This is a genomic window from Kitasatospora sp. NPDC088742, assembly GCF_055584905.1.
In genome coordinates this window covers 1-41,140 of record NZ_JBVJLD010000014.1, presented here as the reverse complement: position 1 = coordinate 41,140, position 41,140 = coordinate 1, and the positions used below count along the sequence as shown (strand labels likewise).

37 protein-coding genes are annotated in these 41,140 nt (G+C 72.2%); 13 read left to right on the top strand and 24 right to left on the bottom strand.

Translation table 11 applies throughout. The features are described from left to right. From ACZ6ZR_RS13945 to ACZ6ZR_RS13910, 8 genes are all read right to left on the bottom strand, one after another. The coding region (locus ACZ6ZR_RS13945; RefSeq protein WP_465642323.1) for a thymidine phosphorylase at positions 1 to 929 on the bottom strand (929 nt) is incomplete at its 3' end. Positions 930 to 1,023: 94 nt separating this feature from the next. Next, a complete protein-coding gene (locus tag ACZ6ZR_RS13940; RefSeq protein WP_465642322.1) occupies positions 1,024 to 1,419 on the bottom strand; it encodes a cytidine deaminase in 396 nt (131 codons plus the stop codon). Next, positions 1,416 to 2,684 carry an ABC transporter permease gene (locus tag ACZ6ZR_RS13935; protein ID WP_465642321.1) on the bottom strand — a complete coding sequence of 423 codons (1,269 nt, stop codon included), beginning with the start codon at positions 2,682 to 2,684 and terminating at the stop codon, positions 1,416 to 1,418. Before ACZ6ZR_RS13935 ends, ACZ6ZR_RS13940 begins: the two co-directional genes overlap by 4 nt. Next, positions 2,681 to 3,835 (bottom strand): ABC transporter permease, encoded by a 1,155-nt coding sequence (locus ACZ6ZR_RS13930; protein ID WP_465642320.1) that lies wholly within the window; start codon positions 3,833 to 3,835, stop codon positions 2,681 to 2,683. Before ACZ6ZR_RS13930 ends, ACZ6ZR_RS13935 begins: the two co-directional genes overlap by 4 nt. 6 nt (positions 3,836 to 3,841) lie before the next feature. Beyond that, entirely contained in the window at positions 3,842 to 5,671 is a 1,830-nt protein-coding gene (locus ACZ6ZR_RS13925) for an ABC transporter ATP-binding protein (protein ID WP_465642319.1), read from the bottom strand. A 40-nt stretch (positions 5,672 to 5,711) separates the two neighbouring features. Continuing rightward, positions 5,712 to 6,773: a BMP family lipoprotein gene (locus ACZ6ZR_RS13920; RefSeq protein ID WP_465642318.1), complete on the bottom strand. Its 1,062-nt coding sequence runs from the start codon at positions 6,771 to 6,773 to the stop codon at positions 5,712 to 5,714. A 220-nt stretch (positions 6,774 to 6,993) separates the two neighbouring features. After that, complete coding sequence (locus tag ACZ6ZR_RS13915; RefSeq protein ID WP_465642317.1) at positions 6,994 to 8,244, bottom strand: amidohydrolase; 1,251 nt, start codon at positions 8,242 to 8,244, stop codon at positions 6,994 to 6,996. 173 nt (positions 8,245 to 8,417) lie between these two features. Then, positions 8,418 to 10,001 (bottom strand): acyl-CoA mutase large subunit family protein, encoded by a 1,584-nt coding sequence (locus ACZ6ZR_RS13910; protein WP_465642316.1) that lies wholly within the window; start codon positions 9,999 to 10,001, stop codon positions 8,418 to 8,420. 193 nt (positions 10,002 to 10,194) lie between these two features. On the opposite strand from ACZ6ZR_RS13910, the gene ACZ6ZR_RS13905 reads away from it, so the two are divergent. Then, positions 10,195 to 10,938, top strand: a complete 744-nt coding sequence (locus ACZ6ZR_RS13905; protein ID WP_465642315.1) for an SDR family oxidoreductase — start codon at positions 10,195 to 10,197, stop codon at positions 10,936 to 10,938. On the opposite strand, the gene ACZ6ZR_RS13900 is transcribed toward ACZ6ZR_RS13905, so the two are convergent. Together ACZ6ZR_RS13900 and ACZ6ZR_RS13895 are read right to left on the bottom strand one after the other, a co-directional pair. Continuing rightward, complete coding sequence (locus ACZ6ZR_RS13900) at positions 10,889 to 11,674, bottom strand: terpene synthase family protein (RefSeq protein ID WP_465642314.1); 786 nt, start codon at positions 11,672 to 11,674, stop codon at positions 10,889 to 10,891. The two genes, ACZ6ZR_RS13905 and ACZ6ZR_RS13900, sit on opposite strands and share 50 nt — an antisense overlap. Before the next feature lie 174 nt (positions 11,675 to 11,848). Then, on the bottom strand, positions 11,849 to 12,178 hold the full coding sequence (locus tag ACZ6ZR_RS13895; RefSeq protein WP_465642313.1) for a hypothetical protein: 330 nt from the start codon (positions 12,176 to 12,178) through the stop codon (positions 11,849 to 11,851). Positions 12,179 to 12,458: 280 nt separating this feature from the next. Here ACZ6ZR_RS13895 and ACZ6ZR_RS13890 point away from each other — a divergent pair, with 280 nt between their 5' ends. From ACZ6ZR_RS13890 to ACZ6ZR_RS13870, 5 genes are all read left to right on the top strand, one after another. Next, the gene (locus tag ACZ6ZR_RS13890) at positions 12,459 to 12,941 is read left to right on the top strand and encodes a 2-oxo-4-hydroxy-4-carboxy-5-ureidoimidazoline decarboxylase (protein ID WP_465642413.1); all 483 of its coding nucleotides are present in this window, start codon (positions 12,459 to 12,461) and stop codon (positions 12,939 to 12,941) included. Between the two features lie 247 nt (positions 12,942 to 13,188). After that, complete coding sequence (sdhC, locus tag ACZ6ZR_RS13885; protein ID WP_465642312.1) at positions 13,189 to 13,569, top strand: succinate dehydrogenase, cytochrome b556 subunit; 381 nt, start codon at positions 13,189 to 13,191, stop codon at positions 13,567 to 13,569. A 66-nt stretch (positions 13,570 to 13,635) separates the two neighbouring features. Next, the gene (gene sdhD, locus ACZ6ZR_RS13880; RefSeq protein ID WP_465642412.1) at positions 13,636 to 14,064 is read left to right on the top strand and encodes a succinate dehydrogenase, hydrophobic membrane anchor protein; all 429 of its coding nucleotides are present in this window, start codon (positions 13,636 to 13,638) and stop codon (positions 14,062 to 14,064) included. Between the two features lie 25 nt (positions 14,065 to 14,089). After that, on the top strand, positions 14,090 to 15,832 hold the full coding sequence (gene sdhA / locus ACZ6ZR_RS13875) for a succinate dehydrogenase flavoprotein subunit (RefSeq protein ID WP_465642311.1): 1,743 nt from the start codon (positions 14,090 to 14,092) through the stop codon (positions 15,830 to 15,832). Further along, positions 15,832 to 16,605, top strand: a complete 774-nt coding sequence (locus ACZ6ZR_RS13870) for a succinate dehydrogenase iron-sulfur subunit (protein WP_465642310.1) — start codon at positions 15,832 to 15,834, stop codon at positions 16,603 to 16,605. The genes sdhA and ACZ6ZR_RS13870 overlap by 1 nt, the downstream gene beginning before the upstream one ends. Before the next feature lie 62 nt (positions 16,606 to 16,667). Here the strand turns inward: ACZ6ZR_RS13870 and ACZ6ZR_RS13865 are convergent, their stop codons facing one another. Together ACZ6ZR_RS13865 and ACZ6ZR_RS13860 are read right to left on the bottom strand one after the other, a co-directional pair. Beyond that, on the bottom strand, positions 16,668 to 18,128 hold the full coding sequence (locus ACZ6ZR_RS13865) for a hypothetical protein (RefSeq protein WP_465642309.1): 1,461 nt from the start codon (positions 18,126 to 18,128) through the stop codon (positions 16,668 to 16,670). 87 nt (positions 18,129 to 18,215) lie between these two features. Next, complete coding sequence (locus ACZ6ZR_RS13860; RefSeq protein WP_465642308.1) at positions 18,216 to 18,461, bottom strand: SCO4848 family membrane protein; 246 nt, start codon at positions 18,459 to 18,461, stop codon at positions 18,216 to 18,218. Between the two features lie 132 nt (positions 18,462 to 18,593). Here ACZ6ZR_RS13860 and ACZ6ZR_RS13855 point away from each other — a divergent pair, with 132 nt between their 5' ends. Then, complete coding sequence (locus ACZ6ZR_RS13855; RefSeq protein WP_465642307.1) at positions 18,594 to 19,775, top strand: D-alanyl-D-alanine carboxypeptidase family protein; 1,182 nt, start codon at positions 18,594 to 18,596, stop codon at positions 19,773 to 19,775. Here ACZ6ZR_RS13855 and ACZ6ZR_RS13850 read toward each other — a convergent pair. The 3 genes from ACZ6ZR_RS13850 to ACZ6ZR_RS13840 all read right to left on the bottom strand — a co-directional run bounded on the left by ACZ6ZR_RS13850 (position 19,744) and on the right by ACZ6ZR_RS13840 (position 22,698). Then, positions 19,744 to 20,613, bottom strand: coding sequence for a class I SAM-dependent methyltransferase (locus ACZ6ZR_RS13850; protein WP_465642306.1), 870 nt, complete (start codon positions 20,611 to 20,613; stop codon positions 19,744 to 19,746). The genes ACZ6ZR_RS13855 and ACZ6ZR_RS13850 overlap by 32 nt on opposite strands. Positions 20,614 to 20,736: 123 nt before the next feature. Continuing rightward, positions 20,737 to 21,663 (bottom strand): YihY/virulence factor BrkB family protein, encoded by a 927-nt coding sequence (locus ACZ6ZR_RS13845; RefSeq protein ID WP_465642305.1) that lies wholly within the window; start codon positions 21,661 to 21,663, stop codon positions 20,737 to 20,739. Positions 21,664 to 21,753: 90 nt separating this feature from the next. Then, positions 21,754 to 22,698: a class I SAM-dependent methyltransferase gene (locus ACZ6ZR_RS13840; protein ID WP_465642304.1), complete on the bottom strand. Its 945-nt coding sequence runs from the start codon at positions 22,696 to 22,698 to the stop codon at positions 21,754 to 21,756. A 259-nt stretch (positions 22,699 to 22,957) separates the two neighbouring features. Here ACZ6ZR_RS13840 and ACZ6ZR_RS13835 point away from each other — a divergent pair, with 259 nt between their 5' ends. Further along, a complete protein-coding gene (locus tag ACZ6ZR_RS13835) occupies positions 22,958 to 26,509 on the top strand; it encodes a bifunctional glycosyltransferase/CDP-glycerol:glycerophosphate glycerophosphotransferase (RefSeq protein ID WP_465642303.1) in 3,552 nt (1,183 codons plus the stop codon). 171 nt (positions 26,510 to 26,680) lie between these two features. After that, complete coding sequence (locus ACZ6ZR_RS13830) at positions 26,681 to 29,188, top strand: CDP-glycerol glycerophosphotransferase family protein (protein WP_465642302.1); 2,508 nt, start codon at positions 26,681 to 26,683, stop codon at positions 29,186 to 29,188. A 7-nt stretch (positions 29,189 to 29,195) separates the two neighbouring features. On the opposite strand, the gene ACZ6ZR_RS13825 is transcribed toward ACZ6ZR_RS13830, so the two are convergent. From ACZ6ZR_RS13825 to ACZ6ZR_RS13800, 6 genes are all read right to left on the bottom strand, one after another. Further along, complete coding sequence (locus ACZ6ZR_RS13825; protein WP_465642301.1) at positions 29,196 to 29,768, bottom strand: 2'-5' RNA ligase family protein; 573 nt, start codon at positions 29,766 to 29,768, stop codon at positions 29,196 to 29,198. A gap of 14 nt (positions 29,769 to 29,782) precedes the next feature. Continuing rightward, complete coding sequence (trpS, locus tag ACZ6ZR_RS13820) at positions 29,783 to 30,820, bottom strand: tryptophan--tRNA ligase (RefSeq protein WP_465642300.1); 1,038 nt, start codon at positions 30,818 to 30,820, stop codon at positions 29,783 to 29,785. Positions 30,821 to 30,850: 30 nt separating this feature from the next. Continuing rightward, positions 30,851 to 31,741: a hemolysin family protein gene (locus tag ACZ6ZR_RS13815; RefSeq protein WP_465642299.1), complete on the bottom strand. Its 891-nt coding sequence runs from the start codon at positions 31,739 to 31,741 to the stop codon at positions 30,851 to 30,853. A 70-nt stretch (positions 31,742 to 31,811) separates the two neighbouring features. After that, positions 31,812 to 32,801, bottom strand: coding sequence for a malate dehydrogenase (locus ACZ6ZR_RS13810; protein WP_465642298.1), 990 nt, complete (start codon positions 32,799 to 32,801; stop codon positions 31,812 to 31,814). A gap of 231 nt (positions 32,802 to 33,032) precedes the next feature. After that, positions 33,033 to 33,407 (bottom strand): DUF3017 domain-containing protein, encoded by a 375-nt coding sequence (locus ACZ6ZR_RS13805; RefSeq protein ID WP_465642297.1) that lies wholly within the window; start codon positions 33,405 to 33,407, stop codon positions 33,033 to 33,035. Positions 33,408 to 33,448: 41 nt separating this feature from the next. Continuing rightward, on the bottom strand, positions 33,449 to 34,306 hold the full coding sequence (locus ACZ6ZR_RS13800) for a bifunctional methylenetetrahydrofolate dehydrogenase/methenyltetrahydrofolate cyclohydrolase (protein ID WP_465642296.1): 858 nt from the start codon (positions 34,304 to 34,306) through the stop codon (positions 33,449 to 33,451). A 154-nt stretch (positions 34,307 to 34,460) separates the two neighbouring features. On the opposite strand from ACZ6ZR_RS13800, the gene ACZ6ZR_RS13795 reads away from it, so the two are divergent. The 3 genes from ACZ6ZR_RS13795 to ACZ6ZR_RS13785 all read left to right on the top strand — a co-directional run bounded on the left by ACZ6ZR_RS13795 (position 34,461) and on the right by ACZ6ZR_RS13785 (position 36,079). Further along, positions 34,461 to 34,880, top strand: a complete 420-nt coding sequence (locus ACZ6ZR_RS13795; protein ID WP_465642295.1) for a hypothetical protein — start codon at positions 34,461 to 34,463, stop codon at positions 34,878 to 34,880. Beyond that, complete coding sequence (locus ACZ6ZR_RS13790) at positions 34,877 to 35,290, top strand: DUF2752 domain-containing protein (RefSeq protein WP_465642294.1); 414 nt, start codon at positions 34,877 to 34,879, stop codon at positions 35,288 to 35,290. The genes ACZ6ZR_RS13795 and ACZ6ZR_RS13790 overlap by 4 nt, the downstream gene beginning before the upstream one ends. 141 nt (positions 35,291 to 35,431) lie before the next feature. Continuing rightward, positions 35,432 to 36,079: an RDD family protein gene (locus tag ACZ6ZR_RS13785; protein ID WP_465642293.1), complete on the top strand. Its 648-nt coding sequence runs from the start codon at positions 35,432 to 35,434 to the stop codon at positions 36,077 to 36,079. 79 nt (positions 36,080 to 36,158) lie between these two features. On the opposite strand, the gene purH is transcribed toward ACZ6ZR_RS13785, so the two are convergent. Further along, a complete protein-coding gene (gene purH, locus ACZ6ZR_RS13780) occupies positions 36,159 to 37,763 on the bottom strand; it encodes a bifunctional phosphoribosylaminoimidazolecarboxamide formyltransferase/IMP cyclohydrolase (protein WP_465642292.1) in 1,605 nt (534 codons plus the stop codon). Next, positions 37,760 to 38,401, bottom strand: coding sequence for a phosphoribosylglycinamide formyltransferase (gene purN / locus ACZ6ZR_RS13775; RefSeq protein WP_465642411.1), 642 nt, complete (start codon positions 38,399 to 38,401; stop codon positions 37,760 to 37,762). Before purN ends, purH begins: the two co-directional genes overlap by 4 nt. A 494-nt stretch (positions 38,402 to 38,895) precedes the next feature. On the opposite strand from purN, the gene ACZ6ZR_RS13770 reads away from it, so the two are divergent. Next, complete coding sequence (locus ACZ6ZR_RS13770) at positions 38,896 to 39,534, top strand: hypothetical protein (RefSeq protein WP_465642291.1); 639 nt, start codon at positions 38,896 to 38,898, stop codon at positions 39,532 to 39,534. A gap of 36 nt (positions 39,535 to 39,570) precedes the next feature. On the opposite strand, the gene ACZ6ZR_RS13765 is transcribed toward ACZ6ZR_RS13770, so the two are convergent. Next, positions 39,571 to 40,887 (bottom strand): cell division protein PerM, encoded by a 1,317-nt coding sequence (locus tag ACZ6ZR_RS13765; RefSeq protein ID WP_465642290.1) that lies wholly within the window; start codon positions 40,885 to 40,887, stop codon positions 39,571 to 39,573. Positions 40,888 to 41,140: the final 253 nt, after the last annotated feature.

The window sequence follows — 41,140 nt, the reverse complement described above, 5'->3', positions numbered from 1 at the left end:
TGGGCGGTGATCATGCGGCGCCAGTGGTCCATCGCGGAGCCGTCGCGCAGCGCCTCGGCCGGGTCCTTGCCGTGCACGCCCGCGGCGGCCAGCATCTCCCGGGCCAGCGCGACGGTCAGCTCGACCACGTCGGCGGGGCCGCCGCCGGCCAGCACCTCGACCGACTCCCGGACCTCCAGCGCGTTGCCCGCGGTGAGGCCGAGCGGGGTCGACATGTCGGTGAGCAGGGCGACGGTGTTGACCCCGGCGTTGGTGCCCAGGCCGACCATGGTGCGGGCCAGCTCGCGGGCGTCGTCGAGGTTCTTCATGAAGGCGCCGGAGCCGACCTTGACGTCCAGGACCAGCGCGCCGGTGCCCTCGGCGATCTTCTTGGACATGATCGAGGAGGCGATCAGCGGGATGGCCTCGACGGTGCCGGTGACGTCGCGCAGGGCGTAGAGCTTCTTGTCGGCGGGGGCCAGGCCGTCGCCGGCCGCGCAGATGACGGCGCCCGCGTCACGCAGCACGGCCATCATCTCCTCGTTGGAGAGCAGCGCCCGCCAGCCGGGGATGGACTCCAGCTTGTCCAGGGTGCCGCCGGTGTGGCCGAGGCCGCGGCCGGAGAGCTGCGGGACGGCGGCACCGCAGGCGGCGACCAGCGGGGCCAGCGGGAGGGTGATCTTGTCGCCGACGCCACCGGTGGAGTGCTTGTCCGAGGTGGGCAGCGGGAGGGCGGAGAAGTCCATCCGGACGCCGGAGCGGATCATCGCGTCGGTCCAGCGGCCGATCTCACGGAGGTTCATGCCGTTCAGCAGGATCGACATGGCCAGCGCGGACATCTGCTCGTCGGCGACCTCGCCGCGGGTGTAGGCGTCGATCACCCAGTCGATCTGAGCATCGGTCAGTTCGCCCCGGTCACGCTTGGTCCGGATGACGGAGATGGCGTCCATGAGGGTGTCTCCAGGTGGTTCCAGTGCAGAAATGCGTAGAGTGCCGCGGGGACCAGGCCCCCGCGACACTCTACGCGCGTAACAAGCTTTCCAGCTAGAGCCGTTCCGGCCCGAACGCGTCCGGCAGGACTTCACTCATCGGGCGTACCCCGGAGGGCAGCTCGACCAGCAGCTCCGGCCCGCCGTGCTCGTACAGCAGCTGGCGGCAGCGGCCGCAGGGCATCAGCAGCTGCCCGGCGCCGTCCACACAGGTGAAGGCCACCAGCCGGCCGCCGCCGCTCAGCTGCAACGCCGAGACCAGGCCGCACTCGGCGCACAGCGAGAGCCCGTACGAGGCGTTCTCCACGTTGCAGCCGGTCACCGTGCGGCCATCGTCCACCAGGGCCGCGGCGCCGACCGGGAACTTGCTGTAGGGCGCGTACGCCTGCCCCATCGCTCCCCGGGCGGCGGCCCGCAGCGCCGGCCAGTCGATCTCCTGAGCCGTCGTCACTTGCCCTGGCCCCTACGGTAGATCTGGCCGTCCGCCTTCGGCATCCGCAGTCGCTGCGAGGCCATCGCGAGCACCACCAGGGTGATCACGTACGGGGTCGCCACGATCAGCGCGCGCGGCACGGTGTCGGTGGTGGCGAACCAGGTCGCCAGACCGGCGGCGACCACGAAGGTGATGCCCGCGCCCTTGAACTGACGGCGGTACAGCTTCCAGAGCGCCAGCAGGGCCATCGCGATGGAGACCGTCAGGATCAGCACGTGCACCGAGTCCGGGTCACGGAGCTGGAGGCTGTCGGTGAAGCCGAACAGGCCCGCGCCCATGGCCAGACCGCCCGGCATCCAGTTGCCGAAGATCATCGCGGCCAGACCGATGAAGCCGCGGCCCTGGGTCATGCCGTCCTTGTAGAAGTGGGCGGCGACCAACGAGAGGTACGCACCGGCCAGACCGGCGAAGGCGCCGGAGGTGATGACCGCCAGGTACTTGTACTTGTAGACGTTGACGCCCAGCGACTCGGCGGCGGTCGGGTTCTCACCGCAGGAGCGCAGCCGCAGGCCGAAGACCGTGCGCCAGAGGATGAAGTACGAGGCCACCAGGAAGACCGCGGCGATCACCACGACCACCGAAAGGTTGGTGGTCATGCCGCCCAGGATGCCGGCCAGGTCGGAGACCAGGAACCAGTGGTGCGCCTCGATCTTGTCCAGCCAGTCGGACAGGCCCGGGACGGTGATGTACGGCAGCGGGTCGGCCGGCGGGGACTGGTTGGCGCCCGCGCCGAAGGCCACGTAGTCGCGGTAGTAGATCCGGTTGACGTAGGCACAGATGCCGGGGATCAGCAGGTTGATGCCGACGCCGGAGACGATGTGGTCCACGCCGAAGGTCACGGTGACCAGCGCGTGCAGCAGACCGCCGAGCGCACCGCCCGCCATGCCGGCCAGCAGGCCGACCCACGGGTTGACCAGGTAACCGGCCCAGGCACCGCAGAACGTCCCGGCCACCATCATGCCTTCGAGGCCGATGTTGACCACGCCGGCCCGCTCGGACCAGAGACCGCCGAGACCGGCCATCGCGATCGGCACGGCCGCGCCGAGCGCGGCGGTGACCTGACCGGAGGAGGTGAGGCCGTGGTTGCCGGTGGCCATGCCCACGGCGGAGAACAGCATCAGAGCGCCGGCGAGCAGCAGCAGCACGACCGGCCAGGTCAGCTTGCGCTTCTTGGCGGGCGAACTCCCCGGCGACTTCGGCCGGGCAGCGGTAGCGGTGCTCATGCGGCCACCTCCTTCTTGGCAGCAGCGGCGGCCTGGGCGGCGAGCTCGGCGCCGACCTTCTGCTGCTGGCGCTTCAAGCCGTAGCGGCGCACCAGCTCGTAGGCGACGACGACACAGATGACGATGGTGCCCTGCATGACGGCGACGATCTCCTGCGGGTAGTCACCCTGGAGCGGCAGCTGGGTGCCGGCGACGTCGAGGAAGGCGAACAGCAGCGCCGAGAAGGCGACGCCGATCGGCGAGTTGCGGCCGAGCAGGGCGACCGAGATGCCGATGAAGCCGAGGCCGGGCTGGATGCCCTGCCCGAAGTAGTAGGAGCTGGACATCAGTTCGGGCAGGCCGATCAGACCGGCGATGGCACCGGAGACCACCATCGAGGTGATGATCATGCGCTTGACGTTCACGCCCGAGGCGGTGGCCGCGGACTCCGAGCGGCCGGTGGCGCGCAGGTCGAAGCCGAAGCGGGTGCGGTTCAGGGTGAACTGGAACAGCACGCCCACCACGATCGCCACGACGATGAAGCCCCAGAGGGTGCCGCCGGCGGTGTCCAGGGTGAAGAAGTGGCTGGACTGCGAGATCGGCTCGGTCTGGATCGAGTTGGTGGTGGTGCCCTTGTTCGGCGCGAAGACGCCCGGCACCAGCAGCAGACCGACCACGGCGGTCGCGATGGCGTTCAGCATGATGGTCGAGATGACCTCGCTGACGCCCCGGTAGACCTTGAGCAGACCGGCGATGCTCGCCCACATGCCGCCGACCAGCATCGCCGTCACCAGCAGCAGCGGGATCTGCAGGAAGGACGGCAGGTCGACCTGGCTGCCGACGAAGGCGGCGAACAGCACGCCCAGCTTGTACTGGCCGTCGACGCCGATGTTGAAGAGGTTCATCCGGAAGCCGAACGCGGCGGCGGCACCGGCGAGGTAGTACACGGTGGCGCGGTTCAGCGTCAGCACCTGGCCGTCGGAGGCGGTGCCGTAGTCGAACATCACCTGGAAGGCCTTGAACGGCTCCTTGCCGGAGACCGCCAGCAGCACGACGCAGATCAGCATCGACAGCAGGATGGCCAGCACGGGGGCGGCCAGGCCGAGCAGGATCTTCTCGGCGTCGAACCGCTTGGCCGCGGGCTTCGCGGCCGCGGGGTTGGGACTGGTCATTGTGGGTTACTCCCCCGCCTGCGCGTCGTCGGTGGCGGTGTCGTCGGTGGGCTGCGCCTCGGTGATCTCGGCGACGAACGCCTGGGCCTCGGCGACGGCCTCCGGGTCCGACTCGATGTGGCCGCTGGCCGCACCGGTCATCGCGGTGCCCAGGTCCTCGGCGGTGACGGTGGCCGGGTCGGCGTCGGCGACCAGGCGGCCGCGGTAGATCACCCGGATGTGGTCGGAGAGGCCGATCAGCTCGTCCAGGTCGGCGGAGATCAGCAGCACCGCGAGGCCCTCGCGCTGCGCGGAGCGGATCTGCTCCCAGATCTGCGCCTGCGCGCCGACGTCCACGCCGCGGGTGGGGTGGGACGCGATCAGCAGCTTGGGCGCGTGGCTCATCTCGCGGCCGATGATCAGCTTCTGCTGGTTGCCGCCGGAGAGCGAGGCGGCGGTGACCTCGATGCCGGGGGTGCGGACGTCGTACTCCTCGACGATCCGCAGGGTGTCCTTGCGGGCGGCGGCCGGGTCCAGCAGCATGCCCTTGGAGTTGGGGGCCTCGGTGACGTGACCGAGGATCCGGTTCTCCCAGAGCGGGGCCTCCAGCAGCAGACCGTGCTTGTGCCGGTCCTCCGGGATGTAGCCGATGCCGGCCTCGCGGCGGGCCCGGGTCAGGGTCCGGCTGAGGTCCTGGCCGTCCAGGGTGACGGAGCCCGCGTCCAGCGGCAGCATGCCCATGATGGCCTCGACCAGTTCGGCCTGGCCGTTGCCCTCGACGCCGGCGATGCCGAGCACCTCGCCCTTGCGGATGCGCAGCGAGATGTCGTCCAGCACCACGCGCTCGATGCCCTCGGCGTCGCGCTTGGCGATCCGCAGGCCCGCGGTCTCCAGCATCACGGTCTCGGTGACGGTGGACTCGCGGCTCTCCGGGGAGGGCAGTTCGGCGCCGACCATCAGCTCGGCGAGCTGACGGGCCGTCACGGTGCGCGGGTCGGCGTCGCCGACGGTGGTGCCGCGGCGGATCACGCTGATCGCGTCGGCCACCGAGAGCACCTCGTGCAGCTTGTGCGAGATGAAGATGACGGTGACGCCCTCGGCCTTGAGCTCGCGCAGGTTGTCGAAGAGCGCCTCGACCTCGTGCGGGACCAGGACGGCGGTGGGCTCGTCCAGGATCAGGATCTTGGCGCCCCGGTAGAGCACCTTGAGGATCTCGACGCGCTGGCGGTCGGCCACGCCGAGGTCCTCGACCAGCGCGTCCGGGCGCACGCCCAGGCCGTACTGGTCGGAGATCTCGCGGATCTTCGCCTTGGCCTTGGCTCCTATCCCGTGGAGCTTCTCGCCGCCCAGGACGACGTTCTCCCAGACCGTCAGGTTGTCGGCCAGCATGAAGTGCTGGTGCACCATGCCGATGCCGCGCGCGATGGCGTCGCCGGGGGTGTTGAACTCGACCTGCTCGCCGTTGATGGCGATGGTGCCCTCGTCCGGCTTCTGCATGCCGTAGAGGATCTTCATCAGGGTCGACTTGCCGGCGCCGTTCTCGCCCATCAGGGCGTGCACGGTGCTGCGGGCGACGGTGATGTCGATGTCGTGGTTGGCCACGACGCCCGGGAAGCGCTTGGTGATGCCGCGCAGTTCGACGGCCGGTGACGCCGTCCCCGCGCTGGGGTTGCCGCCCTGGGGGGTCGGGGCGGGGTCGGAAGCGGTGATGGCGATCTCCTGGTGGTCACAGGGCGCGTCGTTGCGCTGGAGATGGCGTGCGTACGTGAGGAAGCGCGTACGTGCGGGTGGAACGGGACGGGCCCGGCAGAGCGCGTTGCGCGCGCCCCGCCGGGCCCCACCCTGATGCTCAATCATGCGCGCCGGACGCGTGGACCGGCGGCAGGCTGAGGGGGTGTCAGCCGACGGTGGTCGGGATCTTCGTGGCACCCGAGGTGATCTGCGCGGTGGCCGCGTCGAGCTTGCCCTGGATGTCCGCGATGAAGCCGCCGGTGGTGGCCAGCGAGACGCCCTTCTCCTTCAGGTCGAAGTTCTTCGTCCCGGTGAGCGGCGAACCGTCCTTGACCGACTTGATGTAGGTGAACACCGCGGTGTCGACGTTCTTCACCATCGAGGTGAGGATGCGGTCCTTGTACTTGGACAGGGCCGGCTGGGCGGCCTGGTCCGAGTCGACGCCGATGGCCCACTTCTTGGCGTTGTAGACGGCCTCGATGGCGCCGTTGCCGGAGGAGCCGGCGGCGGAGTAGATGACGTCCGCGCCCTTGTCGAGCTGGCCCTGGGCGGCGTCCTTGCCCTTGCCCGGGTCGTTGAAGCCCGAGAAGTCCGGCGGGGTGGTGAGGTAGGTGGTCTCGATCTTGATGTCCGGGGTCACGAACTTCGCGCCCGCGACGTAGCCGGCCTCGAACTTCTTGATCAGCTCGGACTGCACGCCACCGATGAAGCCGATGTGCTTGGACTGGCTCTTCGAGGCGGCGGCGACGCCGGCCAGGTACGAGCCCTCCTGCTCCGAGAAGGTCAGCGAGGTGACGTTGGTCGGCTGGGTGGCGGAACCCGAGTCGATGATCGCGAACCGGACGTTCGGGTTGTCCTTGGCGACCTTCTCGACGGCGGCCTGGTAGACGAAGCCGACCGCGATGACCGGGTTGTAGCCGGAGGAGACCAGGCTCTTCAGGCGGGTCTCCTTGTCGGCCTCCGCCTCACCGGTCTTGGCCTCGGCCTCGGTGACCGCGACGCCGAGGTCCGACTTGGCCTTGTCCAGGCCACGGGCGGCGGAGTCGTTGAACGACTGGTCGCCACGGCCGCCGATGTCGTAGGCCATGCCGACCTTGACGCCGGAGGCGCCGGCACCGGCGCTGCTGGAGGTGTTGTTGTCGGTGCTCTTTGCGCCGCAAGCGGCGAGCGAGGCGATGCCCAGGGAACCCGTGAGCACAACCGCGGCGAGCTTCATGGAACGGCGCAAGGGAGTATCTCCTTCTCACACACCCGTTTGGCGTGGTCGAGCGCCACCGTAACGCGCGTAGAACACGGTTGTGTCACGGCTCCAACGAGCATTCGGGTTGTTATCAAAACGTGGTCCTATGTCAGGACGAACCGGACAAACGACCACGCTTGACGCACCCTCATGTCACTACTCAGTGGTAGTGGAACGGCCACTCTACGCCGCCGGGGTGACCTCCGTCTCAGACTCGCCCGTGCTCCAGGGCGAGCGAGCAGAACAGCTCGACGCCGATCGCGATGGAGCGCTCGTCCACGTCGAAGCGGCCCTGGTGGAGGTCGCGGACGGTGGTCTCGTGCGGGGCGCGGACGCCGAGGCGGGCCAGGGCGCCGGGGGCGTGCTCCAGGTACCAGGAGAAGTCCTCGCCGCCGAGGCTCTGCTCGGTGTCCTCGACCACCGGGCCGCCGCCGGCGGCGAAGCGGCCGTTCATGGCGGCGTCGAGCTGGGCGATGGAGAGCTGCTCGTTGACCACCGGGGGGACGCCGCGGTGGTAGTCGAGGGACCACTTGGCCCGGTAGGTCTCGGCGAGCTTGCCGGTCAGGTCCTCCAGGGCGTCGGGGGCCTCGCGCCAGCCGGCCAGCTCCAGGCAGCGGACGGTGCCCTCGAGTTCGGCGTGCTGGGGGATGACGTTGGGCGCGGAGCCGGAGGCGATCCGGCCCCAGACCAGGCTGACGCCCCAGCGCGGGTCCATCCGGCGGGAGAGCGCGGGCGGCAGGTCGGCGGCGAGCCGGGCGACCGCGGTGACCAGATCCGTCGTCAGGTGCGGGCGGGCGGTGTGGCCGCCGGGGCCGTCCAGGTGGAGGGTGAGCCGGTCGCAGGCGGAGGTGATGGCACCGACCTTGAGGCCGATCCGGCCGACCTGGACCTTGGGGTCGCAGTGCACCGCGAAGATCCGCCCGACGTCCTTCATCCCGCCGGCCTCGATCACGTCCAGCGCCCCGCCCGGCATGACCTCCTCGGCCGGCTGGAAGACCAGCCGGACCGGCTGGGTCAGCTCACCGGTGCGGGCCGCCTGGGCCAGCACCAGCGCGGTGCCCAGCACCACCGAGGTGTGCACGTCGTGCCCGCAGGCGTGCGCCCTGCCCGGCAGGGTGGAGCGGTACGGGGCCTCGGTCTTGGCGTCGTCGATCGGCAGCGCGTCGATGTCCGCGCGGAACGCCAGGAACGGGGTGCCCGACTTGGTGCCCGGCGGCACGATGTCCACCGTCATGCCCGTGCCGCCCGGCAGCACCTTCGGGGTCAGCCCGGCCGCGAGCAGCCGCTCGCGCAGCAGCCGGGTGGTGCGGAACTCCTGGCGGCCCAGCTCGGGGTGCCGGTGCAGGTCCCGCCGGAAGGCGATCAACTCGGCCTGGTAGGCCCGTACCCGCGCCCGCAGATCGGAGCCGGGGCGGGCAGGCGTGAGGGTGGCCCGAGCGCCGGGCTGAGGATCGTTCACCTCAACAAGACTAGGCCGGTGAACGGCTTTTGGCCCGACTTCCGTCAGATCGGTCCCCGGATGGGTGCATACCGGCCGCACAGGTGGGTATGACATACCGTTTCCGCCTTCCCGGTGATCACTGTCCTGTGCAACGACCGACCCCGGCACGGGACACGGCGCCTGACCACCCCTCAGAAGCGTTCGGACGGGGTGTAGGTGCCCCAGACCTCGCGCAGCGCGTCGCTCACCTCCCCGGCGGTGGCCCGCGCGGCCAGCGCCTCCCGCATGGGGTAGAGCACGTTCTCGCTCCCGGCGGCCGCCTTCCGGAGCGCCGTCAGCCCGCGCTCCACCGCCGAACTGTCGCGCGCCGCACGGAGTTGGGCCAGTCGGGCGGCCTGCTCGGCCTCGATCGCCGGGTCCACCCGCAGCGGCTCGTAGGGCTCCTCGGTGTCCAGCTGGAAGCGGTTCACCCCGACCACCGTGCGCTCCCCCGAGTCGGTCTCCTGCTGCACCCGGTACGCGGTGCGCTCGATCTCGCCCTTCTGGAAGCCGCGCTCGATGGCGGCCACCGCACCGCCCATGTCCTCGATGCGGCCCATCAGTTGGAGCGCCGCCTCCTCCACCTCGTCGGTCAGCGACTCCACCACGTAGGACCCGGCGAACGGGTCCACGGTGGCCGTCACGTCGCTCTCGTACGCCAGCACCTGCTGGGTGCGCAGGGCCAGCCGGGCCGCCTTCTCGGTGGGCAGCGCGATCGCCTCGTCGAAGCTGTTGGTGTGCAGCGACTGGGTGCCGCCGAAGACCGCGGCCAGCGCCTGCACCGAGACCCGGACCAGGTTCACCTCCGGCTGCTGGGCGGTGAGTTGGACCCCGGCGGTCTGGGTGTGGAAGCGCAGCATCAGCGACTTGGGGTTGCGCGCGCCGAACTCCTCGCGCATGACGCGGGCCCAGATCCGGCGCGCGGCACGGAACTTGGCCACCTCCTCCAGCAGCGTGGTGCGGGCCACGAAGAAGAAGGAGAGCCGGGGCGCGAAGTCGTCCACCTCCATCCCGGCCGCGACGGCGGTCCGGACGTACTCGATCCCGTTGGCCAGGGTGAAGGCGATCTCCTGCACCGGATCGGCCCCCGCCTCGGCCATGTGGTAGCCCGAGATGGAGATGGTGTTCCACTTCGGGATCTCGGCCCGGCAGTAGCGGAACACGTCGGCGACCAGCCGCAGGCTGGGCTTGGGCGGGAAGATGTAGGTGCCCCGGGCGATGTACTCCTTCAGCACGTCGTTCTGGATCGTGCCGGTGAGCGCGGCGGGGGCCACCCCCTGGCTCTCGCCCACCAGTTGGTAGAGCAGCAGCAGGACGGAGGCGGGCGCGTTGATGGTCATCGAGGTGGAGACCTCGCCCAGCGGGATGCCGCCGAACAGCACCGCCATGTCCTCGACCGAGTCGACCGCCACCCCCACCTTGCCGACCTCGCCGGCCGCGAGCGGGGCGTCCGAGTCGTAGCCCATCTGGGTCGGCAGGTCGAAGGCGACCGAGAGGCCGTTGGTGCCGTTGGCGATCAGCTGGCGGTAGCGGGCGTTGGACTCGGCGGCGGTGCCGAAGCCGGCGTACTGCCGCATGGTCCACGGCTTCCCGGTGTACATCGTCGGGTAGACGCCGCGGGTGAACGGGTAGCGCCCGGGCTCGCCGAGCCGCTCCCCCGGGTCCCACCCGTCCAGGGCCTCGGGGCCGTAGACCGGCCGGATCGGGATGCCGGACTCGGTGTGACGGTCTGCCACGGGTTACCTCCAGGGGTCAAGGACGCGGGGTCGGGACGCGGGGTCGGGACACGAGCAGTGCAACGGTGGCGCACCGTCACCTCCTACCCCAAGAGGGCGCAACCCCTATCCACCCCCTGATCCACCGAGCGGCCGGCCGTCACTCTTTGGAATGATCGAACCGGCAGACGACCGGACCAGCAGGGAGTGGGACATGACCGAACGGAAGGTGGCCGTGGTCACCGGCGCCAGCAGTGGCATCGGCGCGGCGACGGCCCGGCGGCTCGCGGCGGACGGCTTCGAGGTGGTGGTGACCGCCCGCCGGACCGAGCGGATCGAGGCACTGGCCAAGGAGATCGGCGGCCGCGCCTACACCGTGGACGTGACCGACCGCGCGCAGGTGGACGCCTTCGCGGCCGAGGTCGGCCGGGTGGACGTGCTGGTCAACAACGCGGGCGGCGCGATCGGCGCCGAGAGCGTGGAGGCCGGCGACCCGGCCGACTGGCTGGCCATGTACGAGGTGAACGTGCTCGGCGTGCTGCACGTGACCCAGGCGCTGCTGCCCGCGCTGCGCGCCGGCGGCGACGGCACGGTGCTGGTGCTCAGCTCGACCGCCGCGCTGACCGCGTACGAGGGCGGCGGCGGCTACGTGGCCGCCAAGCACGCCGCGCACACCATCGCCGCCACCCTGCGGCTGGAGCTGAACGGCGAGCCGATCCGGGTGATCGAGATCGCCCCCGGCATGGTGAAGTCCGAGGGCTTCGCGGTCACCCGCTTCCGCGGCGACGAGTCCAAGGCGGCGGCGGTGTACGCGGGCGTGGCCGAGCCGCTCACCTCCGAGGACGTCGCCGACACCGTGTCCTGGGCGGTCACCCGCCCCTCGCACGTCAACATCGACCTGCTGGTGGTCAGGCCCCGGGCCCAGGCGGCCAACCACAAGGTGCACCGGACGTCCTGAACGGCGTGAGGGACCGGCTGCTGCCAGCACGGTAGCGGCCGGTCCGCCGGTACCACTCGTCGTCCCCGGCCAGCCAGGTCCGCAGCGCGGCCACGTGACGGTCCGTCCCGGCGTCACCGCGCGGCAGCTCCTCCGCCACCAGCCGGTCGAACTCGGCCAGCCGCTGGGCGAACAGCCGGTAGACGACGTCCACCGCCTGCTGGAGCCCGCAGCCGAGGAACCGACGGAGCGTCAGGACGGCGTTGCCGAGCTCGCCCTCCTCCGAGGTCTCCTTGCGGTACGAGTGGATGTCGTTGCGCAGACCGACCGCGTCCGCGAAGGCGTCCTCCAGGCGGCGGAGCGGGTCGCTCGGCGGGGGCCGGTGGCCGGTGAGCCCGATCGAGAGGTCGGTGCCCGAGCTGACCCGGCGGAACTCCAGGCGCTGCACCGGGTCGGGGACCCGCCCGAGCACGATCGCGTCCAGCTCCTCCAGGTTGGCGGCGGCGAACCCGGTCACGTACCCGGCGAAGCGGACCCGTTCCTCGGTGGACAGCCCGGGGGCGCTACGGCCCCAGAGCTCGGCCACGGCGCGCTCGACCTGGTTGGCCGCCGGCGGCACCGGCCCGCCGTCGGGCGGCATGAACTGCGGGAGCCTGGCCGTGAAGGCGCGGGCCCCGGCCACGTCGCGCGGGAGCTTGAACGCGGTGACGAAGTGGTCGTCCAGGGCCAGCGCGAGGACGTCCCACTGGGCGATCATGATCAGCCTCTCGGCCGGGGCGTCGGGGTGGGTGAGTGCGGCGAACAGTGGCCAGCCGTCGGTGTCGAAGCTCCGCTCGGTCCAGAGCGGCGGCCCAGCGGGCGAACGGGCGCCGGGCGTCCAGGTGGGCGAGCAGGTCCGGGTCGGCGGCGGGGCGCCGGGCGAGGTCGTCGGTCAGGGCGGTGAACCGGCGCCACCGGCCGGCCGGGTGCCCGGGCTCGGTCCGGAGGTCCAGCTCGGCGCGGGCGGCGGCGAGGCCGGCGGCCGGGTGCTGGGGCCCTGGGCGGCCCAGGCGTACCAGGCGGCCAGCAGGGCGAGTTCGGGGTACGGCGCGTCGGGGTGGCAGTGGGCGGCGCGCTCGGCTCCGCCGGCCGGGGCCAGGCCGTGCCGGGCGGTCCAGGCGGCGGTTTCGGCGCGGACCCGGTCGAGCTGCGGATGGCACCGGCCCGAATGGGGCAGCCGCAGGTCAGCGCGGTGCGGGGCCTGGGCGGACGGCGTGATCACCGCCCCCTTCTACCCTCAACGAGCATGACAACGTCACGACTTGATAGCTCGATCGAGTGAATTCGACGCGACCTCTCCTCAACTGACGAACCCTCAACTACCGTGGTGCCGCTGCCCGGGCGGTCCACGAGACGCCAGCCCTCGGGCCCGGCAGAGCGGTCCTGTCAAGGGCCGCTGAGCACCTACGTTTCGTCTCTGGAGCATCCCCCCTTCCCGCCCTCACGAGGAGGACCCGCTGGCCAGCGACATCCCGCCGCAGCAGCTCGACGAGCCGCTGTTGGTGCCGTCCCTGCTCGGGCTTCACCGCTTCAACGAGGCCGACCCCGGCGCTGCCGAGGAGGCCCTGCTGGCCTGTTGCGGCAGCCACCGCTGGGCGCTGCGGCTCACCGCCCACCGCCCGTACCCCGACATAGAGTCCCTGCTGGCAGCCGCCAGCGAGGCCTCCTACGACCTGCGTCCGGCCGACCTGGCCGAGGCCCTCGCGGACGAGAGCTGGATGCCGCAGCCACTGCTGGGCATGCGGGCCCCCGGAAGCCAGGCGGCGCACACCGCCCTGCGGGCCGCGCACGCCGCGTACGAGGCCCGGTACGGCCACGTCTTCGTGGTCTGCCTGGACGGCATCGTCCCCGAGGAGATGCTGGACACCGTGCTCACCTCCGTCCGCACCAGGCTCGCCAACGAGCCGGACGAGGAGCGGCTGATCGCCGCCGAGGAGCTCCGGCGGATCGCCCTGACCAGATTGGAGCACCTGGTCGGCGCCTGAGCCGCCGTCAGCACCGAACGCCGTGCCCGCTCCGCGACACTCCCGGGGGCGGGCGCCGCGCGTCCCGGCGACCTGTCAGGAGTAGGCGGGATTAGGCCGTGCGTGCCTGATGGATCACACCTGACACCCCCGGAGGCGGTTCTCCGCGCGGCGTCGATAGGATGCTGGCGGCCGGGGGACCGTACCGGCCGGGCTGACCGACACCGAAGCCGGCCGAGCCCCCGATCCGCTTCCGGAGGGTTTTTCCGTGCCGGCTGGAACGCTGTACCGCGGCCGGGAAGGCATGTGGAGCTGGGTGGCTCATCGAGTCACCGGCGTCCTCATCTTCTTCTTCCTGTTCGCCCATGTCCTCGACACCGCGTTGGTCCGGGTCTCCCCCGAGTCCTACGACACCGTCATCGCGACCTACAAGACCCCGCTGGTCAACCTGATGGAGTACGGCCTGACGGCCGCCATCCTGTTCCACGCGCTGAACGGTCTTCGGGTCGTCGCCGTGGACTTCTGGTCCAAGGGCCCGAAGTACCAGAAGCAGATGCTCTGGACCGTGGTCGGTGTGTGGGTGGTGCTGTTGGCGGGTGCCTTCTACCCGATCCTCGAGCACACCCTCCTCAAGTGGTTCGGGAAGTGATCCGCCGTGGCTGAGACCAACGAGACCCTGGTGGTCCCCTCGCTCCAGGCCCACACCGGCCAGGGCCTGGGCACCGGCAACCCGGCCGACGCCTTCGTCGTCGAGCCGGCCCGTGCGCGCACCAAGAAGACCCCTCGGCGTACCCGCACCAACTTCGAGATGCTCGCCTGGCTGTTCATGCGCCTGTCGGGCGTCCTACTGGTGATCCTGATCCTCGGTCACCTGCTGATCATGCTGGTGCTCGACGGCGGCGTGTCGAAGATCAACTTTGCCTTCGTGGCGGGCCGCTGGGCCTCGCCGTTCTGGCAGGGCTGGGACCTGTTGATGCTCTGGCTGGCGATGCTGCACGGCAGCAACGGCATGCGCACGGTCATCAACGACTACGCGGAGAAGGCCTCCACCAGGCTGTGGCTGAAGACGCTGATGGGCGCCGCGACCGTGTTCACGGTCCTGCTCGGCACCCTGGTGATCTTCACCTTCGACCCGAACATCTAAGCCGGCCAGAGGCGACGAAGACCTGATGCAGATTCACAAGTACGACACCGTCATCGTCGGCGCCGGTGGCGCGGGCATGCGCGCGGCCATCGAGTCGACCCAGCGCAGCCGCACCGCGGTGCTGACCAAGCTCTACCCCACCCGGTCCCACACCGGCGCGGCCCAGGGCGGCATGTGTGCCGCCCTCGCCAACGTCGAGGAGGACAACTGGGAGTGGCACACCTTCGACACGGTCAAGGGTGGTGACTACCTGGTCGACCAGGACGCCGCCGAGATCATGTGCAAGGAGGCCATCGACGCCGTCCTCGACCTGGAGAAGATGGGTCTCCCCTTCTCCCGCACCGAGCAGGGCCGGATCGACCAGCGCCGCTTCGGCGGTCACTCCCGCAACCACGGTGAGGCGCCCGTCCGCCGCTCCTGCTACGCGGCCGACCGCACCGGTCACATGATCCTCCAGACGCTGTTCCAGAACTGCGTCAAGCACGGCGTCGAGTTCTTCAACGAGTTCTACGTCCTGGACCTGCTGATCGTGGACGGCAAGACCTCCGGCGTGGTCGCCTACGAGCTGGCCACCGGCGAGATCCACGTCTTCCAGGCGAAGGCCGTGGTGTTCGCCTCCGGCGGCACCGGCAAGATGTTCAAGGTCACCTCGAACGCGCACACCCTGACCGGCGACGGCCAGGCCGTCGCGTGGCGCCGGGGCCTGCCGCTGGAGGACATGGAGTTCTTCCAGTTCCACCCGACCGGCATCTGGCGGATGGGCATCCTGCTCACCGAGGGCGCCCGTGGTGAGGGCGGCATCCTCCGCAACAAGGACGGCGAGCGCTTCATGGAGCGCTACGCCCCGGTCATGAAGGACCTCGCGTCCCGTGACGTCTGCTCTCGCGCGATCTACACCGAGATCCGCGAGGGCCGCGGCTGCGGCCCGGACGGCGACCACGTCTACCTGGACCTGACGCACCTTCCGCCGGAGCAGCTGGACGCCAAGCTCCCGGACATCACCGAGTTCGCGCGGACCTACCTCGGCATCGAGCCCTACACGGACCCGATCCCGATCCAGCCCACCGCGCACTACGCCATGGGCGGCATCCCGACCAACGTCGAGGGCGAGGTGCTGTCGAACAACACCGACGTCGTCCCCGGCCTGTACGCCGCCGGTGAGGTCGCCTGCGTCTCGGTGCACGGCGCCAACCGCCTGGGCACCAACTCGCTGCTGGACATCAACGTGTTCGGCCGCCGCGCGGGCCTCGCCGCCGCCGCCTACGCCTCGGCCAACGACTACGTCGAACTCCCGGAGAACCCGGGCAAGTTCGTCCAGGACATGGTCGAGCAGCTGCGCGAGTCCGAGGGCACCGAGTCGGTCGCGCAGATCCGCAAGGAGCTGCAGGAGACCATGGACGCCAACGCCATGGTCTACCGCACCGGCGAGACCCTGAAGCAGGCCGTGGCCGACATCGCCGGGCTGCGCGAGCGCTTCAAGCACGTCGCCATCCAGGACAAGGGCATGCGGTACAACACCGACCTCCTGGAGGCCATCGAGCTGGGCAACCTACTCGAGCTGGCCGAGGTGCTGGCCGTCTCCGCGCTGGCCCGTGAGGAGTCCCGCGGCGGTCACTACCGCGAGGACTTCCCGACCCGCGACGACGAGAAGTTCATGCAGCACACCATGGCCTACCGCGAGGTCGCCGCCGACGGCAGCACCTCGATCCGCCTGGACTACAAGCCGGTGGTCACGACCCGCTACCAGCCGATGGAGCGTAAGTACTGATGAGCACTCCGACCGTGGAGAAGCACTCCGCCGCCCTGGACGCGGTGGAGGCCGGCAGCACCAAGCTGATCACCGTCACCGTGCGGATCCGCCGGTTCAACCCGGAGGAGCTGCCGGACCCGGTGTGGGTCGACTACCAGCTGGAGATGGACCCGAAGGAGCGCGTCCTCGACGCCCTCAACAAGATCAAGTGGGAGCAGGACGGCACCCTCACCTACCGCCGTTCCTGCGCGCACGGCATCTGCGGCTCCGACGCCATGCGGATCAACGGCCGCAACCGGCTGGCGTGCAAGACCCTGATCAAGGACGTCAACCCGGAGAAGCCGATCACGATCGAGGCCATCAAGGGCCTGACGGTCCTCAAGGACCTGATCGTGGACATGGACCCGTTCTTCCAGGCGTACAAGGACGTCATGCCGTTCCTCATCACCAAGGGGAACGACCCGACCCGGGAGCGCCTGCAGTCCGCCGAGGACCGCGAGCGCTTCGACGACACCACCAAGTGCATCCTGTGCGCCGCGTGCACCTCGTCCTGCCCGGTCTTCTGGAACGACGGCCAGTACTTCGGCCCGGCCGCCATCGTCAACGCGCACCGCTTCATCTTCGACTCGCGCGACGAGGGTGCCGAGCAGCGCCTGGAGATCCTCAACGACCGTGAGGGCGTGTGGCGTTGCCGCACCACCTTCAACTGCTCCGAGGCCTGCCCCCGTGGCATCGAGGTCACCAAGGCGATCCAGGAAGTGAAGCGGGCGCTGGTCACCCGCCGCTTCTAGGCTCCGCCCGCCTGCCCCTGAGGGCCCGTCCGGTTCCTTCCGGACGGGCCCTCAGCCGTTCGTCACTTCAGCAGACCGCGGTCCTTGGGGGCGGTGGTGCCGGTGAAGACCACCAGGTGCCGCTCGGCGGTGACGGCGTAGAGGTCCGACGCACCGTCACCGTCCGCGTCACCGACGCTGCCCAGGGTCGGGTAGCGGTCGAGCGGGAAGGTGCCGAGCACGGTGCCGTTGGCCGGGTCGGCGAGGGCGGCGAAGTCGAAGGTCTCCGGGCCGGTCGGCGGCACCTGGTAGGCACGCAGGGTGCCGGTGGACTTCTCGCGGGCCCAGACGGTGAGGTTGCCCACGGCGTCCGGGCCGGGGCCGATCAGCTGGTACCCGGCCCAGGCACCGGTCGTGGAGAGGCGCACCGCCTCGCTCCAGAAGCCCTCCTGGACGACCAGCCAGAGGTCTCCGTCGACCACGGTGAGCATCTGCGGTCCGGTCGGGGCGGTACGAGTGCCCGATCCGATGGCGACCAGCTGCTCCGCACGGGTCCAGTCCAGCCCCGCCGCGCTCGGCAGGCGCTTGTAGGCCGGGGAGGTCCGGCTCGGGTCGATGCCGCGGTAGAGGTAGGAGTGGGCGGTCCCGGGCGTCCGCACGACGACCTGGTCCACCGGCTCGTCACCCCGGCCCCACCCGCCGTGGGCGATGTCCAGGCCGGCCCAGCTGCCGGTGCCGCCCGGCGCGGCGGTGGCCGGGAGGACGGCGCTCGGCTCGGTGCCGGTCGAATCCGCGCTGATCACCTGGAGGTTGCCCGCCAGGTCCGGCAGCACGATGTCCGGGGCACCGTCGGCGTCCACGTCGCCGTAGGCCTTCGGCTGGTTGGGGTTGGACGGGGCGTAGAAGGAGTAGTCGGCCGACTGGGAGACGTTGCCCGCGGCGTCCATGGCCTCCACCCGCAGGCTGTTGGTACCCCAGTCCCTGGGCTTGATCGTGACGGTGGGGCCGGTGGTCGTCCCGGGGCTCGCGCAGGTCCAGCCGACGCTCGGGGTGCCGTTGAGGACGTAGTGGTAGCAGGCAGCCCCTTCACCGGTGAAGGTGAAGGTGCCGGCCTGTCCGGCGTACTTCTGCGGGGTCTGCCCACTGCCCAGGGCCGGGAAATCGGTGGAGCTCACCGTCGGGACGCCGGGCGGGGTGGTGTCGACGCCGAAGGCGCACTTGGTGGTGGGCTTGCCGCCGCCCTGGGGCCAGAAGCGCCACTCGTAGCGGTGCCCGTCGGTGAGCGGGTCGGTGGTGACGGCCAGCTTGCCGTCGGTGGCGTCGGCCTGACGGTCCACCAGCTTCCGGTCGGTGGTGACGTCCCAGAGGCCGAAGCGGGCGGCCGTGCCGGTGGTGGTGCCGGTCAGGGTCGGGGTGGCCGAGTTGAGCCACTCCGCGGTGCAGGCGGCGGTGACGGTGTCGTGCTCGGCGGCCACCGCGGCCGAGGCCGGGAAGGTCGCGGCCAGCACGGTGACGACGGCAAGGGTCCGTCGGGAAGAGGACATGCGGAGGATCCCCCCGGGGGCAGCGGGGTGGGTCGTGCACCCACCCGGCGGAGATCCTGGCAGCGGCCTACGACAGCGGCAAAGGGATTAGCCGCGGCGCAGGGCGCGGAGACTGCGGACGCCCAGGGTGCCGATGGCGAGGCCGAGCAGCAGGGAGGTGACGGCGAGCAGGAGGTGGACCCAGAAGAAGGCGGTGGGCTGGGAGTGGTCGCCGTTGGTGAAGGCCTGGCCGCCGGAGTCCTTCCAGAGGTTCTTGACGAAGGTGGTCCAGATGAACAGGGACCAGACGCCGAAGGCGGTGAGGAACCAGGAGGCGAGACGGCCGAGCTTCATGACGGGGGCGTCCTTTCGGGGAGTCGGTTCCAGTATGCGGAGTGGGCCGGACGGCCCAGCGGCGGGTGCCCGTTCGGGGGAGACGGACGGCGTGGTGGGCCGGGCGGCGGTCGGGGCGGGTACGTTCCGCGGGTGCCGAATGTCCGTCAGTCCACGTACCGTCTGGCCGCGCTGGCCCTCGCCGCGCTCTGCTGCACCGCCGCGGTGCCCTGGCAGGAGCCGCCGCCGGGGATGTCCACGGTGGGCGGGGAGCTGCTCGGGCGCACCGGGGTGCAGGTCGCGCCGCAGGCCGGAGCGCCGGGCCTGCCGGGCGGGCTGACCGGGCAGTCCTGGCTGGTGGCGGACGCCGCCAGCGGTGAGGTGCTGGCGGCGAACAACCCGCACTGGCGGCTCCCCCCGGCCTCCACGCTGAAGATGCTGTTCGCCGACACGGTGCTGCCCAAGCTGGACCGCAACGCCGTCCACCGGGTGACCAACGCCGAGCTGCTCGGCTCCGGGCACGGCAGCAGCCTGGTCGGGATCAAGGAGGACCTGGACTACCGGGTGGAGGACCTCTGGCGCGGGGTGTTCCTCAGCTCGGGCAACGACGCGGTGCGGGTGCTGGCGCACATGAACGGCGGCGTCGAGGTGACGGTCGATCAGATGCGAGCCCGGGCGAAGGAGCTCCAGGCGCTGGACACCTCGGTGGTCTCGCCGGACGGCTACGACATGGACGGGCAGCTCTCCTCGGCCTACGACCTGACCCTGTTCGCCCGCGCGGGGCTGCGCAACGCGGACTTCCGGGCGTACTGCTCCACCCGGGACGCGCAGTTCCCCGGCGCCGTGGACAAGGTGACCGGGCAGCGCGGTTCCTTCGGGATCGCCAACACCGACCGGCTGCTGGGCAAGTACCCGGGCCTGTTCGGGGTGAAGAACGGCTACACCACCAACGCCGGGGCCACCTTCACCGGCGCGGCCGAACGCGGCGGCCGGACCCTGCTGGTGACGGTGATGCACCCGGCCGACTACCAGCGGGTGTACGAGGAGACCGCCGCGCTGCTCGACTGGGGCTTCGCGGCGGCCGGGAAGGTGACGCCGGTCGGGCAGCTGGTGGGCGGGGACGCCGGGGCCGCCGCGGGGCAGGAACCGGGCACGGGGCCGCAGGCCGCACCGGCCGCACCGGCCGAGCGGGCCGAGCGGGCCGGGGCCCCCGCCGGATCGGACGGGGGCCCCGGTTGGCTGACTCCCGGGCTGGTGGTGCTGGCCGGGGCGGCGGGGGCCGGCTGGTGGTGGCGCCGGCGGGTCAGTGCAGCGCGCGCCGGACGGCGCGGGTGAGCGCCGGCGGGAGCAGGTCGAGCGCCAGCCGCCGGGCGGCCGAGCGCTGGGCCGGCGGTGCGTCCCAGGCGAGCCGGTGCACCGGGTACCCGTTGATGTGCTCCTCGTCGAGGCGGAAGCCCTCGGCCCGCCAGTCCCGTTGCAGCAGGTTCCCGGTCACGGACTCCTGGTCGCCCCAGGTGCCGTAGAACTTCTCCGGGGTCAGGCAGACCGGCTTGAGGCCGTGCACGTAGACCGCCTCCCAGACCGCCGCCGAGACGCCGGGGGTGTGCGGGGCGCGGTAGTCGTCGAGCACCACCAGGCCGTCGGGGACGAGCGCGGCCTTGGCCACCTGGATGTCCCCGGCCACGTGCTCGTAGAGGTGGGAGGCGTCCACGTGGACGAAGCGGCAGCTGCCGGCCGGGATCCGGCCGTCGGCCAGCACCGAGGTCGGCGCCTGCACCACCTCGGGCAGCTCCGGGTGGAAGGCCAGGTAGTTGGCCTCGAAGGCACGGCGGGTGAGGGTCTTGCGGTAGGACATCGCCATCTCGGCGGTGTTGTCCTCGTCCGGGGCGTCGGAGTCGAACAGGTCGCAGACCGTGAACCTTTCGCCGGGCCGCAGGTGACGGCCCATCAGGATCGCGCTGCGGCCCAGGTAGCTGCCGAGCTCCAGCAGGTCGCCCTTGGTGCCGGTGGCACTCTGGCGCTCCAGCATCCAGCTGAACAGTTCCTGGTCGGCGCGCCAGAACCAGCCGGGGACGTCGTTCAGGCGGGTGGGCGGCGGGGGGAGTCCGGGCAGTGTGGCGCTGCCGTCGGTACGGGAGGAGCTACGGGCGGAGCTTGGATCGGCGCTGATCACGGAGGTCTCCAGGGGGTTGCCGCGGACGGGGGTTCCGCTGCAGGTGGGAGCTCGCCCACAGGGGTGACCTGGCGAGCGTGGCGGTGATCCTAGCCACATCCCGACTTTTCCGGCAGGGGGCCTTCAGGAGGTTTCGGCGGACCCGGCCGGTTCGGCCGATTCGAGCAGGGCGGCGGCCCGCTCCCTGGTCCGGGCCCGGGCGGCGTCCGGGTCGGCCAGCGCCGTCCAGGAGGCGCAGTACATCAGCAGCCGGGAGACGAAGTTGATCCAGAGCAGCAGCGCGACCGGCACGCCGAAGGCCCCGTACAGGCTCTTTCCGGCCACCGAGCCGAGGTAGGAGGAGAGCAGCAGCTTGAGCAGCTCGAAGCCGACCGCGCCGATCAGCGCCCCGGTGACCAGGGCGCGGCGCTCCAGGTAGTCGGTGATCCGGGGGAACGGGCCGAGCAGGTAGCTGAACAGGACGAAGTCGGCGCCGACTGCGATGACGAACCCGACCGCGGTCAACAGCCAGCCCACGCCGTCGAGTTCGAGCCAGTCGGCGGCCCGCCGGGCCAGCGTGGTGGCCACCGCCGAGGCACCCAGCGAGACCGCCGTCACCAGGCCGAGGCCGAGCAGCACGGCGCAGTCCCAGAGCTTGCGCAGCACCGGGTTGCCGGGCTCCTGGGGCAGCCGCCAGATCTCCCGGACGGAGCCGCGCATGGTCTCCACCCAGCCGAGGCCGGAGATCAGCAGCAGCACCCCGCTGATCGCGCCGACCGCGCCCGCGTTGGCCACCAGGGTGGGCAGGTCGAGCGCGTCGGAGAGGCCGGGCAGCTGCTCGGCGATGTCGCCCTGGAGCTTCTGCACCCGGCTGTCCGAGAGGGTCTTGACCGCGATGGCGAAGGCCACCGTGAGCAGCGGGAAGAGGGCCAGGAAGCCGAAGAAGGTGACCGCTCCGGCCAGCCGGTTGCCCTGCACCTCGCCCATGTGCGCGTACGCCAGCCAGGGACGGCTGCGCAGCAGCCGGGCCACCAGCGGGCCGACCACCGGGAGCCTGGTCAGGAAGTCCACGCCGTCACCTCACCCTGCCGTGGGCCGCGGTCGGTCCGGGCCGGGTCCCTGTATACCCGCCCGGGGCCCGGCCCACCGCCCGACGCTCCGTCAGCTCCGGCGCCGGGCGCGGCGGATCACCGCGGCGACCACCGGCGGGAGCAGGTCGGCCACCACCCGCCGGGCCACCGCCGAGGGCCGGCGGGCGGCGGCGGCGAGGGCCCGGCGTTCGGCCAGTTCCTGGGCCGCCCGCAGGTCCGCCAGGTCAGGGGCGGGCGGAGCGGGCGGAGCCGCCGGGGCGTTGCGGGGCGGCGGGAAGGCGGGCAGCCGGGTGGGCTTGCCGTCCAGCCGCAGCACCCGGTGGCCGCCGATGGTGTCCACGTTCAGCCAGCAGCCCTCCGCCCCGCCGCCGCTGGCCAGCAGCTCGTCCTGGAGCTCCGTCGGATCGCCCCAGGTGCCGTAGAACTTGCACTCCGTCAGCAGCACCGGCCGCAGGCCGTGGTCGAAGACCGCCTCCCAGATCGCCGCGCCCACGCCCGGGCAGTGCTCGGCGCGGTAGTCGTCGAGCACCAGCAGCCCCTCCGGGGCGAGCGCGGCCTTGGCGACCTGGATGTCCCCGGCCACGTGCTCGTAGAGGTGGGAGGCGTCCACGTGGACGAAGCGGCAGCTGCCGGCCGGGATCCGGCCGTCGGCCAGCACCGAGGTCGGCGCCTGCACCACCTCGGGCAGCTCCGCGTGGAAGGCCAGGTAGTTGACCTCGAAGGCCTCCCTGGTCAGCGTCCGGCGGTAGGACATCGCCATCTCGGCGGTGTTGTCCTCGTCCTCCGCCTCGGAGTCGAACAGGTCGCAGACCGTGAACCGCTCTCCCGCCCGCAGGTGACGGCCCATCACGATGGCGCTGCGGCCCAGGTAGGCGCCCAGCTCCAGCAGGTCCCCGCGCAGCCCGGTCCGTTGCTGTCGGGCCAGCAGCCACTCGAAGGAGTGCCGGTCCTCGTCCCAGAACCAGCCCGGCACGTCCTCCAGGCGGGTCGGCTCGGTGGGGGTGACGATGCTCATCGGGTGCTCCTCACGACACTGCGGCGGACCGCCGTGGGCGGTCTGTCCGGAGCAACGACCCGGGGCCGTCCGGGTGACGTCCGGGTGACGTTCCCGTACGGGTGAGGATCCGGCCACGGGGTTGACGGGGCGGCGCGGACCGGCCAGCCGGGTGTCGCACAGCCGGACGGTAGAATCGCGCCGAAGCTGTACGCCCGGCAGCCGTCCGCCTCAGGGCGCCCGCCGGTCGCACGTCCCCAATGAAAGGCCCGCGCAGCCGATGGCCCCCCGCCTCTCCGTCGTCGTCCCGATCTACAACGTCGAGCGCTACCTCGAGGAGTGCCTGGACTCCATCGCCGCCCAGACCTTCACGGACTTCGAGTGCGTGATGGTGGACGACGGGTCCAAGGACGGCAGCGCCGCGATCGCGGACGCCTACGCCGCCAAGGACTCCCGCTTCCGCCTGGTCCGCCAGGAGAACAAGGGCCTCGGCGCGGCCCGCAACACCGGTTACCGGCACATCGACCCGGACGGCGAGTTCCTGAACTTCGTCGACAGCGACGACACCCTGCCGCCCAGCGCCTACGAGCTGATGATCGGCACGCTGGACGAGACCGGCTCGGACTTCGCCACCGGCAACGTGCTGCGCTTCCGCGCCGTCGGCTACTACCAGTCCGGCGGGCACTCCAAGCCGTTCCGGGAGACCAAGCTCAAGACCCACATCACCGAGGTCCCGTCGCTGGTCACCGACCGCACGGCCTGGAACAAGGTCTACCGCCGCTCCTTCTTCGACGCGGCCGGCGTGCTCTACCCCGAGGGCATCCTCTACGAGGACGCCCCGGTCAGCGTGCCGCACCACTACCTGGCCAAGAGCGTCGACGTGCTCTCCGAGCCGATCTACCACTGGCGCGAGCGCGAGGTCGGCGAGATGTCGATCACCCAGATGCGCTTCAACCCCAAGGGCCTGATCGACCGGGTCAAGTCGATGGAGCTGGTCCGCGCCTGGCTGCAGGCCCGGCCGGAGCCGCGCTTCAAGGAGTACCTGCGCTCCTACGACGAGAACAACCTCGTCGAGGAGATCCCGATGTTCTTCTGGTCGGTGCTGGACGGCGACGAGCCGTACCGCGAGGCCTACCAGGTGCACGTCGCCCGGCTGCTGCGGGCGATCGGCCCGGAGCAGGTCCGCAAGCTGCGCGCGCCGCTGCGCCTGAAGTACCACCTGACGGTCGCGAACCGGATGTCCGAGTTCATCGACCAGATGGAGTTCGAGAAGGACAGCAACGGCGCCGCCCCGGCCCGCGGCCTGCTCCGCCCGTACGCCGACTACCCGTTCCTGCGCGGCGGCCGCAAGAGCGTGCCCGCCGACGTGCTGCGGCTGGACAACGCGCTGGTGATGCGCAGCCGGCTGTACGAGAGCTCCTGGGAGGACGGCCGGCTCCGGCTGAGCGGCCACGCCTTCCCCGAGCACCTGGGTGCCGAGAGCCGGCACGACATGGTCAAGGTGCTGGTGCTGCGCGAGGCCAAGGGCCGCCGGGTGGTGGCCGTGCCCACCAAGACCACGTACAGCCCGGAGGCCACCGCCTCCTCCTCGCACGACCTGTACAGCTGCGACTGGGCCGGCTTCACCGTCGCCATCGACCCCAAGCGGCTCAAGCAGCGGGGTCAGTGGAAGGAGGGCCACTGGCGGGTGCTGATCGCCGGGGCCGGCAAGGGCGGCGTCTACAAGGGCCGGGTCTCCGGCGGCTGGGCGGACAGCGCCGAGAACCCGCCCTCGCACTGGGTCGACCAGGACGTCCGGATCGTGCCCTGGCTGAACCAGGGTCACCTCTACCTGAAGGTGGAGAAGGTCCGGGCCCGGGTCCTGACGGTCAGTGAGCTCGACGGCACGGTCACCGTGACCGGCCGGGTGACGGCCGGCGCCGACCTGGCCAAGGCCCGTCTGCGGCTGCTGCACACCGAGTCGGACCGCGAGCTGTTCCTCCCGATCGAGTTCGCCGCCCCGGTCGGCGACCGGGTCGAGTTCACCGCCTCCTTCCCGATCGCCGAGCTGGCCGGGGTCCGCGAGGCCTGGGACGCGCTGGACCCGGCGGCCGAGGAGCGGATGCGGGACCGCTGGAGCTGCGACATCCACCTGGGCGGCAAGCTCGTGGTGCCGCTGGTGCTGGACGAGCGGGCGCCCTTCGAGCACGTCGAGGTGCCCTTCGAGGGCGACGCCCGTGCCTTCCACTCCAAGTCCTCCCCCGGCGGGCACCTGCAGTTCGCCGACCAGGTGCTCCAGCCGGTGGTGGACGGCATCACCCCGGCCCGGGAGGCCGAGGGCTTCCTGCTCAGCGGCCACCTGCCGCTGGCCGGCACCCACCGGTACGAGCTGGTGCTCCGTCACAACTGGCGCGAGGAGGAGCACTCCTACCCCGTCGAGATCACCGACGGCCGGTTCCGCGCCGCCCTGCCGGCCGTACCGACCGCCTCCTTCGCCGGCGAGGTGCCGCTGCACAAGGGCACCTGGGAGGTCTTCTTCCGCCCGGTCGGCGCCGCCGCCGGCTCCCGCTGGCCCGGCGTCATGCTGGCCAAGGAGGCCCACGGCTCGCTGCCGCTGGAGATCGAGGCGCGCGGCCGCCGGGTGGTGCTGGAGCGCCGGGGCTTCGACCACCTCTCGCTGGAGTCGCACCCCGACCTGCTCCCGGAGGAGCGCAGCGGCTACCGCCAGCGGCAGCAGCGCAACGCCTTCGCACGGGCGCAGCTCTCCCCCCTGACCGACACCGTGCTCTACAACGTGGGCTTCGGCAGCCACTACGCGGACTCGCCGCGGGCGATCCACGAGGAGCTGGTCCACCGGGGCGCCGCGCTGCGCCACCTGTGGACCAACGACGACCTCCAGGCCGACCTGCCGTCCTCCGCCGAGCCGGTCCGCCAGTGGAGCCCGGAGTGGTTCGAGGCCCTGGCCACCGCGAAGTACGTGGTGACCAGCGCCCACATGCCCGACTTCTTCGTCCGGCGCCCCGGCCAGGTGGTCCTGCAGACCTGGCACGGCACCCCGGTCAAGCGGATCGGCCACGACTTCGAGAAGGTCTGGTTCACCGACGCCGGGTACCTCAAGGAGCTCGACCGCGACGTCGCGCAGTGGAGCATGCTGGTCTCGCCGAACACCTTCTCCACCGGTGTGATGCGCCGCGCCTTCCGCTTCCAGGGCCCGATCCTGGAGACCGGCTACCCGCGCAACGACGTGCTGCTCTCGGCCGACCGGGAGAAGACCGCCGAGCGGATCCGCGAGCGGCTCGGCCTGCCCGAGGGCAAGAAGGTGGTGCTCTACGCGCCGACCTTCCGCGAGGACCGCCGCCGGCCGAACGGCGGCTACCAGCCCGACCTGCGGATCGACCTGGACGCCGCCCGCGCGGCGCTCGGCGAGGACCAGGTCCTGCTGGTGCGCACCCACGCGGTGATGTGCGGTCAGGTCCCGGGCGCCGGGAACGGCTACGTCTGGGACGTCTCGACCTACCCGGACACGGCGGATCTGCTGCTGATCGCCGACGTGCTGGTGACGGACTACAACTCGGCGCTGGTGGACTTCGTCAACACCGGCCGCCCGGTGCTCTTCTTCACCCACGACCTGGAGCACTACCGGGACAACCTGCGCGGCTTCAGCTTCGACTTCGAGGCGGACGCGCCCGGCCCGCTGCTGGCGACCTCCGAGGCGCTGGTCGAGGCCCTGGGCAAGGTGGACACGGTGGCCGCGGAGCACGCGGACGCCTACGCCTCCTTCAAGCAGAAGTACTGCGACCTGGACGACGGCAAGGCCGCCGCCCGGGTGGTGGACGCGCTGCTCAAGGGCTGACCGCCGAAGGGCTGACACCCCCTCACCTCGAACCGGCCTTCGACCTCGTCGAAGGCCGGTTCGACGCTTTCTCCCTCTCAGGGGAATTAAACGGTCTTCCCAGCTGACGTGGATTGACCTGCGGCTTTCGCCCGGTATGGGATGGGATCACCCCTATCGGAAGGCAGCCCCTTGTCCGTTCTCCGCACCGCCCGCGTCGTCGCCCAGCGCCGTCCCGAGCAGGGCGCGGAGTACCCGCCCGCGCCGCCCTCGTTCGGCCTGCGCGAGGTCCGCTGGACCGACGGCCGGCTGGAGTTGACCGGCTCCGCCCACCCAGGGGACCGGGACACCGCGCGGCACCTGAGCGCGCGGACCACCGTCCGGCTCACCCGGCCCGGGCAGGAGCCGCTCCGGCTGAGGACCCGTCAGCTGTACTGCCCCGAGGTCACCGAGGAGAGCGGCCAGGAGGAGTTCAACCACGACTGGGCGGCCTTCACCGCCGAGCTCGACCCGGCCCTGCTGCGCGAGCCGGACGGCAGCTGGCCGGACGCCGAGTGGCTGGTCGAGGCGGTGCTGCCGGTCTCGCTGGGCCTGACCGGGCTGCGCCGCGAACTCGGCTCGCCCGGCCCGCACTGGTGCGGCTCCGCCGAGTACCCGCCCGCGCACTGGGTGGACCGCGACGTCCGGCTGCTGGTGCGCTTCACCGAGCGGGGCCTCACCGTGAAGCTGCACCGGGTCTGGAGCCGCCTCACCGGGCTGCGCGCGGTGGACGGCGGCCTGGAGCTCTCCGGCTGGGCGCACGACGTCCCCGAGGGCACCGTGTACCGGCTGCGCCACCGGGAGGGCGGCGGCGAGAGCCGGCACCCCGTCAGCGCGGACGGCCGGGAGTTCACCATCCGGCTGCCGTTCGAGGCCCTCGCCCCGGACGGCCCGGGCACCCTGGCCGACGGCGGCACCGAACACTGGGAGGGCGAGCTGCTGCGGCCGGACGGCTCCACCGAGCGGCCGGTGCTGGACGAACGCGCCGTCCCCGGCGGACTGCTGCTGGCCCACCCGGCCGGCGGCGCCCTGACGGTCAAGCAACTGGCCGACGGCTACCCGCAGTTCCGCCTCCAGCCGGGCGCCGTGCTGGTGGACGCGGTGGCCCCCGTCGAGGGCGGTTTCCGGCTCGCGGTCCGCGCCGAGCTGCCCGGCGACGGCCCGCTGGAGCTGGTGCTGCGGCACGCCACCGGCGAGGTCCGCACCCCGGTGGAGCGCGGGGCCGGGATCACCGTGCCCTGCACCGTGACCGGCTCGGACGGCGCCCGGCGGCCGCTGCGGCGCGGCATCTGGGAGCTGCGGCTGCGGCCGCTCGGCGACCCCTCCGCCGAACGGCCGCTCCAGCTCACCGGCCCCGCCCTGGCCGCGCTGCCCGCCGAGGTCCGGCTCGGCCCGGCGGCCGGCTTCCCGGCCGGCGGCGACAAGCGGGTGCGGCTGCGCAGCCGCTGGCACGACACCCTGATCCTGGACTCCACCCCGGTGCTCGCCCCGGCCGAGCGCAGCGCGTACGCGCAGCACCGGCTGCTCACCGGGGCGTACCCGGCGGCCCGCCGCCGGCCGCTGCGCGAGGCGGTGCTCTACGACGTCTTCAACGGCCGTGGCTACGCCGACTCGCCGCGCGCCGTGCACGCCGAACTCGCCCGCCGGGGGCTGCCGTTGGAGCACCTCTGGGTGGTGGAGGACGCCCGGGCCCAGGTCCCCGCCGGGGTCCGGCCGGTGCGGGCCCACGGCCCCGAGTGGTACGAGGCGCTGGGCACCTCCCGCTACCTGGTGGGCAACACGCACTTCCCGCACTTCCTGGAGCGCCGGCCCGGCCAGGTGGTGGTGCAGACCTGGCACGGCTCGCTGCTCAAGCGGATCGCCCACGACGTGGCGACCCCCTGGCTGGCCGACGCCGGCTACCTGGCCGCGCTGGAGCGCGAGATGCCGCAGTGGAGCCTGCTGGTCTCCCCCAGTGCCTTCGCCACCCCGATCCTGCGCCGCGCCTTCCGGTACCGGGGCGAGCTGCTGGAGAGCGGCTACCCGCGCAACGACGTGCTGGCCGCCGGCGCGGACCCGGCCGGCGTCCGCCGCCGCCTCGGCCTCCCCGACGGCAAGCGGGTGGTGCTCTACGCGCCGACCTGGCGGGAGGACCAGCGGCGGGCGGACGGCGACGGCTTCCACCTCGACCTGCGGCTGGACGTGGCGGCCGCCCGGGGCGCGCTCGGCGAGGACCACGTGCTGCTGGTGCGCCCGCACTCGCACGTGTCGGAGCCGCTGCCCGGCGCCGGGGACGGCTTCCTGTACGACGTCGGCGACTACCCCGACCCGCAGGACCTGCTGCTGGCCGCCGACGTGCTGGTGACGGACTACTCCTCGATCGTGTTCGACTTCGCCGTCACCGGCCGCCCGGTGCTCTTCTTCACCTACGACCTGGAGCATTACCGGGACACCCTGCGCGGCTTCTACTTCGACCTGGAGGCCGAGGCCCCGGGGCCGCTGCTGCCGAGCTCGGCGGAGGTGGTGGCCGCGCTGCGCGCGCTGGCCGACGGGGCGGGGCCGACGGAGCGTCAGGCCGCCGCGTACGAGCGCTTCCGGGCGGTGCACTGCCGGCTGGACGACGGCGGGGCGGCGGCCCGGGTGGTGGACCGGATGCTCGCGCTGGGGGCCGGCGCCGGCTGACGGAGGGTCAGCGGCCGGCCTGCGCGGTACCGAGGGCGTAGCTGCGCCAGGGGCGCCAGACCTCGTCGGCACCGAAGCGGGAGATCGCGAAGCCGGTCACCGCGAACCGGGCGTGGAAGGAGCGGACCTTGGCCTGCGCCTCGTCCAGCCCGTCCTCGGGCAGGCCGTGGGCGACGGTGACGTGCGGGTGGTACGGGAAGGCGAGCTCGCGGGCCAGCGGGCCCGAGCGGACGGCGGCCTCCAGGCCGCGGCACTCCTGGGCGCCCTCCTCGACCTTGACGAAGACCACCGGCGAGACCGGGCGGAAGGAGCCGCTGCCCTGGAGCAGCATCCGGAACGGCCGGTACCCGGCGGCCACCTCGTGCAGGTGGGCCTCGACCTCGGCCAGCCGGGCGACGGGCAGCTCGGTCGGCGGCAGCAGGGTGACGTGGGTCGGTATGGAGCGGGCGGCCGGGTCGCCGAGGGCGGCCCGGGCGTCCTGGATCGCGGTGCCGTACGGCTCCGGCACGTGGACGGCCACGCCGATGGTGACGGTCTCCTCGGGGAGACCGTCACCACCGGGCGTGGTCTGGATGTCCATCGGCTGGGTGTCCGTCAGCGCTTCGGGGCCAGGAAGCCCATGCGGTCGTAGACGGTGGCCAGGGTCTGGGAGGCCACCTCGCGGGCCTTCTCGGCGCCCAGGCCGAGCACCCGGTCCAGCTCGGCCGGGTCGTCCAGGTAGGCCTTGGTCCGGGCCTGGAAGGGGGTGACCCAGTCGGCGAACAGCTCGGCCAGCTCGGTCTTGAGCGCGCCGTACATCTTGCCCTCGAAGTGGGCCACCAGCTGCTCGATCGACTGCCCGCTGAGCGCGGAGTGGATGCGCAGCAGGTTGGAGACGCCGGCCTTCTTCTCCTCGTCGTAGGAGACCACCGTGTCGGTGTCGGTGACCGCGCTCTTGAACTTCTTCGAGCTGACCTTGGGGTCGTCCAGCAGGTTGACCAGGCCCTTGGGCGAGGCGGCCGACTTGCTCATCTTGGCGGTCGGGTCCTGGAGGTCCTGGATCTTGGCCGTCTCCTTGAGGATGTACGGCTTCGGCACGGTGAAGGTGGGCGCGTACCGGGTGTTGAAGCGCTCGGCGAGGTCGCGGGTCAGCTCGATGTGCTGGCGCTGGTCCTCGCCGACCGGGACGGCGTCCGCCTGGTAGAGCAGGATGTCGGCGATCTGCAGGATCGGGTAGGTGAACAGGCCGACGGTGGTGCCGTCGGCGCCCTGCTTGGAGGACTTGTCCTTGAACTGGGTCATCCGGCTGGCCTCGCCGAAGCCGGTGAGGCAGTTCATCACCCAGCCGAGCTGGGCGTGCTCGGGCACGTGGGACTGGACGAAGAGGGTGCACCGCTCCGGGTCGAGCCCGGCGCCGAGCAGCTGGGCCGCGGAGATCCGGGTGTTCTCGCGCAGGGTGGCCGGATCCTGCGCGACGGTGATCGCGTGCAGGTCGACCACCATGTAGAAGGCGTCGTTGGCCTCCTGGAGGTCCACCCACTGGCGCACCGCCCCGAGGTAGTTGCCCAGGTGGAAGGAGCCCGAGGTGGGCTGGATGCCGGAGAGGACCCGAGGACGGTCCTTGGCCGGACCGGTGACCGCTGCGTTGACCATGGGCGCCATTGTTCCAGCTTCACCGACCGCTCAGGAAACATCCGCCCCCGTAGCCCCGGACACTGTGACCGCGCTCACCCTGATCCGTTCGATCCGGCGGCCGTCCAGCTTGGCCACCGCGAGCCGCAGCCCGGCCTCCGTGGCCACCTGGTCACCGGTGCCGGGGAGGCGGCCGAGCTCGCTGACCAGGTATCCGGCGACGGTCTCGTAGGGCCCCTCCGGAAGGGTGACGCCGGTCTCGGTGGCGAAGTCCGCGAGGTTGAGCAGCCCGTCCAGCTCCATCCCGCCGCCGGCCAGCCGCCGGGTGGCGGTGGTGTCCAGGGCGTCGTACTCGTCCCGGATCTCGCCGACCACCTCCTCGACCAGGTCCTCCAGGGTGACGATCCCGGCGGTGCCGCCGTACTCGTCCACCACGATGGCCAGGTGGTGGCCCTCGCGGCGCATCTCGCTCATCGCCGCCAGCACCCGCTTGGTGGCCGGGAAGAGCCGCACCGGGCGGGTCAACTCCCGGACCAGGCAGGCCTGTTCGCCGCGCGCGCCGTAGAGGTCGCGGACGTGCACGAAGCCCGCCACGGCGTCGTAGGAGCCCTCGGTGACGGGGTAGCGGGAGTGCGGGGCCCGGCTGGCCTGCTCGCGCACCTCGGCCAGCGGCCGGTCCGCGTCCAGGAAGGTGACCTCGGTCCGCGGCACCATCACCTCGCTCAGCCGGCGCTCCCCGGCGGCGAACACGTCGGCGATCAACTCCCGCTCGTCGTGGCCGAGTTCGGTGCTGGCCGCGACCAGGTCGCGGAGCTCCTCGGAGCTCGGCCCGGGCTGCTCGCCGCGCAGCCCCCGGACGTAGCCGAGCAGCCGGGCGAAGGGCCGGAGCAGCTCGGCGAGCAGGGCGGCGAGCGGGAGGAGGAGCAGCAGGGCGAGGGTCACGGACAGGAGTGTACGGAGAACGGCCGGGCCGCCCCCTGGGGGACGACCCGGCCGTTCAGGTGAGCGAGGCTCAGATCAGGCCGAGGGCCTGCACCGCGTCGCGCTCCTCGACCAGCTCGGCGACCGAGGCGTCGATCCGCTTGCGGGAGAACTCGGAGATCTCCAGGCCCTGGACGATCTCGAACTTGCCGTCCTTGGTGGTGACCGGGAAGGACGAGATGATGCCCTCCTCGACGCCGTAGGAGCCGTCCGAGACGATGCCCATCGAGGTCCAGTCGCCCTCGGCGGTGCCGTTGACCCAGGTGTGCACGTGGTCGATCGCGGCGTTGGCGGCCGAGGCGGCCGAGGAGGCGCCGCGGGCCTCGATGATCGCCGCACCGCGCTTGGCGACGGTCGGGATGAACTCGTCGGCCAGCCAGGCCTCGTCGTTGACGGCCTCGGCGGCGTTCTTGCCGTTGACCAGCGCGTGGAAGATGTCCGGGTACTGGGTGGCCGAGTGGTTGCCCCAGATGGTCAGGCGCTGGATGTCGTTGACCGTGACGCCGAGCTTCTTGGCCAGCTGGGCGACGGCCCGGTTGTGGTCCAGGCGGGTCATCGCGGTGAAGCGCTCGGCCGGGACGTCCGGCGCGTTGCGCTGGGCGATCAGGGCGTTGGTGTTCGCCGGGTTGCCGACCACCAGGACCTTGATGTCGTCGGCGGCGTTGTCGTTGATGGCCTTGCCCTGCGGGCCGAAGATGCCACCGTTGGCCGACAGCAGGTCGCCGCGCTCCATGCCGGCGGTGCGCGGGCGGGCGCCGACCAGGAGGGCCACGTTGGCACCGTCGAAGGCGACCGACGGCTGGTCGGTGATGGTGATGTCGCGCAGCAGCGGGAACGCGCAGTCGTCGAGCTCCATCGCGGTGCCCTCGGCGGCCTTGACGCCCTGCGGGATCTCCAGCAGGCGCAGGTTGACCGGGACGTCGGCGCCGAGCAGGTGGCCCGAGGCGATGCGGAAGAGCAGCGCGTAGCCGATCTGGCCGGCCGCGCCGGTGACGGTGACGTTGACGGGGGTGCGAGTCATTTTCTGTCTACTCCAGCGATCGCCAGGGTGCCACGCCCCACCGCGCGCCCGCGCTGGAGCCGAGGACGATCTCTCGACATCGAGAGATCCGGGCGTCAGGTTATCGCAAGCCCGCTGCCCGGCGTGAGCACGGCGCTGGCTGATACGTCACAACGGGCACGTACGAACGCCCGGAACGCAACGGCCCCCGCCGGAGCGGGGGCCGTCGGGTGCCGGCGGGTGCCCTCGGGGTCAGCGGCGTTGCCGGCCGATGAAGTGGCCGAAGTTGTCCAGCACCGAGAGCCGCAGCCACGGGTCGGGCTGGGCGATCAGCGTGAGCAGCACGATCACGGCACCGAGGAAGCCCAGCACGGTGACGTCGGTGAAGCGGCTGCGCACCGCCAGCATGCCGACCTCGGGCAGCACCAGCCGGAGCGCGGCGCCGACCAGCAGGGCGGCCCCGGTCAGCAGCAGCCCGTACTTGAAGTCGCCGAACCAGGTGACGCCCAGGCCGATCACCGCCAGGCCGAGCACCAGCGTTATCGGCCACTGCCGGACCGGCAGCGGGTGGCTGCGGTCCAGCGCCGCGGCCGAGCCCTCGGGCGGAAGGGTGCCCGTGGTCTTCACCGGCCGCCGTCGCGACCGGCCTGGCATGGCCGCCACCGGGGTCAGCCGTTCGCGGCGCGCTCGGCCGCCACCACGATGTTGTTGAGCAGCATGGCGCGGGTCATCGGGCCGACGCCGCCCGGGTTCGGCGAGATCCAGCCGGCCACCTCGGCCACGCCGGGCTCCACGTCGCCCTGGATCTTGCCCTCGCCGTCCCGGCTGACGCCGACGTCGAGCACCGCGGCGCCCGGCTTGACGTCCTGAGCCTTGATCAGGTGACCGACACCGGCGGCCGCGACGATGATGTCGGCCTGCTTCAGGTGCTTGGAGAGGTCCCGGGTGCCGGTGTGACAGAGCGTCACGGTGGCGTTCTCGGAGCGGCGGGTGAGCAGCAGCCCGATCGAGCGGCCGACGGTGACGCCGCGGCCGACCACGACCACCTCGGCGCCGTCGATCTCCACCTTGTGACGGCGGAGCAGCTCGATGATCCCGTACGGGGTGCAGGGCAGCGGGCCGTCGATGCCGAGGGCGAGGCGGCCGAGCGAGGTGGGGTGCAGGCCGTCGGCGTCCTTGGCCGGGTCCATCAGCTCCAGCACCGGGTTGGGGTCCAGGCCCTTGGGGAGCGGGAGTTGGACGATGTAGCCGGTGCAGGCCGGGTCGGCGTTGAGCTCCCGGACCACGTCCTCGACCTGCTGCTGGGTGGCGTCGGCGGGCAGCTCGCGCTGGATCGAGGCGATGCCGACCTCGGCGCAGTCGCGGTGCTTGCCGTTGACGTACCAGCGGCTGCCCGGGTCGTCGCCGACCAGCAGGGTGCCGAGGCCGGGCACGATGCCCCGCTCCTTCAGGGCCGCCACGCGGACGGCGAGTTCGGACTTGATCGCGGCCGCAGTGGCCTTGCCATCGAGAATCTGGGCAGTCATGCCGCCATTCTCCCGGATCGGGAGCGGTGCCCCGGCGCGTGCCACCCGGGTTGCGGTTGCGCCACATTTCGGCACGGACGGTGAGCACCGCTGGACACGGCGGGTACGCCCCAACCACGATGTACGGGACGTGACACACGGGGGGACCACCGCAGTGAGCAATCCGTACCAGCAGCCGCCGCCTGATCCGTACGGCGGGTACGGGCAGCAGCAGCCGCAGCAGCCGTACCCCGCAGCAGCCGGCGGGTACCCGCAGCAGGGCTATCCGCAGCAGACCTACCCTCAGCAGGCCTACCAGCAGCCGGGCTTCCCGATGGCGCCGGCGGCCGAGCCGAACAGCATGGCGACCGCCGCCCTGGCGCTGGGCTTCGCCTCGATCGTGATCTGCTTCTACGGCGCGCTGCTCGGCCCGGTCGGCCTGGGTCTGGGCATCGCTGGCTTCAACCGCTCACAGCGCACCGGCGTCGGCCGCTCCCAGGCGATCGGCGGCATGGTGCTCTCCTCCCTCGGCGTGCTGATCGGCATCGCCGGGCTGGTCTTCTACGAGACCATGGTCGAGAACTACGTCCCGTGATCCAGCAGTTGACGACCCGCTGGGCGGGCACGGCCGGAACGCGGCGCGGCGGCGCGCTGCGGGTGGCGACGCGCGCGGCCGGAGCGGCGGTGGCCGCGCTGGCGGTCGCCCTGCTGCACGACGCGCACGACCCCGGGGTGCTCTGCCCGCTGCGCCGCTTCACCGGGATCCCCTGCCCGGGCTGCGGTTCGACCACGGTCTTCATCGAGGCGGGGCACGGCGATCTGGCCGCCGCCCTGCTGGCCAATCCGGTGACGGTGGTGGCGGGTCTCGGCCTGCTGCTGGCGCCGCTCGGCCCGGGGCGCTGGTGGTGGGGTCTGTCGAACCGTCACCGGAATGTCCTGATCGGTACCGCTTTAACGGTGTCCTGGCTCTGGCAGTTGCACCGCTACGACTTCCTGCTGCCGTGATCGCAAGGCTTTCTGACGGAAAGTGACCTCCGCCATGTCACTCCGTTCCGCTAATCTCCCACCCGGTCGGCACGTCAACTGCCCGTCCGTCCCAGGGTTCTCCTGCCCGTCCCAACCTCACCATCCTGCCCGGAGGCATTGATGAGCTACCCGCCCGACCCGAACAACCCGTACGGCCAGCAGCCCCCGCAGGGCTACGGCTACCCGCAGCAGGGTGCCCCGCAGGGCCAGCCCGGCCAGCCCGGCTACGGCTACCCCCAGCAGGGCCAGCCCGGCCAGCCCGGTTACGGCTACCCGCAGCAGGGTGCCCAGCAGGCCGGCTACGGCCAGCCCGGCGGCGGCTACCCGAACCCGGGCAACGTGCAGAACTTCTACGCGGGCTGGGGCAGCCGCGTGGTCGCCCGGATCATCGACTTCCTGGTCGTCAGCCTGATCCCGTACATCATCGTGTTCGCGATAGCCACGCCCGGCATCGACCCCGAGACGGGCCAGATGAGCGGCGCGGGCGGCTACTACGCCCTCCAGTTCCTGGTCGGCGTCTTCACCTGGGCCGTGCTGGCCTGGATGAAGAGCTCCATGGGCCAGTCCCTGGGCCAGAAGGCCGTCAACATCCGCATGGTGCGGGAGGCGGACGGCCAGCAGCTCAGCTTCGGCGCGGCCTTCGGCCGTGAGGCGCTGCACATCCTCGACGGCATCTGCTGCATCGGCTACCTGTGGCCGCTGTGGGACGCCAAGAAGCAGACCTTCGCGGACAAGATCATGGGCACCGTGATCGTCAAGTCCAACTGACGTCACGTCACGCAGCGGCCCCGCACACCTCACGGTGTGCGGGGCCGTTTCGCGTCCGCAGGATCCCGCGCCTGCGGGATCAGTGGAAGAAGTGCCGGGTCCCGGTCAGGTACATCGTCACGCCGGCCGCCTTCGCGGCCGCGATCACCTCGTCGTCGCGGACCGAACCACCGGGCTGGACCACGGCCTTGACGCCGCCGTCCAGCAGCACCTGGAGACCGTCCGGGAACGGGAAGAACGCATCCGAGGCGGCGTAGGAGCCCTGGGCCCGCTCACCGGCCCGCTCGACCGCGAGCTTGGCCGAGTCGACCCGGTTGACCTGGCCCATGCCGACGCCGACCGAGGCGCCGCCCCTGGCCAGCAGGATCGCGTTGGACTTGACGGCCCGGCAGGCCCGCCAGGCGAAGGCCAGCTCGGCCAGCTCCTCGGCGGACAGCGCCTCGCCGGTGGCCAGCGTCCAGGTCGACGGGTCGTCACCGGCCGCGTCCACCCGGTCGACCTGCTGGAGCAGGGCGCCGCCGGAGATCGGCCGGACCTCGACCGCGTTGGCCGGGGCCTCGGGGGCGCGCAGCACCCGGATGCTCTTCTTCCGGGCCAGCACCTCGACGGCGCCGTCCTCGTACGCCGGGGCGACGACGACCTCGGTGAAGATCTCGGCGATCTGCTCCGCCAGCTCGACGCTGACCGGGCGGTTCACCGCGATCACGCCGCCGAAGGCGGAGAGCGGGTCACAGGCGTGCGCCTTGCGGTGCGCCTCGGCCACGTCCGCACCGGTGCCGATGCCGCACGGGTTGGCGTGCTTGATGATCGCGACGGCCGGCTCGGCGTGGTCGTACGCGGCCCGGCGGGCGGCGTCGGTGTCCACGTAGTTGTTGTACGACATCTCCTTGCCGTGCAGCTGCTCGGCGCCGGCCAGGCCGCCCGTGCCGTCGGCGTAGAGGGCCGCCTGCTGGTGCGGGTTCTCGCCGTAGCGGAGCACGTTCTGGCGCTCGTAGGTGGCGCCCAGGAAGGCGGGGAACCCCACGGCGGAGCCGCTGATGTCTGCAGCGGTGTTCTCGGTGTAGCCCGAGCCCTCGAACCAGGAGGCCACCGCGACGTCGTAGGCGGCGGTGTGCGCGAACGCGGCACCGGCCAGGCGCTTGCGGGTCAGCAGGTCGAAGCCGCCGCCCTGAACGGCCGTCAGGACGTCCGCGTAGCGGGCCGGGTCGACCACCACGGCCACCGAGGGGTGGTTCTTGGCGGCGGCGCGGACCATCGACGGGCCGCCGATGTCGATCTGCTCGACGCACTCGTCCGGGGTGGCGCCGGAGGCCACGGTGGCGGTGAACGGGTAGAGGTTCACCACGACCAGGTCGAAGGGCTCGATCTCCAGCTCGGCCAGCTGCGCGCGGTGCGACTCCAGCCGGAGGTCGGCCAGCACACCGGCGTGCACGCGGGGGTGCAGCGTCTTCACGCGCCCGTCCAGGCACTCCGGGAAGCCGGTCAGCTCGGAGACCTCGGTGACCGGGACCCCGGCGGCGGAGATCCGGCCGGCGGTGGAGCCGGTCGAGACGATGGTGACCCCGGCGGCGTGCAGGCCCTGGGCCAGCTCCTCCAGACCGGTCTTGTCGTACACGCTGATCAGCGCGCGGCGGATCGGGCGGATGTTCTCCGAGACGGGGGGCGTGGTGGAGCTGGCACTCATGCCGGAATCCATACCTTTCGGTCCTCGATGCGGTGACCCTCGCGGGCCAGGCGGCCCACGACGTCGACGAGCAGCTGGCGCTCGACAGTCTTGATGCGCTCGTGCAGCGCTTCCCCGCCGTCCGCGTGGTCGGTCTCCTCGACCTCGACCACACCCTGGGCGATGATCGGACCGGTGTCCACGCCGCCGTCCACCAGGTGGACGGTGCAGCCGGTCACCTTGACGCCGTACGCGAGCGCGTCCGCGACCCCGTGCGCGCCGGGGAAGGCGGGCAGCAGGGCGGGGTGGGTGTTGACGATCCGTCCGGCGAAGGCGGCCACGAACTCCGGGCCGAGGATCTTCATGAACCCGGCGGTGACCACCAGGTCCGGCGCGTACGCGGCCACGGCGGCGGTGAGCGCCACGTCCCAGGCGGCCCGGTCCGGGTGGTCCTTGATCCGCTCCACGAAGGTCGGGACGCCCGCCTTCTCCGCGCGGTCCAGGCCCGCGATCGCCTCCCGGTCCGCTCCGACGGCGACGATCTCCGCGCCGTAGGCGGGGGTCACGGCGTCGATCAGCGCCTGGAGGTTGGTGCCCGAACCGGAGACCAGCACCACGAGACGGGCGGGGCCCGGGTCACGCGGCGGGAAGGTCTGCACGGCGTCGGTCGGGGTGGACTGGGCGGAAGCAGCGGCCACTGCGTGAATCTCCGTCGGTCGGGTGCCCGCTGGTACGTCCACCGTCGGTGGGGCCACTACGGGCGGCGCCAGGTCGGGCCGGGAACCAGTGCCTCGCCCGGCAGGTTATGACCCGTAAGGAGCGTCGTTCGGTGCGTGCTCTCGGCGTGCCGGCCGGGAGGTCTCGTAGCGGAGCTACTTGGCCTTTCGGCTGGTGCGGCGAGAGTGCGTGCCGGGCGGCGCGACGGGTCATGACCTGCCGGGCGAGGCACTGGTCCGGGCGTCGACCGTCACCACGATAACGGCTGGTCGGAGGGCCCTCGTAACCACCCGGCAACGCTACGCGCGTAGTTGAGACGGGGATCTCGCGGCACGCGGATCCGCCATACCCGTGTGACTCCCGGACACCCCTGCGGGATCATTGACCCGGCCCACCCCCACGGCCCGACCACCACGACGAAGGAATTGGCTGACAGATGAGCAGCGGAGACGACACCGGCGAGCGCAACCCGTTCGCGCCGCCGCCGGCGGATGCCCCCGACCAGCCCTGGCAGCCGCGCACCCCGCCGCCCGGCGCCTCCAAGCCCTCCGGCGAGGGCGAGAACCCGGACGACCACGGCCTGGTCCCGCCGCCGCACCCCTGGAGCCCCGGCCACCGGGGCAACGGCTGGGGCACCCCGCCGCCGGCCCCGCCGCAGCCCAAGTTCGACCCCAACGACCCGGTGCAGCGCCGCTCCCGGCAGGCGCTGATGGCCGGCATGGGCGGCATGTTCTGCGTGGTGCTCGGCATCCCCTACGTCGCCCTGCTGCTCGGCGCGCTGGCCGCCTACTGGGGCATCAGCGCCCTGCGCAGCAAGCAGCGCGTCAACCCCGACGCCCTGACCGGCCCCTCCGCCGCCGGCCCGCAGCCCGTCCGGCCGCAGACCCCGGCGGCGGTCGGCGGCCTGATCACGGGCGGCGTCACCGTCCTCTTCGTGCTGGCCTCGCTGGGCGTCACGCTCTACTACCAGGACTACGTGACCTGCGTGAGCGACGCCCTGACCTCGCAGGCCGCCGACAGCTGCGACAACCTCGCCCCGAGCATCATCGTCAACCTGTACAACCCGGGCCGGTAGCCCCCGTACGTACGTCCGAGGGCCGGCGCAGGCGCGTCAGTCGGGCCCGGCGTCCGTCCGGCGGGCGCCGAGCCCGGAGAGGCGGACCACCGCCGCGTGGGTGGTGCGGCGGGCGCGGGGGAGGTGACGGGTGGTCAGGGTGGGCCAGGCGTGGGCGAGGAGTGCTCCGGGGACGGTGGTGGCGGCCAGCCAGGCGAGGGCGGCGAGGGCGTACTGCCAGGGGACGGGGCCGAGGCCGGACATCCGGGCGGCGGCGAGCGACCCGCCGGCGGCCCAGGCGGCGAGCCCCGCGGCGGCTCCGGCCAGCAGCGAACTGCCCAGCGCCGCCAGCCCGGTGGCCACCGGGTGCCAACCCCGCCGCACCGCCGCCCGCCCGATCAGGGCCGCCGGGACCAGCCCCGCCAGCAGCGGCAGGACACAGACCACCGGCCACCACCCCGCCGCCCCGCTCTCCGGGAGCAGCGCGAAGAGCGGGAAGTCCGGCACCTCCCCGACCCGGGCCCCGAGCGGCGCGACCACCGTGCCGGTGCCGACCTCGAAGCCCGGCCCGAGGGCGTAACCGGCGGACCAGACCACCGCGTTGGGGACCAGCAGCGCGCACGCCAGGGTCAGCCCCCCGACCGTCGCCGGCCCGCCGCCGAAGCCCGCCGCGGACCGCCCCGCCGCGCCGAGCCCGAGCAGCACCGCCCCGCCGAACACCGCCCCGCCCGCCCCGGCCAGGCCGAGCACCCCCGCCGCGGCGGCCCGCAGCACGGCCGGCCCGCCGCCGGTGGGCCGGGCCCGGGCGGGCCACCGGCCGGTCCACCGCCGCGGCAGCGCGAGGCGGGCGGGCAGCCGCAGCCGGCCGTCCACCGATCCCATGCCCGCCGCGAGCGAGGCGGCCACCAGCAGCGCGACCGCCGCCAGGTCGGGCAGCGGACGGGCCCGCAGCTCCCCCTCCCCCGCGCAGTGGGCGACGGCGGCCAGAGCCACCGTCAGGTACCCGGCGCACACGGCCAACGGGGCGCGCCAGTGCAGGCGCTCGCGCCGCCCCAGGCGCTGCCCCGTACGGACCAGCAGCACGGTGGTGACCAGGGTGGGCAGCAGCGGGGTGAGGGTCAGCGGGGCGGCGGCCGGGCCCCGGGTGAGCGGGGCTCCGTGGCCGAGCAGCCAGAGCGCGGCGGCCACCCGCCCGGCCCCGGCGGCGGTGTCGTCCGCGTACGGGGTGACCACCCAGAGGGCCAGCACCGGCACGGCCACCAGGGCCAGGGTGAGCAGCGCGGTGCGGACTCCGGCCAGCAGGTCGGCGAGGAAGGGGCGGACTCCCAGTTCGCCCGGCAGGCCCAGGATCGGACGGCCCATCAGCTGCGTCATGGGCCTCATGCTCCCAAGATCACCCGTTGTGCCCCGTGAAGAGGCGAAGCTCCGCCGTGTCCCGGATTATCACCTTATGTGCCCAGTCCCGGCCCGACGTCGGCCCGACCCCCTGCCCCGGGAGGCGCGGTGACCTCCCCCGCGCCCGCACGTCCGCACAGCGATCCGGCCCGGCTGCTCCGGCTGCTGACGCCCCGTGAGACCCAGGCCCTCGCCCTGCTCGCCTCCGGCCGGGACACCGCGGCCGTCGCCG

Excerpts from the sequence above, each read along its gene's own strand:
- ACZ6ZR_RS13840 (WP_465642304.1), bottom strand. The coding sequence starts at position 22,698 with ATGAGCATCGTCACCCCCACCGAGCCGACCCGCCTGGAGGACGTGCCG.
- ACZ6ZR_RS13865 (WP_465642309.1), bottom strand. The coding sequence starts at position 18,128 with ATGTCCTCTTCCCGACGGACCCTTGCCGTCGTCACCGTGCTGGCCGCG.
- ACZ6ZR_RS13835 (WP_465642303.1), top strand. The coding sequence starts at position 22,958 with ATGGCCCCCCGCCTCTCCGTCGTCGTCCCGATCTACAACGTCGAGCGC.
- ACZ6ZR_RS13765 (WP_465642290.1), bottom strand. The coding sequence starts at position 40,887 with ATGACGCAGCTGATGGGCCGTCCGATCCTGGGCCTGCCGGGCGAACTG.
- ACZ6ZR_RS13810 (WP_465642298.1), bottom strand. The coding sequence starts at position 32,801 with ATGACTCGCACCCCCGTCAACGTCACCGTCACCGGCGCGGCCGGCCAG.
- trpS (WP_465642300.1), bottom strand. The coding sequence starts at position 30,820 with ATGGTCAACGCAGCGGTCACCGGTCCGGCCAAGGACCGTCCTCGGGTC.
- ACZ6ZR_RS13935 (WP_465642321.1), bottom strand. The coding sequence starts at position 2,684 with ATGAGCACCGCTACCGCTGCCCGGCCGAAGTCGCCGGGGAGTTCGCCC.
- purH (WP_465642292.1), bottom strand. The coding sequence starts at position 37,763 with ATGAGTGCCAGCTCCACCACGCCCCCCGTCTCGGAGAACATCCGCCCG.
- ACZ6ZR_RS13930 (WP_465642320.1), bottom strand. The coding sequence starts at position 3,835 with ATGACCAGTCCCAACCCCGCGGCCGCGAAGCCCGCGGCCAAGCGGTTC.
- ACZ6ZR_RS13900 (WP_465642314.1), bottom strand. The coding sequence starts at position 11,674 with ATGATCGCCCAGTGGGACGTCCTCGCGCTGGCCCTGGACGACCACTTC.
- ACZ6ZR_RS13870 (WP_465642310.1), top strand. The coding sequence starts at position 15,832 with ATGAGCACTCCGACCGTGGAGAAGCACTCCGCCGCCCTGGACGCGGTG.
- ACZ6ZR_RS13770 (WP_465642291.1), top strand. The coding sequence starts at position 38,896 with ATGAGCAGCGGAGACGACACCGGCGAGCGCAACCCGTTCGCGCCGCCG.
- ACZ6ZR_RS13905 (WP_465642315.1), top strand. The coding sequence starts at position 10,195 with ATGACCGAACGGAAGGTGGCCGTGGTCACCGGCGCCAGCAGTGGCATC.
- sdhA (WP_465642311.1), top strand. The coding sequence starts at position 14,090 with ATGCAGATTCACAAGTACGACACCGTCATCGTCGGCGCCGGTGGCGCG.
- ACZ6ZR_RS13860 (WP_465642308.1), bottom strand. The coding sequence starts at position 18,461 with ATGAAGCTCGGCCGTCTCGCCTCCTGGTTCCTCACCGCCTTCGGCGTC.
- ACZ6ZR_RS13925 (WP_465642319.1), bottom strand. The coding sequence starts at position 5,671 with ATGATTGAGCATCAGGGTGGGGCCCGGCGGGGCGCGCGCAACGCGCTC.
- ACZ6ZR_RS13785 (WP_465642293.1), top strand. The coding sequence starts at position 35,432 with ATGAGCTACCCGCCCGACCCGAACAACCCGTACGGCCAGCAGCCCCCG.
- ACZ6ZR_RS13825 (WP_465642301.1), bottom strand. The coding sequence starts at position 29,768 with ATGGACATCCAGACCACGCCCGGTGGTGACGGTCTCCCCGAGGAGACC.
- ACZ6ZR_RS13800 (WP_465642296.1), bottom strand. The coding sequence starts at position 34,306 with ATGACTGCCCAGATTCTCGATGGCAAGGCCACTGCGGCCGCGATCAAG.